Annotated in this window: 51 protein-coding genes (2 of these 51 cut by a window edge); 18 read left to right on the top strand and 33 right to left on the bottom strand. The window is 61.0% G+C overall.

Going from position 1 to position 57,671, the window contains the following annotated elements; translation table 11 throughout:
• The 4 genes in view from tssK to O3297_RS05055 are tightly spaced (at most 50 nt apart) and all read left to right on the top strand, a layout consistent with a single transcriptional unit that may run on beyond the window.
• Nucleotides 1-226, top strand: partial view of a type VI secretion system baseplate subunit TssK gene (gene tssK, locus O3297_RS05070; RefSeq protein WP_099393364.1) — the 3' end only. 1,121 nt of this gene lie to the left of the window's left edge; 226 of the gene's 1,347 nt are visible here — the last part of the coding sequence; the start codon falls outside the window, past its left edge; its stop codon occupies nt 224-226.
• Between the two features lie 9 nt (nt 227-235).
• Nucleotides 236-1,015 (top strand): type IVB secretion system protein IcmH/DotU, encoded by a 780-nt coding sequence (icmH, locus tag O3297_RS05065; RefSeq protein WP_034777796.1) that lies wholly within the window; start codon nt 236-238, stop codon nt 1,013-1,015.
• Entirely contained in the window at nt 1,015-4,827 is a 3,813-nt protein-coding gene (tssI, locus tag O3297_RS05060) for a type VI secretion system Vgr family protein (RefSeq protein ID WP_305047914.1), read from the top strand. Before icmH ends, tssI begins: the two co-directional genes overlap by 1 nt.
• 50 nt (nt 4,828-4,877) lie before the next feature.
• Nucleotides 4,878-5,315 carry a hypothetical protein gene (locus tag O3297_RS05055; RefSeq protein ID WP_070257344.1) on the top strand — a complete coding sequence of 146 codons (438 nt, stop codon included), beginning with the start codon at nt 4,878-4,880 and terminating at the stop codon, nt 5,313-5,315.
• Between the two features lie 428 nt (nt 5,316-5,743).
• Here the strand turns inward: O3297_RS05055 and O3297_RS05050 are convergent, their stop codons facing one another.
• Nucleotides 5,744-6,412 (bottom strand): TetR/AcrR family transcriptional regulator C-terminal domain-containing protein, encoded by a 669-nt coding sequence (locus tag O3297_RS05050; RefSeq protein ID WP_305047913.1) that lies wholly within the window; start codon nt 6,410-6,412, stop codon nt 5,744-5,746.
• 83 nt (nt 6,413-6,495) lie between these two features.
• Here O3297_RS05050 and O3297_RS05045 point away from each other — a divergent pair, with 83 nt between their 5' ends.
• The 5 genes from O3297_RS05045 to O3297_RS05025 all read left to right on the top strand — a co-directional run bounded on the left by O3297_RS05045 (nt 6,496) and on the right by O3297_RS05025 (nt 12,428).
• Entirely contained in the window at nt 6,496-7,965 is a 1,470-nt protein-coding gene (locus O3297_RS05045; protein WP_305047912.1) for an FAD-dependent oxidoreductase, read from the top strand.
• 521 nt (nt 7,966-8,486) lie between these two features.
• A protein-coding gene (locus O3297_RS05040) for an IS3 family transposase (RefSeq protein ID WP_305049605.1) occupies nt 8,487-9,649 on the top strand; the annotation gives its coding sequence in 2 pieces (ribosomal slippage) (nt 8,487-8,742 and nt 8,742-9,649; 1,164 coding nt in all).
• A 166-nt stretch (nt 9,650-9,815) separates the two neighbouring features.
• On the top strand, nt 9,816-11,006 hold the full coding sequence (locus O3297_RS05035; RefSeq protein ID WP_305047911.1) for a serine/threonine-protein kinase: 1,191 nt from the start codon (nt 9,816-9,818) through the stop codon (nt 11,004-11,006).
• Entirely contained in the window at nt 10,960-11,988 is a 1,029-nt protein-coding gene (locus O3297_RS05030) for a tetratricopeptide repeat protein (RefSeq protein ID WP_305049603.1), read from the top strand. Before O3297_RS05035 ends, O3297_RS05030 begins: the two co-directional genes overlap by 47 nt.
• A gap of 44 nt (nt 11,989-12,032) precedes the next feature.
• Nucleotides 12,033-12,428: a hypothetical protein gene (locus tag O3297_RS05025; protein ID WP_151094748.1), complete on the top strand. Its 396-nt coding sequence runs from the start codon at nt 12,033-12,035 to the stop codon at nt 12,426-12,428.
• On the opposite strand, the gene O3297_RS05020 is transcribed toward O3297_RS05025, so the two are convergent.
• The 8 genes from O3297_RS05020 to O3297_RS04985 all read right to left on the bottom strand — a co-directional run bounded on the left by O3297_RS05020 (nt 12,411) and on the right by O3297_RS04985 (nt 23,294).
• A complete protein-coding gene (locus O3297_RS05020; protein ID WP_151094746.1) occupies nt 12,411-13,922 on the bottom strand; it encodes a sigma 54-interacting transcriptional regulator in 1,512 nt (503 codons plus the stop codon). The two genes, O3297_RS05025 and O3297_RS05020, sit on opposite strands and share 18 nt — an antisense overlap.
• A 130-nt stretch (nt 13,923-14,052) precedes the next feature.
• Complete coding sequence (locus O3297_RS05015) at nt 14,053-16,761, bottom strand: lanthionine synthetase LanC family protein (RefSeq protein WP_305047910.1); 2,709 nt, start codon at nt 16,759-16,761, stop codon at nt 14,053-14,055.
• 83 nt (nt 16,762-16,844) lie between these two features.
• Nucleotides 16,845-17,282 (bottom strand): hypothetical protein, encoded by a 438-nt coding sequence (locus O3297_RS05010; RefSeq protein WP_305047909.1) that lies wholly within the window; start codon nt 17,280-17,282, stop codon nt 16,845-16,847.
• Nucleotides 17,283-18,175: 893 nt separating this feature from the next.
• A complete protein-coding gene (locus tag O3297_RS05005; RefSeq protein WP_305047908.1) occupies nt 18,176-18,871 on the bottom strand; it encodes an integrase arm-type DNA-binding domain-containing protein in 696 nt (231 codons plus the stop codon).
• 425 nt (nt 18,872-19,296) lie between these two features.
• On the bottom strand, nt 19,297-20,907 hold the full coding sequence (gene guaA, locus O3297_RS05000; RefSeq protein ID WP_034777714.1) for a glutamine-hydrolyzing GMP synthase: 1,611 nt from the start codon (nt 20,905-20,907) through the stop codon (nt 19,297-19,299).
• 70 nt (nt 20,908-20,977) lie between these two features.
• Nucleotides 20,978-22,438, bottom strand: coding sequence for an IMP dehydrogenase (gene guaB / locus O3297_RS04995; protein WP_034777711.1), 1,461 nt, complete (start codon nt 22,436-22,438; stop codon nt 20,978-20,980).
• A 135-nt stretch (nt 22,439-22,573) separates the two neighbouring features.
• Nucleotides 22,574-22,870, bottom strand: a complete 297-nt coding sequence (locus O3297_RS04990; protein ID WP_034784128.1) for an RnfH family protein — start codon at nt 22,868-22,870, stop codon at nt 22,574-22,576.
• On the bottom strand, nt 22,863-23,294 hold the full coding sequence (locus O3297_RS04985) for a type II toxin-antitoxin system RatA family toxin (protein ID WP_035818194.1): 432 nt from the start codon (nt 23,292-23,294) through the stop codon (nt 22,863-22,865). The genes O3297_RS04990 and O3297_RS04985 overlap by 8 nt, the downstream gene beginning before the upstream one ends.
• 93 nt (nt 23,295-23,387) lie before the next feature.
• Here O3297_RS04985 and smpB point away from each other — a divergent pair, with 93 nt between their 5' ends.
• Complete coding sequence (smpB, locus tag O3297_RS04980; protein ID WP_034784131.1) at nt 23,388-23,837, top strand: SsrA-binding protein SmpB; 450 nt, start codon at nt 23,388-23,390, stop codon at nt 23,835-23,837.
• A gap of 312 nt (nt 23,838-24,149) precedes the next feature.
• On the opposite strand, the gene O3297_RS04975 is transcribed toward smpB, so the two are convergent.
• Nucleotides 24,150-24,458 carry an H-NS family nucleoid-associated regulatory protein gene (locus O3297_RS04975; RefSeq protein ID WP_010397665.1) on the bottom strand — a complete coding sequence of 103 codons (309 nt, stop codon included), beginning with the start codon at nt 24,456-24,458 and terminating at the stop codon, nt 24,150-24,152.
• A 91-nt stretch (nt 24,459-24,549) separates the two neighbouring features.
• On the opposite strand from O3297_RS04975, the gene O3297_RS04970 reads away from it, so the two are divergent.
• A complete protein-coding gene (locus O3297_RS04970) occupies nt 24,550-24,951 on the top strand; it encodes a hypothetical protein (protein ID WP_305047907.1) in 402 nt (133 codons plus the stop codon).
• A 147-nt stretch (nt 24,952-25,098) separates the two neighbouring features.
• On the opposite strand, the gene O3297_RS04965 is transcribed toward O3297_RS04970, so the two are convergent.
• From O3297_RS04965 to ppsA, 4 genes are all read right to left on the bottom strand, one after another.
• On the bottom strand, nt 25,099-26,043 hold the full coding sequence (locus O3297_RS04965; RefSeq protein ID WP_070257384.1) for an SPFH domain-containing protein: 945 nt from the start codon (nt 26,041-26,043) through the stop codon (nt 25,099-25,101).
• 15 nt (nt 26,044-26,058) lie between these two features.
• On the bottom strand, nt 26,059-26,475 hold the full coding sequence (locus tag O3297_RS04960; protein ID WP_034784134.1) for an NfeD family protein: 417 nt from the start codon (nt 26,473-26,475) through the stop codon (nt 26,059-26,061).
• Between the two features lie 177 nt (nt 26,476-26,652).
• Entirely contained in the window at nt 26,653-27,150 is a 498-nt protein-coding gene (locus tag O3297_RS04955) for a Dps family protein (protein ID WP_034752224.1), read from the bottom strand.
• Nucleotides 27,151-27,296: 146 nt separating this feature from the next.
• Nucleotides 27,297-29,729, bottom strand: coding sequence for a phosphoenolpyruvate synthase (gene ppsA, locus O3297_RS04950; protein ID WP_305047906.1), 2,433 nt, complete (start codon nt 29,727-29,729; stop codon nt 27,297-27,299).
• Nucleotides 29,730-29,881: 152 nt separating this feature from the next.
• Here ppsA and O3297_RS04945 point away from each other — a divergent pair, with 152 nt between their 5' ends.
• Complete coding sequence (locus O3297_RS04945; protein WP_034784135.1) at nt 29,882-30,730, top strand: pyruvate, water dikinase regulatory protein; 849 nt, start codon at nt 29,882-29,884, stop codon at nt 30,728-30,730.
• Nucleotides 30,731-30,764: 34 nt separating this feature from the next.
• On the opposite strand, the gene O3297_RS04940 is transcribed toward O3297_RS04945, so the two are convergent.
• From O3297_RS04940 to rpsB, 17 genes are all read right to left on the bottom strand, one after another.
• The gene (locus tag O3297_RS04940) at nt 30,765-31,967 is read right to left on the bottom strand and encodes an aminotransferase class V-fold PLP-dependent enzyme (protein ID WP_305047905.1); all 1,203 of its coding nucleotides are present in this window, start codon (nt 31,965-31,967) and stop codon (nt 30,765-30,767) included.
• A gap of 11 nt (nt 31,968-31,978) precedes the next feature.
• Nucleotides 31,979-32,764: an RNA methyltransferase gene (locus tag O3297_RS04935; RefSeq protein WP_034784137.1), complete on the bottom strand. Its 786-nt coding sequence runs from the start codon at nt 32,762-32,764 to the stop codon at nt 31,979-31,981.
• Nucleotides 32,761-33,399, bottom strand: coding sequence for a ribonuclease HII (gene rnhB / locus O3297_RS04930; RefSeq protein WP_070279252.1), 639 nt, complete (start codon nt 33,397-33,399; stop codon nt 32,761-32,763). The genes O3297_RS04935 and rnhB overlap by 4 nt, the downstream gene beginning before the upstream one ends.
• Before the next feature lie 44 nt (nt 33,400-33,443).
• Nucleotides 33,444-34,628, bottom strand: coding sequence for a lipid-A-disaccharide synthase (lpxB, locus tag O3297_RS04925; protein WP_305047904.1), 1,185 nt, complete (start codon nt 34,626-34,628; stop codon nt 33,444-33,446).
• Nucleotides 34,612-35,403 carry an acyl-ACP--UDP-N-acetylglucosamine O-acyltransferase gene (gene lpxA, locus O3297_RS04920; RefSeq protein WP_092610952.1) on the bottom strand — a complete coding sequence of 264 codons (792 nt, stop codon included), beginning with the start codon at nt 35,401-35,403 and terminating at the stop codon, nt 34,612-34,614. Before lpxA ends, lpxB begins: the two co-directional genes overlap by 17 nt.
• A gap of 1 nt (nt 35,404) precedes the next feature.
• Nucleotides 35,405-35,899, bottom strand: a complete 495-nt coding sequence (gene fabZ / locus O3297_RS04915) for a 3-hydroxyacyl-ACP dehydratase FabZ (RefSeq protein ID WP_070257388.1) — start codon at nt 35,897-35,899, stop codon at nt 35,405-35,407.
• Nucleotides 35,896-36,951 (bottom strand): UDP-3-O-(3-hydroxymyristoyl)glucosamine N-acyltransferase, encoded by a 1,056-nt coding sequence (lpxD, locus tag O3297_RS04910; RefSeq protein ID WP_305047903.1) that lies wholly within the window; start codon nt 36,949-36,951, stop codon nt 35,896-35,898. Before lpxD ends, fabZ begins: the two co-directional genes overlap by 4 nt.
• A gap of 149 nt (nt 36,952-37,100) precedes the next feature.
• Nucleotides 37,101-37,619 (bottom strand): OmpH family outer membrane protein, encoded by a 519-nt coding sequence (locus O3297_RS04905; RefSeq protein ID WP_051958405.1) that lies wholly within the window; start codon nt 37,617-37,619, stop codon nt 37,101-37,103.
• A 51-nt stretch (nt 37,620-37,670) separates the two neighbouring features.
• A complete protein-coding gene (bamA, locus tag O3297_RS04900; protein WP_034784144.1) occupies nt 37,671-40,007 on the bottom strand; it encodes an outer membrane protein assembly factor BamA in 2,337 nt (778 codons plus the stop codon).
• An 83-nt stretch (nt 40,008-40,090) separates the two neighbouring features.
• Complete coding sequence (gene rseP, locus O3297_RS04895) at nt 40,091-41,452, bottom strand: RIP metalloprotease RseP (RefSeq protein WP_034784146.1); 1,362 nt, start codon at nt 41,450-41,452, stop codon at nt 40,091-40,093.
• A complete protein-coding gene (gene ispC, locus O3297_RS04890) occupies nt 41,449-42,633 on the bottom strand; it encodes a 1-deoxy-D-xylulose-5-phosphate reductoisomerase (RefSeq protein ID WP_305047902.1) in 1,185 nt (394 codons plus the stop codon). The genes rseP and ispC overlap by 4 nt, the downstream gene beginning before the upstream one ends.
• 8 nt (nt 42,634-42,641) lie before the next feature.
• A complete protein-coding gene (locus O3297_RS04885; protein WP_305047901.1) occupies nt 42,642-43,475 on the bottom strand; it encodes a phosphatidate cytidylyltransferase in 834 nt (277 codons plus the stop codon).
• Nucleotides 43,475-44,242 carry a polyprenyl diphosphate synthase gene (gene uppS / locus O3297_RS04880; protein WP_034784151.1) on the bottom strand — a complete coding sequence of 256 codons (768 nt, stop codon included), beginning with the start codon at nt 44,240-44,242 and terminating at the stop codon, nt 43,475-43,477. The genes O3297_RS04885 and uppS overlap by 1 nt, the downstream gene beginning before the upstream one ends.
• 99 nt (nt 44,243-44,341) lie before the next feature.
• On the bottom strand, nt 44,342-44,902 hold the full coding sequence (frr, locus tag O3297_RS04875) for a ribosome recycling factor (protein WP_034784152.1): 561 nt from the start codon (nt 44,900-44,902) through the stop codon (nt 44,342-44,344).
• A 184-nt stretch (nt 44,903-45,086) separates the two neighbouring features.
• The gene (gene pyrH / locus O3297_RS04870; protein WP_034752258.1) at nt 45,087-45,803 is read right to left on the bottom strand and encodes a UMP kinase; all 717 of its coding nucleotides are present in this window, start codon (nt 45,801-45,803) and stop codon (nt 45,087-45,089) included.
• A 148-nt stretch (nt 45,804-45,951) separates the two neighbouring features.
• The gene (gene tsf / locus O3297_RS04865) at nt 45,952-46,863 is read right to left on the bottom strand and encodes a translation elongation factor Ts (protein WP_034784153.1); all 912 of its coding nucleotides are present in this window, start codon (nt 46,861-46,863) and stop codon (nt 45,952-45,954) included.
• Nucleotides 46,864-47,023: 160 nt separating this feature from the next.
• On the bottom strand, nt 47,024-47,776 hold the full coding sequence (rpsB, locus tag O3297_RS04860) for a 30S ribosomal protein S2 (protein WP_305047900.1): 753 nt from the start codon (nt 47,774-47,776) through the stop codon (nt 47,024-47,026).
• 400 nt (nt 47,777-48,176) lie between these two features.
• Between rpsB and map the strand changes: the two genes are divergently transcribed.
• From map to O3297_RS04830, 6 genes are all read left to right on the top strand, one after another.
• Nucleotides 48,177-48,989 (top strand): type I methionyl aminopeptidase, encoded by an 813-nt coding sequence (gene map, locus O3297_RS04855; RefSeq protein WP_070257392.1) that lies wholly within the window; start codon nt 48,177-48,179, stop codon nt 48,987-48,989.
• Nucleotides 48,990-49,036: 47 nt separating this feature from the next.
• A complete protein-coding gene (locus O3297_RS04850; protein WP_305047899.1) occupies nt 49,037-51,604 on the top strand; it encodes a [protein-PII] uridylyltransferase in 2,568 nt (855 codons plus the stop codon).
• 43 nt (nt 51,605-51,647) lie between these two features.
• On the top strand, nt 51,648-52,397 hold the full coding sequence (locus tag O3297_RS04845) for a pseudouridine synthase (RefSeq protein ID WP_305047898.1): 750 nt from the start codon (nt 51,648-51,650) through the stop codon (nt 52,395-52,397).
• A 152-nt stretch (nt 52,398-52,549) separates the two neighbouring features.
• Complete coding sequence (locus O3297_RS04840) at nt 52,550-53,314, top strand: flagellar brake protein (RefSeq protein ID WP_080753528.1); 765 nt, start codon at nt 52,550-52,552, stop codon at nt 53,312-53,314.
• 195 nt (nt 53,315-53,509) lie between these two features.
• A complete protein-coding gene (locus O3297_RS04835; protein WP_305047897.1) occupies nt 53,510-55,180 on the top strand; it encodes a hypothetical protein in 1,671 nt (556 codons plus the stop codon).
• Nucleotides 55,173-56,189 (top strand): S1C family serine protease, encoded by a 1,017-nt coding sequence (locus O3297_RS04830; RefSeq protein ID WP_305047896.1) that lies wholly within the window; start codon nt 55,173-55,175, stop codon nt 56,187-56,189. The genes O3297_RS04835 and O3297_RS04830 overlap by 8 nt, the downstream gene beginning before the upstream one ends.
• A gap of 127 nt (nt 56,190-56,316) precedes the next feature.
• Here O3297_RS04830 and def read toward each other — a convergent pair whose 3' ends face one another.
• Together def and galU are read right to left on the bottom strand one after the other, a co-directional pair.
• Complete coding sequence (def, locus tag O3297_RS04825; RefSeq protein WP_034752265.1) at nt 56,317-56,853, bottom strand: peptide deformylase; 537 nt, start codon at nt 56,851-56,853, stop codon at nt 56,317-56,319.
• On the bottom strand, nt 56,850-57,671 hold the 3' portion of the coding sequence (galU, locus tag O3297_RS04820; protein WP_034784160.1) for a UTP--glucose-1-phosphate uridylyltransferase GalU. 72 nt of this gene lie beyond the right edge of the window; only the last 822 of its 894 coding nucleotides appear in the window; its start codon lies beyond the right edge, outside the window; its stop codon occupies nt 56,850-56,852. Before galU ends, def begins: the two co-directional genes overlap by 4 nt.

The raw sequence follows: 57,671 nt of genomic DNA, 5'->3' as shown, positions 1-57,671 counted from the left end.
GCCCGACGATGTGGAAAAATTCGTGCTGTCGGCCCTGCCCGGCGTGCGCCTGCAGCACACGCCGCAAGTGCCGGCCGCCGTGCCCGTGCGGCCCGATACGTACTACTTCACCATCGAAGCGAAGGGCCAGATGTACGACCGCATGCTGCAGGCCCAGTCGATTTCGATCTACGTTCCGTCCGGCATGCGGGATCTGAAACTTGAACTTGTCGCCATTACTTCCTGAAGATAAACGATGAATGCAAACGCCCCCTCCCTGATGTCCGGCGGCTCCGCCGCTTACGCATCGAGCGTACCTGCCGGCCCGGGCACGGAACACACGCTGACGGACCTGATGTACGACGGTTTCTACGCGCTGTTCATGCTGAAAAACGGCAGCGGCCCGCAAGACAATGCCGACTTCATCAGAAAGATGACGCAGTTTCTCGACGAATTCGGGCACGCGGCGAAAAAACATGCGGCCTCGGCCGACGATATCGATGCCGCCAAATATGCATTTTGTGCGGCGGTCGACGAAATCATCCTGCGCTCGCCGTATGCCATCCGCGACGACTGGGCGCGCCGCCCGCTGCAACTGGTGCTGTTCGGCGACCAGCTGGCCGGCGAGAATTTCTTCATCCGTCTCGAAGCCCTGCGCGCGCGCGGCAGCGCCCACCTGCAGGCGCTGGAAGTGTTTCACATGTGCCTGCTGCTCGGCTTCCAGGGGCGGTACATCCTGGAAGGCTCGGAAAAACTGGCCTACCTGACGGCCCGCCTGGGTGACGAGATCGCCCAGATGAAGGGCAAGAAAGCCGGCTTTGCGCCACATGCGGAACGCCCCGACCAGATTGCGCACAAGTTGCGCAACGACGTGCCGCTGTGGGTGCTGTGCTCGATATTCGCGCTGATCTGTGCACTCGGTTACCTGGGCCTGCGCACCATGCTGGCCAAAAACACCGAACAGCAGATGAACGCCTATAGCGATATCGTCAAACTGGCGCCGCGCACGGCCAACCTGACCATCACGTTGCCTTAATGAGCGGCCCGGCAACGACAGAGGCCGCCCTGGGGGTGTTCGGCACCGGCCTGTCCCAGCAGGCGCGGCTGATCACGCTTGCCACGGCGCAGGAATCGAACCTGCCCGAATCGCTGATGGCCGAGCGGATGACGGGCCGCGAGGCGGTCAATGAGCTGTTCCGCTTCGAGGTCGATGCCTTGAGCACGGCGGCGGGCCTGGACCTGGCCAGCTTTCTCGGGGAAGAAATCACGCTCAAGCTGCTGCAGCCCGACGGCAGCTGGCGCGCCTGGCACGGACTGTGCACCGACTGCGGCTTTGCCGGCGCCGATGGCGGCGTGGCGCGCTACCGGCTGCGCCTCGAGCCTGCCCTGGCCTTGCTGGGCTTGCGCCGCGACAGCTATATCTTCCAGGACAAGAACGCGCGCGACCTCATCACGGAGCTGCTCGGCGACTACCCGCAGGTCCGTTTCGAATTCGATGTCAGCCAGGAACTGGCGCCACGTCCCGTCTGGACCCAATACCGCGAAAGCGACCTGGCCTTCCTGACCCGCGTGCTGGCCTTCGAAGGCCTGAGCTGGCGCTTCGAGCACGAACAGGAGGATGGCGCGGCGCAACAAGGCGAACAACAGAGCGCGCAGCAGGCAAAACACAAGCTCGTGATTTTCGACAGCAAGGCAGTCGCGCCGCCGACGCCGGGCGTGGCTGGCCTGCGCTTTCACGGCGTGCGCGCCAGCGATACCGATGACGCCATCGACAGCTTCAGCGCGCGGCGCCAGGTGCGGCCCAACGCGGTCGGCATCAGCAGCTGGGACCCGCAGCAACTGGCGGCACCGGCCGCCGAACACAGTTCGAGCCTGCAGGCGGGCGAGCTGCCACCCCTGCCCCTGTACGACGGCTCCGGCGAACGGCGCTATGCCGACAGCACGGCGGCCGATCCGCACGGCCTGCGCATGCTGCAGGCGCTGGAACTGGAGAACAAGCAATTCACGGGCGCTGGCGCGGTGCGGCGCATGGCGGCCGGCCACGCCTTTAACCTGCTGCAGCACGAGCACTATGCCGATGGCGCCAACCAGTTCACCGTGCTCTGGGTCGAGCACGAAGCACGCAACAACCTGGGGCCGGCCGGCGGCGCGCTGACGGCGCTACTGTCGAAACTGTCGGCAGTGGCCAGCCTGAGCGACGTCGCCAGCCTGCTCGATGGCCAGCTCGAGGCCGGCACCTACCGCAATACCTTCGCTTGCGCGCGGACCAGCGTGGCCATCGTGCCGCTCGCCACCGCCGCGCGCGTGGCCAGCAGCGCGCTGGGGCCGCAAACGGCGCTGGTGGTCGGCCTGCCCGACAGCGTGGCGACCACCGGGCGCGACCACCAGGTACGCATCCAGTTCGCCTGGCAACGGGGCGGCGCCGCCAATCCGGGCGGCATGGCGCACAACACGGATCAACAGGGCAACGCACCCGGCAATGAAGCGTCAGGCACCTGGGTGCGCGTTGCCGAAGCCTTGGCCGGCCCGAACTGGGGTTCGCAATTTACGCCGCGCATCGGCACCGAAGTGCTGGTCGACTTTATCGAAGGCGACATGGACCGTCCGTTGGTAGTGGCCCAGCTCTATACCGGCAGCGACGCGCCGCCGTATGCGGCCGGCGTCGGCTCGGACGTCAATCACGCCGGCGTCATTTCCGGCATCCACAGCCACAATTTCGATGGCGGCGGCTATAACCAGTGGGTGATCGACGACACGCCGGGCCAGTTGCGTACCCGCCTGGCGACGAGCAGCGCGGCCACGCAGCTGAACCTCGGCTACCTGGTACAGCAGGGCCCCAACACGGCCCAGCGCGGCAGTTACCGCGGCAGCGGTTTCGAACTGCGCACCGATGCCTGGACGGTGCTGCGCGGCGGCGAAGGCGTGCTCATCTCGACCACCGCCCGCGCACAGACTGGCGCGGGCGTTGCTTCTACCCAGCTCGACACTGCGGAAGCGCTGGCCCAGCTGAAAGGCGCGGCCGAACTGAACAAGTCGCTGGCCGAGGCCGCACAGCAACAAACCGCCCTGTTCAGCCAGGACGCGAAACAGGCCCAGCTGGACTTGATCAAGCAGATCGATCCGCAGCAGGATGGCAAATACCAAGCGAGCGTGGGCGGTCAGGAGGCGCTGAAAGCCAGCGCAGGCGAGCGCAAGCTGGCCGCCGACCAGCCGGTGGAAAAGTTCGGCCAGCCGCTGGTACTGATGGAAGCGCCTGCCAGCATCAACTGGGCCACGCCAGGCTCGACCGTGGTGTTTGCCGCCCAGCAGTTGCACTGGACGACGCAAGCGGACTTGCACATGACGGCGGGCCACACCTATTCATCCGTGTCGGCCAGCGCGCAAGGGCTGTTTACCCACGCCGGCGGCATCCAGGCGATTGCCGCCAACGGCCCCGTCTCGCTGCAGGCGCATACGGGGCAACTGGAAATCCTGGCCGACAAGGCCATTACCGTGATCTCGGTCAACGACTGCATCGACATCAAGGCCAATCAGAAGATCACGCTGCAGGCCGGGCAATCGTCGATCACGCTTGAAGGCGGCAATATCACGTTTACCTGTCCCGGCAACTTCACGGTGAAGGGTGGCCAGCACGTGTTCAACGGCGGCGCCAGCGCGGCTGGCGTGCTGCCGGCGCTGCCGGACACGCGCATCAAGCTGTTCGATGAAGGCTTTGTGCTCCGCGACCGCGACACGGGCGAAGCGATGCCGCGCCAGCCCTACCGCATCAAGCGCGAAGATGGCAGCTATGAGAGCGGCATGACCGACGAAAAGGGCTTGACGCATGTGATTGCGGCCGCCGCCACCGAGGCGCTGGTGATCGAGCTGCTGAAAACCGCGGGCGGCCAGGGTTCGGCACCGGCACCGGCACCGGCATCCGCCCCCTCCTCCGCACCGGCGCCGGTGCCAGGTTCGCCAGGGCAGCCGGCAGCCAGGGCCAGCACCCCGCCGGAACCGAAATACAAGCCGGCAGGCGACTCCAGCACCACGCCAGTGGACAACAAGCGCCGCAAGGAAGTGCTGGTCAAGCTGCCGGCCTGCTGGATCGAGGACTACGAAAAGGAAATCGCCGGTCCCTCGTATGGCCGCTATGCGCAGCCTTACCAGCACGACGGCACGCCGCACAAATACAAGGACAGGATCTGGTTCAAACTGTACGTGCCGTCAAAATCGGACGGTCCGGTGGTGGTGGAAGTGCGCTTCAAGGCCATCACGGTACTGGACGCTGCAGGACAGGCGCTGGAAGTGAGCGACAAGGGCACGGAATCGGCGGCGCTGCGCGTCAAGCAGCGTGCCAACGTGGTGGCGCTGGCGAAGAAAAACGCGACGGCCGGCATCGAAGGCAACTGGAACAACAAGTTCCGGCTTGAAATCAATGATCCGCAATGCGGACAAAAAGTGTTGCCCGTGGTTTTCCGCGTCCTCTGGGTCGACGAAAATCAGCATTACACGCTGCAGATCCACAAGCGCTATGACCGCGAAAACGTGACCGGCGACGTGATGAACGTGTCGCTGGCAACGGCACTGACCACGTACGCGCATGAATTCGGGCATTGCGTCGGCATGCCCGACGAATACTCGTACACGGAATTCGAAGAAACGGTACGCTATTTTAAGCCCGACGGCACGCTCGACGAGCCCATCGTCTGCCACGTCAACGGCACCTCGCCGGAAGACCTGACGCAATCGATCATGTCGTACGCAGAAGGCGCGCGGATCCTGAAACGCCACGGCTGGAATATCGCGATTGAGGCGCAGGAATTACTGAGCAAAAAAATCGGCAGGAAAATACGATGCGATATTGTCTGACCCTGCTTATCTATGCCATGCTGATGGCACTACCATTGAAAGCAAACACCATGACGAGCACCCACGCGCCCCTCTCCATCTCCCTGCAATGCCTGGGCAACGCTGGCTGCGTCTATGAGCGCAAGCCGATCGACCTGCTGGTTACCATCCGCAACGACGGCAGCCGCGATATCGGTTTTCCGCTCGACTACCTGCGCAAGTCGGGCCCGATCGTCAAATTCATCGATACCGATACCGGCGCCGTCACCTACGCCCGCCGTGGCCTGGCCAATCCGGCGCTGAAAACGCAATTCACCACGATTGCGCCAGGCGCCTCGATTTCCATGGAAATCGATGTGCATCCAACCGACATTGAAACGTTTCGCATCAAAAAAGTCGATATCAGCGTGGAAGTGATATTGAAGGGCGACATACGCATCGATGGCGAAGCGGAGCTGCAGGACTACCAGGGCGGCGCGAAGATCCGCATCTTTGAAAAAGAGGAGTAAGACGATGCTGGTGCGGATGGTGTTGATCAGCGTGGCCCATTACCGGGGCGATACTGACCGCATTGCCTGGCAGGTCCAGTCCGGGCGCACATGGTGGCATCACCCGATGACTGGTACTGGAGCAGTCATCGGTACTTTTTTGGACGACGCGGCACCTCCATACTGGTTGGCACGTGACTGGCTCTTGATCCAATTTGGCGTTACCCGTGACGAGGCAGTTCCTGCTTATTGCCGGTTTGTCGCGGCCGAGATGGAAGAATCCAAGGCCAAGAGCAGACCTTCACCGTGTGAGCACCGTTAGCGGCTGCTTTGAGAGGTCGAGTGTCCCCAGCTTGATGTCCGCTTTGCGTTTTTACACAGCTTGGGCCGAAAGCAGCCTGTCATTTTGGTTGGAAAACCCTTTAAAGATGCGCCATCGGCTTAGCGTGCTATTTTTCCGTTTTTCCCCTTCTTTCCTCTTTGATCCTGACGTCAAGCCCGGTAATGAGAAGATCGAGGCCCAGCTCGAATCGTGCATCAAAATCCATATCAAACAGATCGTCCATAGCTGCCAGAGCATGAGGATAGCGATGGGCCGCCAGCGCTGCAAATTGCTCCCGTTGCCGTTCGATGTTCGCGGATTCTGCCTTCAGATGCACCAGCGGCTGCTCTTCCGTTACGAAACCAGTCACGTAATAGAGGATGCTGAAAGCACCCCAGGACGCTAGGCGAGTCGAGGCCCCCGCCTCGCATAAAGGGGCGATTAATGCCTCGGCAACACGGAAGACATTGTCGGTGGTGACATACGTGCCCGCGTAGACGCGTGCACCGTCACGTCGCTTGAGTAGCGCACGCCGGATGTCGTGCGCGGTTGCGCTGACCGCAACGAACCAGCTGGGCGACCAAGCTGGCCCAGCCAATTCCTTGCGGGCGACCCCTTCCATCAAAGCATCCGCCATGCCATCCATCAAAGCCTGTTTGTTGGTGAAGTGCCAATAAAGCGATGCTGCTTTAATATCTAGTTTTTGGGCAAGACGGCGCATTGTAAGACCATCGATACCTACCTCGTCGAGCAGATCCAAAGCGGCTGCGATCACGGTTTCACGTTGAATTTTCATACTTATAAGTTTCGTGTTTGACAGGCTAACGTCGTTAGTTTAACATGAAATTTTTACCTAACAACGTTAGATTGGAGCGCGGAATGAAACTTGATAATGCTGATGTAATCGTGGTGGGTGCAGGCCCTGTTGGCTTGACCCTGGCGTGTGAGTTGCGGCTCGCTGGCCTGCATGTCACCGTGTTGGAGCGGCGTGCGGAGCCGATAGCACAATCGCGTGCCCTTACCATGCACGGCAGGACGGTGGAAATGCTGGCACAGCGGGGCGTGGCTGATCGCTTCTTGGAACGTGGGAAAAAGATTCCCATGGGGCACTTTGCCGGTCTTGACACTCGCCTCGATTTCTCTGTTCTTGACACCACGTTTCCGTATACCCTGTTCATCCCACAGAGTGTGACGGAGCAATTACTGGAGGCATGGGCAAATGAGCTTGGCGTCGCGGTGCGCCGAAACGCCACGGTGGAAGGCGTCGTTGAAACGTCGACCGGCGTTTTTGTGAAAGGCCGACAAAGCGGCAGCCCTTTCGGCCTTTCTTGCAGCTATGTGATCGGTGCGGACGGTGCGCGCAGCTTGGTACGCCAGAACGCGGGCATCGCGTTCGATGGCCTGCCGGCCACAAAGACCGCCATGCTGGGCGACGTTTGTCTCAGTACGCCGCCCGCCACACCAATTCTTAGTATGACTAACGCTGCAGGGGGCTTGATGGTGGTCCCATTGAGTACGGGCATGCACCGGGTGATAGTGGTCGATGCGGAGCGGATGGGTGTGCCTGCGGCCACGCCAGTGACGCTCGACGAGTTATCGAGTTCGGCCCGCAGGGTGGCAGGTCAGGACTTCGGCCTGCATACACCGCAATGGCTGTCGCGCTTTTCGAACGAAACCCGTCTCGCCGCCACTTACCGCAAAGATCGCTTCCTGCTGGTCGGTGATGCCGCACATATTCATCTTCCCGCCGGCGGACAGGGCATGAATGTGGGCATGCAGGACGCGATGAACCTGGGCTGGAAGCTCGCTGGCGTTGTGCGAGGGTACGCTCCCGACTCCCTGCTCGACAGCTACCATCACGAGCGACACGCCGTGGGAGCGGCGCTGTACAACAACACCTTGGCGCAAAGCGCGTTGATGATGAATTCGTTCGATGCACCGGGACTGAAGCTGCGAGAGATGTTCAGTGATCTGATGAAAATCCCTGCGCTCAATGCAGCGCTCGCACATGATCTGTCCGGCTACGGTATTCGATACGATGCCCCTCTCGCCGAGGTTTCGCAAGGGTGGCTCGTCTTGCCGGACTGGACCGGGCGACGGCTATCCGACTGGCAGTTGCAACTCAGTAACGGTAGCCTGGCCTCGCTATTCAGTTTTTTGCGAACCGGCCGTTGGGTGCTATTACAAATGACCAATTGCGAAGACGGCAACTACATGCCCCAACTTGATGCTAGATGGATCGGCACGGTCAAGGCGGTTCCCGTGAACCGCCACGCAACACCAGTCGGCGTGCATGCCTTGCTCATTCGACCAGACGGGTATGTGGATCATGCCGTCGCACATAAGTAAAGCGCATGATGCCTACCGTCACGCCGAATCCGCGATGAATGGCTACTTTGGCCAAAAGCGGACCTACCCGCCCAAACTACAATTCTGATGAACATAGACTAACTTACTCGACGCCGCGTTGAAACCTCTCTTCTGGACTGTGATGGTTCGTGTAGAGATATCAACTTCGCCGAATGCATTTCGACATCTGGAGCCATTGACGTCTTAAGGGTTCTAGCATCATCTTGGACTTTGGTTCAGGCGATGACGGGTGAAGGCGATGATATTGCAAAAGCCGAGTTGCAAGGCAATCTTCGACAGGCATCTGGCTCGCTATCCACTGTTTGAAATGGCGGCAGCAACCCTGAGCATATCCAAGCGTACTTCCACTGGGATGAACCAGACAGGATATTCTGTGAGATCACGTTTTTCCCCCAGGACTTTGACGGCGAAACCTTCAAACTCATAGATTTCCTGTTGTAGTGGTTTAATGTACCCGGACACTGATTTAGGCGAGAATGCTCGCCATGGAGAGGTGTTTGATGAGCAAGCAGAGACGTACGTTTTCCCCGGAGTTCAAACAACAGGCGGCAATGCTGGTACTGGATCAAGGATATAGCCACATAGAGGCAAGCCGGTCGGTCGGCATCGGCGAATCGCTGCTGCGCCGCTGGGTGCAGCAGCTGCAGTTGGAGCGGCAAGGCATCACGCCGCAGAGCAAGGCAATGACGCCAGATCAGCAGCGAATACAGGAACTCGAAGCACGTATTGAGCGTCTCGAGCGGGAGAAGTCCATTTTAAAAAAGGCTACCGCGCTCTTGATGTCGGAAGGGATAGAACGTACGAGGTAATCGACCAGATTTGTGGTGACGAATCAATCGAGTTGATCTGCGCGGTGTTCGGCGTAGCGCGGTCATGCCTGTATGCGCATCGGGAGCGCGCCCGGCATATTGATGTTGAGCGCATGGCATTGCGTGGCCGCGTGCACGAGCTGTTCGTCGAGAGTCGCAGTTCGGCCGGAAGCCGCAGCATCATGGGCATGATGCGTGAGGAAGGCACGGCAATTGGCCGCTTCAAAGTCAGTCGTTTGATGGAAGAGCTAGGGCTGGTCTGCAAGCAGCCTGGCAGCCATGCCTATAAGCAGGCTACGGTGGAACGGGTCGATATTCCGAACCACCTCAGCCGTGAATTCACAGTGGAGGCGCCAAATCAGGTCTGGTGCGGGGACATCACCTATGTCTGGGCGCAAGGCCGATGGTATTACCTGGCTGTGGTGTTGGATTTATTTGCTCGCCGAGCGGTGGGCTGGGCATTCTCGCTACGACCCGATGCCGACCTTGTTGTGCAAGCGCTGGAAATGGCTTACGAGCAGCGAGGTCGACCGCAGAGGCTGCTGTTTCATTCGGATCAAGGTAGCCAGTACGCCAGTCGAAAATTCCGTCAGCGCTTGTGGCGCTATCGGATACGACAGAGTATGAGCCGTCGGGGAAATTGTTGGGATAACTCTCCGATGGAACGGCTGTTCCGCAGCTTCAAAACTGAATGGCTGCCGTCAACTGGTTACATGACGGCACAGGAAGCACAACGGGACATCAGCCACTACCTGATGCACCGGTATAACTGGATACGGCCACATCAGTTCAACCAGGGACTGGCACCGGCCGTCGCCGAAAAAAAACTTAACGTAGTGTCCGGGATGGGTTGACCACTACATACCTCGCCGTGCGCCAAGGAGCCTCCTCAGCCAACTTTTAGCCATTGAAACATTGGTATAATGTTATATGCGAGTTTAGGCCAACCGAGCGGTTCGACAACCGGGGCAAGCCTGACCTTCCTGAAAACGCGATTTCGTCCTCACCTCAAGGCGTGCGATGACCACCTCGATTTTTACACCCGCAGGTGAGCAGCTGAGTGCCCTGCCCGCCGCGTATCTGGTGGGGCATTACGAGTTCCGGGCCCGGCTCGGCGAAGGCGGCTATGGTGAAGTCTTCGAGGCCTGGGACCGCAAGCTGCAGCGCAGCGTGGCCGTCAAGCGCATCCGGGATGCTGCTGGGGCTGGACTGGACAATGCCACGATGCGCGAAGCTCGCCTGGCGGCCTCGCTGCGCCACACCGCTTTCGTCAAGGTGCACGCCGTCGAAGAAGATGGCGCAGCCCAGATGATCGTGATGGAACTGGTGCTGGGGCAAACTGTCAGGCAGATCATCGAGAACGCGGCCGTGCCGGCGGCCACCGCGCTTGACTGGGTGCGGCAGGTGGCCGAAGCGATGCAGCATGCGCACGATTCCGGCCTCGTCCACGGCGACCTGAAACCATCCAACCTGATGGTCGAGCCCACGGGCCAAGTGCGCATACTGGACTTCGGCCTGGCGCTGCGCATCGACAGCCTGGCCACCCGATCGGCTCCGCTCGCCGAACCCGTCGGCACCATCATGTACATGGCGCCCGAACGCTTCCACGGCGCCGCGCCGACCACCCCCAGCGACGTCTACGCACTCGGGGTCATCCTGTATGAGCTGGTGTGCGGCACACGCCCCCACGCAAGCCTCAACGGCCTGGCGCTCGCCGCAGCCCACCTGCACTCCGACTCGGCCACTTGGACCTATCCTGACAGCGCCGGCGCCGCACTGGTCGCCCTCATCCGGGCCATGACCGCCCGCCAGCCCGGGCAGCGCCTGGGCAGCATGACGCGAGTCCTGCAGCGCCTTGACGCGCTGGCGGGCGCGGAAGGCCAGCCGCCGCGCGCAGTGCAGCAGCCGCGACGGCGTGGGGGACCCTGGCGCAAAAGTGCCCTGGCCACGCTGGCGGTGGCGGCGCTAGCGCTTGCCGGCTGGCTTGGCGCCCTACGCTCCCGCTCTGGTGCAAGCGGCGGCGCCATTCTCCGAAACACAGCAGGTGCGCGACGGCCTGGACGCCCTGAAGAAGGTGGACCGCCACGGCAACCTGGACAAGGCCGCCGCGCATTTTTCCAGCGTGCTGGCGCACAGGCCCGGCAACGCGGCAGCCGTCGCCGGGATGGCGCTGGTGTACGCCATCCGTTATGGCGGCGATGGACAGGATGAAGTCTGGCTGGGCAAGGCCGCCGCCTGTGCGCAGCAGACCCTGCGGCTCGATCCGCACCTCGCGCTGGGCCACGTCGCCAACGGCTGGGTGCTCGACACCCAGGGCCGCTATGACCAGGCCTTCCAGGAGTACGAACAGGCACTGCGCAACGACCCTGGCAACTTTTTCGCCTGGTACGGCAAGGTGCAAGCCCTGCGGCATGCGCGCCGCTATCCCGAGGCTCTGCGCACGCTGGCGCTGGCGGCCGGACGGTTCCCCCAAGAGCGGGTGTTCGCCGACGAACTGGGCATCCTCCATTACGAGCAAGGCGACTACCCCGCCGCAGAGCAGGCTTTTCGCCACAGCATCCGGCTGCAGCCTGACGCCGTCACCGGATACGCCAACCTGAACGCGGTGCTGCTGAGCCAGAACCGCGCCGATGAGGCACTGCATGTACTGCAGCAAGGCTTGCAGGTCGGCCCGAGCTCCAAGCTCTACGGCAACCTGGGCAATGCGTTTTTCCTGCGCGGCGATTACGTCGAGGCCGTTACCGCGTTTGAAAATGCCGTATCGCCAACCCGCGGCGCGCCGGGCAACTACCTGAACTGGGCCAACTTGGCCGACGCGCTGCTGTGGATCCCCGGGCGCGAAGCGGAGGCGCGCCGCGCCTATGCCCGGGCCAGCAGTCTGCTCGCGCCCCGCCTGGCGCGTTCGCCCAACGATGCGACTCTGGCGTCGCGCATGGGCCTGTACGCCGCACGCAACGGCGACAAAGCGGCCTCGATGGCACTCGTGGCGCGCGCCATCGCGCTGGCCCCCACTAACGCCTACATCCGCTTCCGGGCGGCCCTAGCCTACGAATTGCTAGGTAACCGTCAGATGGCGCTGGCCGCAATTATCGAAGCCAGGCGCCAGGGCCATCCGGTCACGATGATCGAGGCGGAGCCGGACCTGGTCGCGCTGCGGCGCGACCCCGGCTATCCGCAGACTGACGCCCGCTAATTTCCACGGGAATTTTCCACACAGTAACAACCAAAGGAAACGACATGATCGCTGTGAATCCAAACAACTTCATCGTCACGTTCGACGCTGCCGGGCAAAACGTAGCCTGGAAGTATGACGGCGCCGGCGATGCGCCCGTGTGCGCCGCCGGCGAAAGCCAGCGGATCACTTTCTCGTTTGTCTGTTCCGACCGGCCCCAGACCTTCAGTGTGGTGGCGACGCTGACCGCGCAGCCGATGGCCGGATCGGCAGGCGCGCCGTTTGTCCAGGGCGCAGTGGTCCCGCTGACCAATCCCACCACCCTCACGGTGAGCACCCAGGCGGGCGACTGGGACTTCGGAATCGCCTTCACGGCAACCTGGCCAGCGCCGGACGGCTACACCGTGAGCGCCAACGTGCCCGATCCGGAACTGCAGGTGGGCTCAATCCCGCCCGGCTGAGCACGGAACTTCCCGCTCGCCGAGCAGCCGCCGCAGCGGCTCGGCCGGCGTCTTGAGCAGTGCCGCGCAGCGGCCGACATCGCCCTCGCTGGCGACCAGGGCACGGTCGATTTCGTCGGCCGGGATGTACTGGGCGCGCTTGATGTCGGGATGCTTGTCCAGCAGTTTGTACAGGGTGGGACGGGAAATCCCCAGCGCCCTGGCGGCATGCGCGATGGTCCAGGCGTGGCGCTCCATGGCGTCGAGGATATCGTGCTCGCTCAGCTCGCCAGGCTTACGCCGCGCGGGACCAGGCGCCGCCGGCGCTCCGGTGCTGGCGGCGCCGCCAGGAGCCGCGGCGGACTCGCGCACCAGCTGCGCGAATTGCGGGATGGCGCCGGCGTCGAGGATCAGCATGGCGCGCTGCAGGGCCCGCGCCAGCTGCCGAATATTGCCGGGCCAGTGATAGCATGCCAGTTCGCTCACCAGCGCGCAGCTAAGGCGCATCGCCGCCGCCTGGTCGGCGAGCAGGTCTAGAATTAGCACCCCGATATCCTCGCGTCGGCTGCGCAGCGCGGGCAGTGCGACGGAAAACCCTTCCAGGCGCCGCAGCAGCGCCTGGTTGAAGCCGGCCGTATCGAGCTGCTGGTCAGTGGCGGCGATCAGGCGCGCGGTGGAACGTTGGTCCTGCGCCGCGCCAAGCGGCCGGTAGTCGCCACCCTCAAGCACGCGCAGTAGCATCGGCTGCACGCTGGCGGGCGCATTGCCTATTTCGTCGAGAAACAGAGTGGCGCCGTCGGCCTCGGCAAACCACCCTTTGCGATCGGCCTGCGCCCCGGTGTAGGCGCCGCGCGCCGCGCCGAACAGGTCGGCCGGGGCCAGGGCCTCGTTCAAGGCCGCCATGTTCACTGTCACCAGTTTGGCGCGGCCCCGCTTGCTCAACGCATGGATGGCGCGCGCCGCGATCTCCTTACCAGTCCCGGTTTCGCCGAGCAACAAGACCGGCATGTCCGTGGGGGCGACCATGCGGATCTGGTCGCGCATGGCCAGCGCGCCGCTGCCGACACCCGACACCCCGGGCGCGGGATTATGCCGGGGCAGCGAATCCATCCAGTGAAAACACAGCAGCACTGCACGGCCCAGGGCCAGCACCTGGCCTGCGCCGACCTGTGCGGCGTCAAGGACGACATCGCCCTGCACGACCTTGCCGTTGAGTTCCACGACCATGCGGGTGACGGGCAGTTGGAGCGAGACATTGTCGAGGGCGTCGCGCCTTACTCTCAGCGGTTCGCGCGACAAACCGCCATGGCCCAGTGGCAGCGGGTCGCCGCCGGGGCGGCAAAACAGCGGCCCATAGCGGCTCAGTTCCAGCGCCGTGCCTTGCGCCCCGGTTACGAATTGCTCACCTATCCTTGCCGGGTCCGGATGCCAGAGGATCGTCAGGGCTAGCAGGGAAGGGCTATCGGCTCCCGGGCCGGACAGGGGCGAGGTAAGAGTGCGGAATTCGTCGTTCATGGTCTGGCGTGTCACCCCGGTAGACTGCCGTGTATCGGGCCATCGATGGCGCGTACTAGGAGCGGCAAATTCTACACTCTTTCACCGCCTTCGAACCGGGCAGTGGGCCCCACCGCCGCGCAGCGCCACACTACGCGGCCGTCCGGGAAAAGCGCGGCACGCCGATGAAGCGCGCGCTGATGCGCTCCCCGGAAAAGCGCGACAGGCAGGCGGCCACGCCTGCGTAGCCGGTCAAGTACGTACAGGCGAAATCATCGGGGTGCTCCGAACAGGCCACCGCAGCGCCGTCTCGTTCGACCACGAATGCCTCGAGCAGGACGCGCAGGGTGCGCGCTTCGTCGAGCCAGCGCGGTTCGCCCGTGGCCAGGTGCAGGTCCAGCAGGCATTCGATACTGCCGGCCAGACCATGGCACTGGCCTGGATTGAGCACACGCGAGCCGGTGGCCACGGCATGGCCGGCGCGATTCAACCATTCCTGCGTTTCGGGGAATCGTCCCGTCGCCAGCGCATGCGCAAGGAAGACGGCGACGCCTGCCGCACCATGGCACCAGCAGGTGCCGGCCATCCTGCCCGCAGGCGTATCGGGCCAGTTCGCCCCGCCGTTGGCAAGCGGCTGCGCATGGCTGATGAGGAAGCGGACAACCTCGCCCGCAGCCTGCGCATACGCCTCGTCGCCCGTGGCTGTCCACAGATCGAGCAGCGTGTCGCCGATACCCGCGGCGCCGTGCGCATATCCCAGGTAGCACTGGCCCGCCATGGGCTCGAAACCGTCCGGAATCGTCCAGGACCACCCCTGCGCGGATCGCGCCGCCGTGCGCAACAATGCCTGGCCCGCCACAACGGCAGCTTGCAGCGCCGCAGGATCGCGTGTTTCGCTCCAGAGAAGAAGATGAAAAAGAGCCCGGCCGGCGCTGCCGACGTAGATGTCGGGCGAGGTGTGCGGCTGCGCGGCAACCCATTCGCCGCGGGCCGCAGCCAGCGTGACCAGGGCCGCGTCACCGGTCACCTGCCCGGCGCGCAGCAGGGCCACCCCGACGCCCGCCTCGCCGGCATACAGACCGGGCAGAGTTCCAGCCGCGCACGCCAGGGAATGCGCCGCCTGCCCCAGCGCGGCGAGCGCCGCCGGCTCGTGCGTGGCCGATGCCGTCTCGGCCAGAGCCAGCACCGCGCCCGCACGGCCGTCGTTAAGGTCGCGCGCCAGTTCCGCAGCGGCCGTCCAGGAAGAGCGCGGCCGCAGGCCCCGCTCCAGTGCGTTGACGATCGACTGCTGCAGGCGCATCACCAAGCCGGGCGAGGCGGGCGCTTCGGCGCCATCCTGGGCGCGCACTGCGCAGAGGCCTTTGGTATCCGGCGCCGGCGGATAAACGCCTAGCAGACTGGCAAGCAGTTGGGCGGGCGACGCCTGCTCTTCATCGGCGAGAGAGGATTCGATCAAGGCGGCAAGCGCCCGCCCGCGTCCCGGAGCCAGAAGCGCGACCGGGCGCCCGAGCAGGTGGAATTCCTCCGGCGCACGCGATGGCTCCGCGCCAGTGGCTAGAAAGTACAGCAGCGCGCCCAGCGCGTAGGTGTCTGCCTGGACGGCATTCTTGCTGCGCGACCGGTAGCCGCGTGTTCCCGGAGGCCGGTCGGCGATATCCTCCCCCATCGAATAGGCGATGCCGAAGTCGATGATCTTCAGCTCGCCGCCCGGCGACAAGATCAGGTTGGTCGATTTGATGTCGGCGTGCGAAATTCCCCTGGCGTGCAGATCGGCGACAATCTGTGCGGCCGCGATGCCAATGTCGATCACCTCATGGTCGGCAAGAGGGGCGCCTTGCGCCAGGCGCTGGGCGACATAGGCATCGAGCCGTTCGCCGGGAATGTCTTCCATAATCAGCATGAGGAGGTCGGTTCCCTCCTCGACTAACTGGTAGGGTTGCGGCACGCGGGGATCGTCCGCCAGCACGTTGAGCAGTTCATATTCGCGCTGGAGGTAGTGCCATGCGTCCCTGCCGCGATGATCGGCGTGGCAATGCCTGCGGGCCGTCTTGAGCACGCAGCGCCGCCCCAGCGCCATGTCGACAGCGAGCAGCACCGATCCGCGCGCCATTTCGGCCAGCTCGCCCACTATGAGGAAACGGCCGCCGGCGACGGTGCCGGGGGCGGGCACTTCGGTGCGCTCGACGCCGCCGCCGAACGGATCGCGCACCCAGTCTGGCTTCTGGTAGCGGGTCAGCCGCACGTCGGCCACCAGCTTGCCGTCCGGGTCAGCCAGTACGGGGCGCCGTTCGCCGGTTGGCAGTTGCTGCTCGCGGCCGAGGAAGTCCCCGTAACGGAAATGTACCAGGCTTCCTGGCGAAAGCTGGCGATCGGTGGGAATGGCCGGGCCGCTCAGGCCGGCGGTGCGCGCGTGGAGCTGCGCCGCCAGGCGCACAGCCTGCGCATCGTCGGTAGGATATATCGTGATGAACTTGCCGACTTGCGTCAATCCCAGTTCACCCCTGTTGAGACGGCGAAGCACGTCCATGTCGGCGGCGAACTTGAAGTGCCCAGGCTCGCCCAGCAACACATCCATTGTCGCCGCCAACACTTCTGCGGCACAGGCGGCGTTGGACGATACATGAAGCTTCCAGCCCTGAGACGGAGTGGAAACCGATTTGTTCCTGACATAGGTCCAGCTGCCCGAAGGCCCGGCCCAGGCGTCGACCGTCCAGTCCGGCGTCTGCTCCTTCTCGGCCAGGCAATCGGCCGCAATCCTGTAGAGCCTGTTTTGCTGGCGATCATAGGCCGCGCCAGGCAAGGTAGGCTGGTCTTTTCCGGTGGACAGAAAAACGGTTTGTCGAACTGCGTTCTGGTTCATGGCGGTGCCTGGGTGAGGGGTGTAGAACAGGTGAGAGACGTGCCGCAGCTGCGCGTGCAGGTGCGGCACGGACACGGCACTTCTTAGGTCGAGAGGATGCAGCTGAAGTCGCACCCGTCCAGGGCGGTGCCGGGCAACGGCACGCTGACGTCGAAACCGGCCGCAGCAAGCGCGGCGCGCGGATCGCTCAGCAGCTGAGCTTTCCATTCTGGCTCCAGCGCCGCCTTGTTCAACACATCTTCGGCCATGCGGCGACGGGCCACCAGGGCTGCATCACCTGTATTGCCTTGACATGGGCACGGCGCGGCTTTGGCCGAAGCCGTAACATTGGGCGACGCGCACACAGCGTTGCCGGCAGCGATGAGCGCCGTAATGGCGGTTTTCAGCGTCGCGTACGAGCTGGGCACGTTGGGCAGGAGGATGTTGAGCGCCGCCGAAGCCATGCCCCAGTAATGGCAGAAATTGATGGCTTCAATGGCGTTGGCCGCCGCGACTGTATGTTGTTGGTTCGATTGATTCATGAAAAGCTCCTGTGAGGGTAATACGCAGCGCGGGAAATCCGGTGCGTACCTGCACTTCAGCAACGAACGTGCCAGGCGCCGCTGCCAGGCGCCCTCCCTCCAGCCCTTGGGCAGACGCCTGCGCCGCGCTGTAAAATTGACACGGCTTTACATGTAAAGGGCGGCTCGCGCCTCGCCGAGTAGCCGGGGAGAATTCCGGATAGCGCATAGAATGGTTCTGTCGCGTTGATGAGCACAGCACGGATTTTTTCGTGCTGCGCATGCCCCCTGCTTACACTGGATATCTCTGACGCAATACGCGGGCAGGATGGGCAGGTCGCGGCGGCCTCACTGGTCGAGCATTTGAAGGTCGGGCGTATCCAGCTTCTGGATAACCAAACGCCCGTCGGTGGGCCACCGATGTTTTCCGATTTGGCTGTTGCGCTGAGTGCTATCGACACCATGAAAATAGCGGCATGGGCCGCCAACGACAGCATTAGCATGGCGCGGATCGCGTTGCCAGATCGTTGGGCCTTGATCTCTTGGTGCTGCGAAGCACCTGCTGTGCGATCTCGTAGCTGCCTGATCCAACGACGAGATCGGGGCTGCCCTGTCTATCGCCCCTGCCCTGCAAAGACTCCTGCCGCGCTCAAGTAAAAGCTGCTTGAGCTTCGGTGAAGTTCTCCATGCACGCTTCCGTGGCCAAACCTCTTGCAACGTTAATCCCGGGGTTCGCGGTGCGCGGCGCAATCGATTCGAGTTCTCTTTCGCATCATTTCCACTCTGCAACGATGCATTTAAGTTAAAGTGTTGCGTTGATCGATTGAATCTGCAGCCAGCAGCAGACGTTCAGTTCTTAGCCTCGGAGACCGAAACCTTGCAAGGAGCGTAAGTGGATTTCACGGAATTAGCTTTTAGGAGAGTTGATGATCGTTGGATAAAAGCCGATGACTATGTGGATTGGGCAAATGAATTACTCGAATGTGGTTGTGACGCCCCGAGCATTTGGGAGCTTGCGGCTTACCGTTGGGATGCCTATGTCGACCCGAATCAAGTTGAACGGTTATCTGTTGTCCGCGTTGTTCCGCATACCTGAAGACCAGCTTAACGATATCGCGCGCGTGCACGGCCGTCGCAGGGGCGCCACGTGCGAGGATGGCGTCGCATACGGAACGCAACTCGTTGTGCGTAATTTCATGCAGCAAGAGATTGCCAAATGGGCGTTTTAGATCGCGTTCGTACACCGCGCGCCGCATGTCCCGCGTCGACTCCGCCATCTTGCACTTTATTAGCCAACGTTCGGCCCAGACGCTGAATGGTTCTCCAGCGGCCAACTGATTGCGCGATTGGGCTTTGAGGCGCGACGGGGACTTGCCTTCTGACAACTCCTTTTTAGCCTCACTTAGCCGGGCTCTCGCCTCCTGCAGACTCAAACCCGATGTGCCATACTGGCCGAGTACCAGCGTTTCCTGTCGGCCATGTACGCGGTAATTATAGCGAAACGACACGGTGCCACTTTTAAGCACAAGAGCGTAAAGTCCATCGCGGTCAGGCACCTTATATGCCTTATCGGCAGCTTTAAGATTTTTCAGCTTGGTGTCAGTGAGCATGATCCCCCCTTTCGGTACCATCACGTTAGCAACGTCACTTCATAATATCCCACCAAATCAAATACTTACACAAAAAGAACCTATTCACTTAAGGTGAAATCGAGGGCAAATCGGGGGGAGTAAAAGGGATTTGATACCATCAGCGTGACATCTCTTCACCAAAGAAAAATATCTTTTATAATCAGTCACTTAGACAAAAAAATACCATCAAAATACCATCTATCGCGACCTGTGCCGATGATGGTATGAGTACTCCTCCGGCAAATGCACGCTTGCGATACCATGAAAAATACCAACAAAAAAAAGCCGCTTGACGCTGCCATATGATGCCTGCGTTTGCCAGACAAAATAAAAAAAGCCCCTGAAAAATCAGGGGCTTAGCTGTTTCATTGACCCGGCGTTACCTTACGGTGCCGGACGGGAGATTATTCCCATTCGATGGTCGCCGGCGGCTTGCCCGAAATATCGTAGACGACGCGGTTGATGCCGCGCACTTCATTGATGATGCGGTTGGAGACCTTGCCCAGCAAGCTGTGCGGCAGGTGCGCCCAGTGGGCCGTCATGAAGTCCTGCGTTTGCACGGCGCGCAAGGCCACCACGTATTCGTAGGTACGGCCATCGCCCATCACACCCACCGATTTGACGGGCAGGAAGACGGCGAAAGCCTGGCTCGTCGCTTCATACCAGTTCGCTGGCAACGCGTCCGGGTCGACGGCCTGGCCGGCGACGAATTCGTACGGCGTGTTGCGCAGTTCTTCGATGAAGATGGCGTCGGCGCGGCGCAGCAGATCGGCGTAGTCTTTCTTGACTTCGCCGAGGATGCGCACGCCCAGGCCCGGGCCCGGGAACGGGTGGCGGTAGACCATGTCATGCGGCAAGCCCAGGGCGACGCCCAGTTTTCGCACTTCGTCCTTGAACAGTTCGCGCAAAGGCTCAAGCAACTTGAGCTTCATGGTGTCCGGCAAGCCGCCCACGTTGTGGTGGCTCTTGATGGTCTGGCCTTTTTTACCTTTACCGGCCGATTCGATGACATCCGGGTAGATCGTGCCTTGCGCCAGCCATTTGGCGTTGACCAGCTTGCCCGACTCGACCTGGAAGACTTCGACGAATTCGCGGCCGATGATCTTGCGCTTTTGCTCGGGATCGGTAACGCCGGCCAGGTGGCCCATGAACTGGTCTTCCGCATCGACGCGGATGACTTTCACGCCCAGGTTCTTGGCGAACATGTCCATCACCATCTTGCCTTCGTCCAGGCGCAGCAGGCCGTGGTCGACAAAGACGCAGGTCAGCTGGTCGCCGATAGCGCGGTGGATCAGGGCAGCAGCCACGGACGAATCAACGCCGCCGGACAGGCCCAGGATGACGTCATCGCTACCGACTTGCGCGCGGATTTTTTCCACCGCTTCGCTGATGTAGTCGGGCATGTTCCAGTCCGACTTGCAGCCGCAGATTTCATGCACGAAACGGCCGATCATGGCCTTGCCCTGCACCGTGTGCGTCACTTCCGGGTGGAATTGCACGCCGTAGAACTGGCGCTCTTCGTCGGCCATGGCCGCGATCGGGCAGCTCGGGGTGTTGCCCATCAACTTGAAGCCTGGCGGCATTTCCAGCACCTTGTCGCCATGGCTCATCCACACTTTCAGCATGCCGTGGCCTTCGTCGGTGACGAAGTCGGCAATACCGTTGAGCAACTTGGTGTGGCTGCGGGCGCGCACTTCGGCGTAGCCGAATTCGCGCACCAGGCCGTTTTCCACCTTGCCGCCCAGCTGGGCCGCCATGGTTTGCATGCCGTAGCAGATGCCCAGCACGGGCACGCCCAGCTCGAACACGGCTTGCGGCGCGCGCGGCGAGTCGCCGTCCAGCGTGGAATTGTGGCTGCCCGACAGGATCACGCCGGCGGCGCCATAGTTGCGCACGAATTCATCGCTGACGTCATACGGGAAGACTTCGGAAAACACGCCGGAATCGCGCACGCGGCGGGCGATCAACTGGGTGACTTGGGAACCGAAATCGAGAATGAGGATTTTAGAGTGCATGGTCGGAGCTTTATTCAGGGTCAATTGCAAAACCGGCGCACTGGGCGCCGGTCTGGACTTTCGTTACCGCTTACTCGGAGCGATAATTTGGCGCTTCTTTCGTGATCTGCACATCATGGACATGCGACTCGCGCATGCCGGCCGAGGTGATTTCCACGAATTCCGCTTTTTCGCGCAGTTCGTCGATGGTGGCGCAACCGCAGTAACCCATCGATTGACGCACCCCGCCCACCAGCTGGAAGATGATCGCCAGCACGCTGCCCTTGTAGGCGACGCGGCCTTCGATACCTTCAGGCACGAACTTGTCGGCCTTCATGGTGGCGTCCTGGAAATAACGGTCAGCCGAACCATCGGACATCGCGCCCAGCGAACCCATGCCGCGGTACGATTTGTAGCTGCGGCCCTGGTACAGGATCACTTCACCCGGTGCTTCTTCCGTACCGGCAAACATGGAACCCATCATGACGGTCGAGGCGCCAGCGGCCAGCGCTTTCGAGATATCGCCCGAGAAGCGGATACCGCCGTCGGCGATACATGGCACGCCCGTACCGGCCAAAGCTTCGGCAACATTCGAAATGGCCGTGATTTGCGGCACGCCCACGCCGGCAACGATACGCGTGGTGCAGATCGAGCCAGGACCGATGCCGACCTTGACCGCATCGGCGCCGTATTCCACCAGCGCCTTGGCGGCAGCGGCGGTAGCGATATTGCCGCCAATCACTTCCACTTGCGGGTACTTGGTCTTGATCCAGCGTACGCGGTCGAGGATGCCTTGCGAGTGACCGTGGGCCGTGTCGACCACCAGCACGTCGACACCGGCAGCGACCAGCAGGTCGATGCGTTCTTCATCCTTGGCGCCTACGCCGACAGCGGCGCCGACCAGCAGCTTGCCCTGGCTGTCTTTCGACGCGAACGGGTGGGAGGTCGATTTCTGGATATCCTTGACGGTGATCAGGCCGCGCAGCTCAAACGCGTCGTTGACGACCAGCACGCGCTCGAGGCGGTGCTTGTTCATCAGGCGCTTGGCTTCGGCCGTATCGGCATCTTCGTTGACGACCACCAGCTTTTCGCGCGGGGTCATCTTGGCGGAAGCTTCCGCGTCGAGTTCCTTTTCAAAGCGCAAATCGCGGTTGGTGATGATGCCGACGACTTCCTTGCCCTTGACAACAGGGAAACCGCTGATGCCGTACTGTTCCGTCAGAGCGATCACGTCGCGGATTTTCATTTCCGGCGGAATCGTGATCGGGTCACGCAGCACACCTGCTTCGAAACGCTTTACGCGGGCCACTTCACGTGCCTGGTCCTTGGGGTTCAAATTCTTGTGGATGATGCCGATGCCGCCTTCCTGGGCCATCGCGATCGCCAGACGGGCTTCCGTCACCGTATCCATGGCTGCGGACAGCAAGGGAATATTCAGGGTGATATTGCGGGTCAGGCGAGTTTTGAGGGACGTATCGGCGGGCAGAACGTTGGAGTAGGCTGGGACGAGCAGCACGTCATCGAATGTGAGTGCTTTTTGAAGTAGACGCATAGCATTTCCTATTGGCGCAAAAGCAGATTATACAGAAAAAAGCACCCTCCGTCCTTGCAGCATAAAAAAGATATTTGGAAATAGCAAAAAGTGGCGCTCACCAGGCAACGGCTTCGCGGCGATAGGCCTGCCCGCTCAGCCCTTCGCTGGCTTGCCGCCAGCCCTGCGCCGGCGCGCTTCTTTCGGGTCTGCCTGCAAGGGACGGTAGACTTCCACCCGATCATGCTCGCGCAGGACGGTATCCAACGGCTTCTTCTTGCCATAGATACCGACCATGTTCACGGCCAGGTCGATGGCGGGGATTTCCCGCAGCAGTCCGCTCAGCGCCACCGCCTGCTCGATGGTGGTGCCAGCAGGCACGTTCAAGGAGCGCAGGAACGTGCTGTCGGGCAGCGCGTGGCATACTTGCACCGTGATGCCTGCTTCAGCCATACACCGTCTCCGCGCGCTTGCAGAAGGAATCGACCATGCTGTTGGCGATCATGCCGAAGACGGGGCCGATGATCTGTTCCAGTACGCGACTGGAAAACTCGTAGTGCAGGTCCAGTTCGATCTTGCACGCATCTTCGCGCAGGGCCTTGAAGGTCCACACGCCGTCGAGGGTCTTGAAAGGACCGTCCACCAGCTTCATCTTGATGGAAGTCGGCGGCACGTTCTCGTTGGACGTGGTGAAGCTTTGGCGCACGCCGTGGTAATGTATGCCCACGCTGGCGACAACCGTGTTCTCGCCCCGCTCGCGAATCTCGACCGCACCGCACCATGGCAGGAATTTGGGATAATCCTCCACCGCCGCCACCAGCGCGAACATTTGTTCGGCGCTATAGCCGAGAAAAACTGATTTATGTACTACTGCCATTGAAGAACCATTTGCTATGATGTTGGATACATTTGATTTTATCGCGCTTGCGCGAGACAGTAGTTTAACCGACCCGCGCACATTTACCATCTCATGACCATAGCAGACAACAGAAAAGCCTTCCACGACTACTTTATCGAGGATCGCTACGAAGCCGGCATCGTGCTGGAAGGCTGGGAAGTCAAAGCCATCCGCGACGCCCGCGTACAAATCAAGGAAGCCTACGTCGTCGTCCGCGGCGATGAACTCTTCCTGTTCGGTGCGCATATCAGCGCCCTGCCGACCGCCTCCACCCATATCCATCCGGAAGCCGTGCGCACGCGCAAGCTGCTGCTGCACCGTGCGGAAATGGATAAACTGATCGGCAAGGTGGAACGCTCCGGCTATACCCTGGTGCCGCTCAACCTGCACTACAAGGGCGGCCGCGTGAAATGCGAAATCGGCCTGGCCAAGGGCAAGAAGCAGCACGACAAGCGGGCAGCGGAACGCGACCGCGACGGCGCGCGCGAAGTCCAGGCGGCGATGAAGTCGCACCGCCGCTGATCCGGCGCTACGCGCAGCGTGCTGCGCCGATACCATCAAGCCCGGCTATATGCCGGGTTTTATTTTGCCGGTGCCTGCGGCAAGCGGAAACGCACAGCGCAATGGGATAAAAACAGGGAATGGAAAGAGATACGGCGGGAAAAAACTGGTATTGGTGAAAACACCATGGAGATAAGCGAATGAATCAGCTTTGCCTGCCTGGCCAAAGACGATAAATCAGGAAAGTTCCGGATGCTTGCATGCTGCCTTGTACTACACCTGTATCACTGCACAGGACAAGCATCCGAATGAACGGTTTTTAAACCTTCAGAATCAAACCTTCAGCAGATCACGCGACTTGCCCGAATCGGTCCACTCTTTGACCCATTTCGGCTGACGGCCACGGCCAGTCCATTGCTGCGTCGCGTCATCCGGATTGCGATAGCGTACTGCGACCGTGCCGGTTTTAGCGCGGATACCCGTACCAACCAGATCTTTTACGGAAACGCCAACGCTCTGGGCGATTGCCAGGATTTGCTCGCGCGCTTTGGACAGATCGTCCTGTTCGCGTTTCTTCATTTGCTTCTTGATGTCGTCCTGCAAGGTGCGCAGTTCGGACAGGGATAAGCTGGACAGATCCATGATATTTCCTTGTGTGAGTTGAAAAATATAACTGAACAGTTAAATTCTATCCAATTGTAACGCGACTGAGGTGATTTTTCTTCAGATTTGATTGTTTTTTACAATTCTTTTACCAAAAAACCTGCTTGCCTGGCTTTCAAACAGTGTAATCGTTCCAGCATGGGGAACCGGCATCGCGCATGAACTGCCTGTACAAGCGTCTCCGCTTTGTACGGCTGCCGTTCAATACAGCGCCATCGGCAGTATTTATTTTGCAGTACTTTCTGTTTCATTGCAATTTATAGTAATTATAAATTGCAATTCAAAATATACATGGGAGCAATACTATCGCCCCTTATGCATCAACTCCCAAATACCCCAAAGCACCTCCCAAGTATCCGTCGCGGATATCGGCGCAATCATAGCCATGCATGAGCCGCAGATTCTACTTAATCAAAAAGATAAGCGTCGCACGACAGCATATAAGCCCGAAAGTGCGCACAGCATAGCATAAAGAAAAGATTTCAACGTTATGGATTCAAGCGCAGATACTCCAGCCCGTCTGTCAGCATATATTTCAATGGCGCAATTGAAAACTGCCCGCGATATGGCGGGCAGTTTTAAAGACAAACCTGCTACGAGTTTGCTATTCACCAGGCAATCAGGGAATCGCCACGCTGCCTTTTGGCTTCTGCGTTTTCACCACCTGCATCGCCGTGGCGATCAAACCGCTCATATCGCCCAGATTCGCCGGCACGATAATCGAGTTATTGGTTTTCGCCAATTGTGCGAACGCGCCCACATACTGCTCGGCTACTTTCAGGTTTACGGCATCTTCCCCGCCCGGTTCGCGAATGGCGGCACCCACCTGGCGCAGCGCCTCGGCACTGGCTTGCGCCAGCGCGACGATGGCCGTGGCCTGGCCTTCGGCACGGTTGATCGAGGCCTGCTTCTCGCCTTCGGAGCGGGCAATGGCCGCTTCGCGCTCACCGCTGGCGATATTGATCTGTTCCTGCTTGCGCCCTTCCGAGGCGGCAATCAGGGCGCGCTTTTCGCGTTCGGCCGTAATCTGTGCCTGCATCGCATGCAGGATTTCCTTGGGCGGCGTCAAATCCTTGATTTCATAGCGCAATACCTTGACGCCCCAATTCGCCGCCGATTCATCGATGGCATTCACGATGGCCGTATTGATATGGTCGCGTTCTTCAAATGTCTTGTCGAGTTCCATTTTACCGATCACCGAACGCAAGGTCGTTTGCGCCAGCTGCGTAATGGCGGCAATATAATTCGACGAGCCATATGAAGCACGCATGGCATCAGTAATCTGGAAATACAGAATACCATCGACCTGCAATTGCGTATTGTCGCGCGTAATGCACACCTGCGGCGGCACGTCGAGCGGAATTTCCTTGAGCACGTGCTTGTAGGCGATACGGTCGACAAAAGGCACGACAATATTCAGGCCAGGACCCAATACCGCGTGAAACTTGCCCAGACGCTCCACCACCCAGGCATGCTGCTGCGGCACCACATTGACCGTCTTGAAGACAAATACCAATGCCAGCAATAACAAGATCAGCGACACGCTACCAGTGCTTACTTCCATAATCTACTCTCCAGGTTATCCAACAATCAAACGGCTGCCACGCACGGCATGTATGGTGTAATGGCCGGCTTGCGTATCGCCGCCGGGAATCAGCTCCACATCCCACAAGGCGCCGCGGTACATGACGCGCGCCGCGCCATCGACCCAATGCGCGACCGCTACGCTTTGGCCGATATCGAGATTCACATTCGGGTCCTGCGCCGCATCGCGCCGCGCCGCCTTGCCAAAACGGCTGCGCCGCAATAACAGGGTGGCAGCGACGCCGACAATGGCGGCCGTCAGGGCTTGCCAGCCGCCATTGCCGCCCGCCAGCGCCACCAGTCCTCCGGCACTGATGCCGATGGCGATCATCAGCAAATAAAATGTGCCCGTAAACAGCTCCAGGATCAATACCGCGCCAGCCGCCACAAACCAGCCTACCCATTCAGCCATGATGCCTCCATCTTTGCGAATCCGAAAATAAAAAACCCCGTAGCCTATATAAGCGACGGGGTTTAATGCGTATTACTGCCTGATATTATTCTTGCCAAACACCTATATACAAGCAGTCTAACGCAATTCCTGATGACGTCAATAGGCGGGGGCGAATTAGCGCCGCAGGCCCGGCCTTTATTCCTCGAGCAGGCTGCGCAACATCCACGCCGTCTTTTCATGCAAATCCAGGCGCTGCGTGATCAGGTCGGCCGTCGGCTGGTCATTGGCTTTTTCCAGCAGCGGGAACAGGCGGCGCGCCGTGCGCGCGGTTGCTTCCTGTGCCGATACCAGGTGGCTGACCATGTCCAGCGCCGGCGGCACGCCGTCGATTTCCTTGATCGAGGCCAGCTTGACGAATTCCTTGTAGGTGCCCGGCGCCGGGTAGCCGAGAGCGCGGATGCGCTCGGCGATCAGGTCCAGCGCGGCCCACTGCTCCGTGTATTGCGTCATGAACATCAGGTGCAGGGTGTTGAACATCGGCCCCTTGACGTTCCAGTGAAAATTATGGGTCATCAGGTACAAGGTGTAGCTGTCGGCCAGCAGGCCGGACAGGCCTTCCGCAATCTTCGCGCGGTCCGCTTCGGAAATGCCGATATCGATCTTTGCCACTTTGCTCGGTTTCTTGCTTGCCATGTGAACTCCTGTTTCAATGTATTGGTGGAATCATTTTAGCTGATCTGGAGCAAGCCCATCGAATACTGCCGTGCGCCGCGTGGCAGGCATAAAAAAACCCGCTGCCGGGTGAACGGCAGCGGGTTTTCAAAGGACGGGAAAGATGCTTACGCTTTCAGCGCAGCCAGTTTCTGCCAGGTGTCGATCACCGAATCAGGATTCAGCGACATCGATTCGATGCCCTGCTCCATCAGCCAGACGGCGAAGTCCGGATGGTCGGAAGGACCCTGACCGCAAATGCCGATGTACTTGCCGCGTGCCAGGCAAGCCTTGATGGCCAGGGCCAGCAGGGCTTTCACGGCAGGATCGCGCTCGTCGAAGTCGGCGGCCAGCAATTCCATGCCGGAATCGCGGTCCAGGCCCAGGGTCAGCTGGGTCAGGTCGTTCGAACCGATCGAGAAACCATCGAAATGGTCGAGGAACTGGTCGGCCAGGATGGCGTTCGACGGCACTTCGCACATCATGATGACGCGCAAGTCGTTCTCGCCGCGCTTCAAGCCATTCTTCGCCAGCAAGTCGATGACTTTCTCGGCCTGGCCCAGGGTGCGCACGAAGGGCACCATGATTTCCACGTTGGTCAGGCCCATGTCATTGCGCACGCGCTTCATCGCTTCGCATTCCATGTTGAACGCTTCGGAGAAGTCGGCCGACAGGTAGCGCGCCGCACCGCGGAAGCCCAGCATCGGGTTTTCTTCGTCCGGCTCGTAGCGCGAACCGCCGATCAGCTTCTTGTACTCGTTCGACTTGAAGTCGGACAGGCGCACGATGACTTTTTTCGGCCAGAACGCGGCGGCGATGGTGGCGATGCCTTCGGCCAGCTTGTCGATGTAGAACGCCTTTGGCGAAGCGTGGCCGCGCGCCACCGATTCCACGGCCTTTTTCAGGTCGGCATCGATGTTCGGGTATTCCAGGATCGCGCGCGGGTGCACACCAATATTGTTATTGATGATGAATTCCAGGCGCGCCAGGCCAACGCCGGCATTCGGCACGGACTGGAAGTCGAACGCCAGTTGCGGATTGCCCACGTTGAGCATGATCTTGGTGTCAAGCTTCGGCAATTCGCCGCGCGACACTTCCGACACTTCTGTTTCCAGCAAGCCATCGTAGATCTTGCCTTCGTCGCCTTCGGAGCACACCACGGTGACAAACGTGCCATCTTTCAGCACGTCGGTCGCGTCGCCGCAGCCGACGACGGCAGGCACGCCCAGTTCACGCGCAATAATTGCTGCGTGGCAAGTACGACCGCCGCGGTTGGTGACGATGGCCGAAGCGCGCTTCATGACCGGCTCCCAGTTCGGGTCTGTCATGTCGGCAACAAGCACGTCGCCTGGCTGCACGCGTTCCATGTCGGCCGGGTCGTGAATCACGCGCACGGGGCCGGCGCCGATCTTTTGGCCGATGGCGCGGCCCGACGTCAGTACGGTGCCCGTGCTTTTCAGCTTGAAGCGCTCTTGCACATCGGTCGCCTTTTGCTGCGACTTGACGGTCTCTGGACGCGCTTGCAGGATGTACAGCTTGCCGTCGCGGCCATCCTTGCCCCACTCGATGTCCATCGGACGGCCGTAGTGGTTTTCGATGATGACGGCGTATTTGGCCAATTCCACCACTTCGCTGTCGTTCAGCGAATAGCGGTTGCGCATTTCGACGGGCACGTCGACAGTTTTCACGGAACGGCCAGCTTTCGCTTCGTTCGTGAATTCCATCTTCAGCAGCTTCGAGCCGATATTGCGGCGGATCACGGGCGACTTGCCTTTTTCCAGCATCGGCTTGTGCACATAGAATTCGTCGGGATTGACGGCGCCCTGCACCACGGTCTCGCCCAGGCCATAGCTGGAGGTGACGAAAACCACGTCCTTGAAGCCCGATTCCGTATCGATGGTAAACATCACGCCAGCCGCGCCCAGGTCGGAACGCACCATGCGCTGCACGCCGGCCGACAAGGCCACTTCAGCGTGCGTGAAACCTTTGTGCACGCGGTACGAGATGGCGCGGTCGTTGTACAGCGACGCGAACACCTGCTTCATGGCCTCAAGCACGTTGTCGATGCCGACCACGTTCAGGAAGGTCTCTTGCTGACCAGCAAAAGACGCATCCGGCAAGTCTTCCGCCGTGGCGGAGGAACGCACGGCAAACGACATTTCGGTATCGGAATCGGCCACCAGTTTGGCATACAACTGGTCGATTTCGGCGGCCAGGCGTGGCTGGAATGGCGTTTCCACGATCCATTGACGGATCTCGGCGCCGGCTTGCGCCAGCGAGCGCACGTCATCGATGTTCAGCCCTTCAAGGCGCTGGGCGATGCGTTCGGCCAGCGGCAAGCCGCCGTTGGCGCTATACGACAGGAAATCGCGGAATGCCTGCGCCGTGGTGGCAAAGCCACCGGGCACGCGCACGCCGGCTTCCGCCAGCTGGCTGATCATTTCGCCCAGGGAGGCGTTCTTTCCGCCGACGGATTCGACATCCGTCATGCGCAAATGCTCGAACGAGGCAACATACACCGCGTCCTTGTCTTCCTGCTGTTGCGATACTGCGTTGGTCATAATGACACCCTTACTGATGATAGAAATCTTTACGCGCGGCGCACAGACAGTCTTCTTGTTATTCTTGGCGTCGTGCAGCACAATCATACCGTTGCAGCCATTTTACCTTGTGCGGCGCAAATTGACGACGCACAATCTTGATCCGAAAACCCATGACACAAGATCCACGCCCCCCTCTGCCCTCCGCGGCCCGCACCGTCTTCTTCGTTTCCGACGGCACCGGCATCACCGCCGAGACGTTCGGCCACTCGGTGCTGACGCAGTTCGATCTGCGCTTCCGCCAGATCCGCCTGCCCTTCATCGACACCATGGACAAGGCCTACGAGGCGGCGCGCAAGATCAACGAAGCGTTCGCCACCGATGGCCAGCGCCCGATCATTTTCTCCACCCTGGTGAAGAACGACCTGTCGGCCGTGATCCGCAAGTCCAGCGGCATGCACATGGACCTGATCCAGACCTTTGTCGCCCCGCTGGAGCAGGAACTGGGCGTCATGTCGACCCATACCATCGGGCGCTCGCACAATATCGTCGACAGCGAGGAATACAAGAACCGCATCGAGGCGATCAACTATTCGCTGGCGCACGACGATGGCCAGTCGCACAAGAACCTGTCCTCGGCCGATGTCATTCTGGTGGGTGTGTCGCGCTCTGGCAAGACCCCGACCAGCCTGTACCTGGCCATGCAATACGGCATTAAGGCGGCCAACTATCCGCTGATTCCCGACGATTTCGAGCGCGACAAGCTGCCATCGGCCCTGCTGGAATTTAAGAATAAAATTTTCGGATTGAGCATTACGCCCGAACGTTTGTCGGAAATACGCAACGAAAGGCGCGCTGGAAGCAAGTATGCGGCCATCGAAAATTGCCGTTACGAGGTCAACGAGGCGGAAAAAATGATGAAACGCGAGGGCATCCGCTGGCTGTCGTCGACCACCAAGTCGATCGAAGAGATCTCCACGACGATCCTGCAGGAGATCAAGCCGAACCGCCGCGAGTACTAGAACGCTTGACCAAACCTGCTGCGCGTCGGTTTTGTCAGGTGTCCGTTTCTCTGGATAGTGCCGTCAGCGCCGCCACCAACCGGTCCAGTTCACCGATGGTGGTGGTGACGGCCACCGTGGCGCGCACGACATCGGTATCGCCGATATTGCGTTCGACGGTAAACACGCCGAAGCGGTGCAATAAAGCCTGTTGCAGTTCCCGCGCACGCATGCCATCGACGGCAAACGCCACCAGTGCCGTGCCCCGTTTCGCATCGAGCGGCGACAGCATGCGCACGCCGGGCAGTTGCGCGGCGCGGCTGACCCAGTAATTGCGCAGCCAGGCCAGGCGTTCGTTCTTGGCCGGCGTGCCGCCCAGGCGCGCATGAAAGTCCAATGCGGCAGGCGCAGCCAGGATGGCGCCGATCGGCGGCATGCCCATATGCAGGCGGCCGCGGATATCGTCGGGCGGATAATCATCGTCGCCAAAATGCGGCTCGATCTTGTGCAACTGCGATGCACGGATATACACGACACCCAGTCCCGCCGGCGCCCCCATCCATTTGTGCAGATTGAAACCGGCGAAATCGACGCCCATCGCTTGCACGTCCACGTCGACCTGCCCCAGCGCATGGGCGCTATCGAGCAGCACGTCGATGCCGTGCTCGCGCGCCAGCGCCATGATGGCCTGCACTGGCAGTTGCTGGCCGTTGGCCGGCGCCACCTGCGACAGCAGCAGCAACTTGGGCTTGACGGCCTGGCGCATGGCTTGCGCGTAACTGGCGACGATTTCGTCATCGCTGATGGGCAAGCGCAATGTGACTTGCGTGCTGGTGACGCCACGGCGCTGCGCCAGCCAGCGCATGGCCGTGCGCATGGCCGGATAGTCGAGATTGCTCCACAGTACCGTATCGCCGGGCGCCAGGCCGTAGTATTGCGTAATCAGCACCTGCATGGACTCGGTGCCGCTGCGGGTCAGCAGTATCTCGTGCGGCTCCGCGTGGATCAGCGCAGCGACGCGCTGGCGCAGGATATCCACATGCGTGCGCGTGAACTCGCCGCGCACGAAAGGACTCAGTTGCTCGTTGGTGTAGCGCACGGCCTGCTCGAAGGCGGCTTGCACGGGCGCGGCCATGGCGCCGAAATAGCCATGCTCGAGATTGACGATGGCGTCCGGCGGCGCGGGATACAACGCGGCCACCTGGCGCCACCAGGCCTCGTCGCGTGCGGCACCGTCGGCGAGCAGGGGGAAAGACATGGCTACCCTGTTCAGGCCTGGCCCTGGCGCAGCTGCTCGAAGAAGCAGACGGCGGCGCAGGCGGCCACGTTCAGCGATTCGATCTGGCCCAGGTGGGGAATGACCACCTGGTGCGTGGCCATCGACAATAAATCGTCGGCGACGCCCTGCCCTTCATGGCCGAACAGCCACGCGACGGGCTGGCGCAGGTCGACGTCGTACAGGCGCTGCGTGGCATAGCCGCTGGTGGCGAGGGTCGCCACCTTGGCGCCGGAAACGAGCGCCGCCAGGTCGACGTTTTCAAAGATGTCGAGCACGAAATGCGCGCCCATCGCCGCGCGCAGCACCTTCGGCGACCAGCAGAAAGCCGTGCCGGCGCTGCAGTACACCTGCGTGATGCCGGCGGCGGCCGCGCTGCGCAGGATGGAGCCCACATTGCCCGGGTCTTGCAGGTTATCGAGCAGCACGGCCGACACGCCCAGGGGCTGCGTGACGGCCCGTTCCGGCGTCTCGATGAGGAACATCACGCCCACGCCGTGTTCGACCTGGCTCACCGCGTTATACAGCGCGTCGGGCAAGCCCAGTACGTGCGCGCGCTGGCTTTCCAGCTGGCCGACGATGTCCGCCACTTCCCCGTTCTGCAAGGCGCTTTCGCTGACGATACATTGCTCCGGCATGCCGCGCAGCTGCAGGTAGGACTGGCACAGGTGCACGCCGTCGAGCAAGGTGCGGCCCGACTTGCGGCGCGCCTGCGAACTGCCCGCCAGCTTCAGCAAATCCTTGTATTGCGCATTGTCGCGCGAGGTAATCGTCTTCATGCCGCCACCTCCTGTGCGCCAAACAGGGCGATCACGTTGCGCACGGGCGCGAACGAGCGGCGGTGCACGGGCGAGGCGCCGTGCAGGTGCAGGCGCTCGAGGTGCAGCTTGGTGCCGTAGCCCTTGTGCTGGTCGAAGCAGTATTCGGGATAGGCCGCATGCAGGTGTACCAGGGCGGCGTCGCGTGCCGTCTTGGCCAGGATCGAGGCGGCGGAAATCGAATCGACCTTGTCGTCGCCACCAATGATGGCCATGCCGCGTATCGGCATCACGGGGCAGCGGTTGCCGTCGATCAGGGCCAGGGTCGGCACGGTAGCCAACGCCTCGACGGCGCGGCGCATGGCCAGCATCGACGCCTGCAAAATGTTCAGGCGGTCGATCTCTTCTTCCGACGCTTCGGCGATGGCCCAGGCCAGAGCCTTGGCCTTGATCTGCGGCGCCAGCAGGTCGCGCTTGGTTTCGCTGAGTTTTTTCGAGTCGCGCAGGCCGTCGATAGGCTGGTTCGGGTCGAGGATCACGGCGGCGGCAAACACGGGGCCGGCCAGCGGACCGCGTCCTGCCTCGTCGACGCCGCAGATGATTTCATCGAGCGAGAATGGCAAGTCGTCAAACAGGCCGGGATAGATATTTTTCACGTTGAATCTTTGGTTGGTACTGCGGTTGAAGCGGTGATCGGGGCTTACTTGCGGTTGGCGGCGATAACTTGCATGACGGCGTTGGCGCTCTCTCGCGCGCTGTCGCGCAGCAGGCTGTGGTGCATGTCCGTGAAGCGCTGCACCAGGCGCAGGCGGCCCGGCACGTCGCTCAGCTGCTGCCACATGGCCTCGGCCAGCGATTCGGGGCTGGCCGCGTTTTGCAGCAGTTCGGGCACCAGGTAGTCGCGCGCCAGGATGTTTGGCAAACCGATCCACGGCTGGTAACCCATGTGGCGCATGATTTCCCACGACGCGCGCATCATCTTGTAGGCGATGACCATGGGCTTCTTGTACAGCGCCACTTCCAGCGAGGCCGTGCCGGACGCCACCAGCACCGCATCGGCGGCGCAGATGGCCGTGTGCGAGCCGCCGTCGGTGAGCAGTATCTCGACGTCCTGCAAGCCCGCTTCGCGGATCAGTTGCAAAAAGTACTGGCGCTGCTTTTCACCGGCCATGGGCGCGACGAAACGCAGGGAGCGGTCGCGCGCCAGCAGCAGCTTGCAGGCGCCGACAAAGGCCACCGTATTGTATTTGAGTTCGCCCATGCGGCTGCCCGGCATCAGGGTCACGACATTCGCGTCTTCCGGCAAGCCCAGGGTGCGACGCGCGGCCGCTTCGTCGGGCTGCAACGGAATCATTTCAGCCAGCGGATGGCCGACATAGGTGACGGGCACGCCCGCCTTGCGGTATATCTCCTCCTCGAAGGGGAAGATCACCAGCATGTGCGAGACGGCCTTGATGATTTTCTTGATGCGGCCACCGCGCCAGGCCCATATCTGCGGCCCGATGTAGTGCACGGTAGGGATGCCGCCTTCCTTGAGCTGCTGTTCCAGCCCCAGGTTGAAGCCCGGGTAGTCGGCGCCGATGAAGACGGCGGGACGCTCCGCCAGCAACTGGTCGCGCAGCGCGTTCTGGATGCCCTTGATTTCGCGGTAGCGGGGAATGATCTCGAACAGGCCCCGCACGGTCAGCTTGTCGAGCGGCCAGTCGGAAACAAAGCCCTGCCTGGCCATGTGCTCGCCGCCGATGCCGTGAAAGCGGGCGCCGGGCAGCTGCGGCACGAGGCCGGACAGCAGCCGGCTGGCCAGCAGGTCGCCCGACACCTCGCCGGCGACGATGGCGACATTGGCGACCGGCCGGCCGCCGGACTGGTCAGCGGACGATGCCACGCGACGCCACGCCAAGGAATTCGCGCATGGCACGAATGTGTTCCGCCACCTCAGGCGACGATGCCGCTTCTTCTTCGAACAGGGCTGCCTTGGATTCTTCCAGGGTCAGTCCCGAGCGGTAGATGAGTTTATACGCGGTGCGGATGCCGTTGATCTGCTCGCGCGTAAAACCGCGGCGTTTCAAGCCCTCGATATTGACGCCATGCGCCTGCGCCGGATTACCATTCAACAGGACGAACGGTGGCACGTCCTGCGTCAGGCTGGTGCTCATGCCGACAAAAGCGTGCGCGCCGATCTTGCAGAACTGGTGCACATTGGCGAAGCCGCTCATGATGACCCAGTCGCCGATCTCCACGTGGCCCGCCAGCTGCGCGTTGTTCGAAAAAATCGTGTTGTTGCCCACCAGGCAGTCGTGCGCCAGGTGCACATACGCCGAAATCCAGTTGTCATTGCCCAGGCGCGTCACGCCGCCGCCCTGCACGGTGCCCGTGTTGAAGGTGCAGAATTCGCGGATGGTGTTGCGGTCGCCGATTTCCAGGCGCGTCGCCTCGCCCGCCCATTTTTTGTCCTGCGGCTGCGCGCCGATGGAGGAAAACTGGAACAGGTGGTTATCGCTGCCGATCGTCGTGTGCCCGTCGATCACCACGTGCGGGCCAACCTTGGTGCCGGCGCCGATGCGCACGTGCGGACCGATGATGGTGTACGGACCCACCTCGACCGAACTGTCGAGCTCGGCCTTCGGGTCGATGACTGCCGTGGAGTGGATGGCCGCCATGTTACTGCCCCGCTGGCTGGCTCGCAGACTGGCTCGCATCCTGCGCGCTGCGGATGGTGCACATCAGTTCCGCTTCCACCGCCAGCTTGCCGTCGACCGTACCGACGGCCTTGTATTTCCAGATGCCGCGCGAGACGCGCAGGATTTCCACATCCATCTTCAGCTGGTCGCCCGGCTCGACAGGACGCTTGAAGCGCGCATTGTCGATGCCGACAAAGTACACCACCGAATTTTCGTCCGGCTTCACGCCCATCGTCAGGAACGACAGCAAGGCCGCCGTCTGCGCCAGCGCTTCGATCATCAGCACGCCAGGCATGACTGGCTTGTGCGGGAAATGGCCCTGGAAGAACTCTTCGTTGACCGTCACGTTCTTGATGGCGGTGATGGTTTTGTTCGCTTCCCAGTCCAGCACGCGGTCAACCAGCAGCAGCGGGTAACGGTGCGGCAGCAGCGATTTGATGGCGAGGATGTCGAGGGTCTTTTTTTCAGTAGTCATTTTTCGTCTTGCGTGGTCAGTGTTTTAATTGTTTTTTCAAGCGCGCGTATCTTCTCGCGCATGCTTGACAGGTTGCGCACGATGGCGGCGCTCTTTTCCCAGTCGGCGTTCTTGGCCAGCGGATAGAAGCCCGTGTACTGGCCCGCTTCCAGGATCGAACGCGAGACCATGCTGCCCGAGCCCACGTGGACGCGGTCGGCAATGGTCAGGTGGCCCAGCACCATGGCGGCACCGCCAAAGGTGCAGTACTTGCCGATGATGGCGCTGCCGGCCACGCCGACGCAGCCGGCCATGGCCGTGTGCGCGCCGATATGGCAGTTGTGGCCGATCTGGATCTGGTTATCGAGCTTGACGCCATCTTCGATGATGGTGTCGGCCAGTGCGCCACGGTCGATGGTGGTGTTGGCGCCGATATCGACATCGTCACCGATCACCACCCTGCCCGTCTGCGGAATCTTGATATACACGCCGCCTTCGTTGGCGAAGCCGAATCCGTCGGTGCCGATCACGGCGCCCGAATGGATGATGCCGCGCTGGCCGATCACGCAGCGCGCGTGGAAGGTCACGTTGGCGAACAGCTGGGTACCGGCGCCGATGACGGCGTCGCGGCCCACCACGCAGCCGGCGCCGATGACGCAGCCGGCACCGATCACGGCGCCCGCTTCGATCACCGCATGCACGCCGACGGAGGCGCTGGCGTCAACCTGCGCGCTGGCGTCGACAAAGGCGCCCGGATGGATGCCGACCGGGGCCTTGATCTCGTGCAGCGCGACGAAATACTGCGCCGCACGCGCGAAATACACATAGGGATTCGGGGTGACGATGCGCGCGCCGGCGTAGTCGTCGCCGATCAGCGCGTCGTCGGCCGGCGTGAGGATCAGCGCCGCGGCGCCGCTCTGGGCGGCCTGTGCGCGGAATTTGCTATTGCTGAGAAAGCTGATGTGCGAAGCGCCGGCGTCGGCCAGCGGTGCGATGCCTGAAACTTCCAGGTTCGGATCGCCCGCCAACTGCCCGCCGAAGCGTTCGACCAATTCTCCTAGTCGAGTGCCCATCTTTTACCTTTATAAGAACGCCTGACTATGCCTGCTGCGCGGCGCGATTTGCGGTCTCCGATGCTCACTGTGCTCCAGCACAGCTCCGCTTCTCAATCACAACTCACATCCGCTCGCCACGGCACTGTCAGGCGTAAAAACTATTACAGTTACTTGTCCAGCGCCTTCAATACCTTGTCGGTAATGTCGATGCGCGGGCTGGCCCACAGGGCTTCCTGCAGCACGATGTCATATCCTTCGATATGCGCCATCTGCTGGATGATGGTGTTGGCCTTTTCCGCGATGGCGCTGCGCTCTTCGTTCGTACGCTGGCTCAGGTCTTCGCGAAATTCGCGCTGGCGGCGTTGCAGCTCCTTGTCCAGCTCGAAAAACTCGCGCTGGCGCTTGGCGCGCTCCGCCTCGCTCAGGGTCGGCATGTCCTTTTCCAGGGCTTCGTTGGCGACCTTGAAGCGGCTGGCCAGTTCCTGCACGGCTTTTTCACGCGAGCGGAACTCTTCGGCCAGCTTGGCGCTGGCCAGCTTGGCCAGCCTCGATTCGTTATAAATACGTTCGCTGCTGATCCAGGCGATCTTCGACTCCTGAGCCTGCGCCTGCACCGGCAACAGCGAACTCCAGCACAATGCGATCACGGCAAGGGTCTTGGGCAGGGTAGCGGATGCGGTGTTCATGATACTCCATGGTCAAAAAGTAAAAGCTGTCGCCCCGGTTCAGATGGCCGGTCAGAAACCGGTGCCCATCTGGAACTGGAAGCGCTCCAGGCGGTCCGTCGGCTTGGCGTTCAGCGGCTTGGCATAGCTCAGCTTGAGCGGGCCCACCGGGGAAATCCAGCTGATGCCCAAGCCAGCAGAATAGCGCAATTGCGACAAACGCATTTTTTCGCCTTCCTGGTAGACCTGGCCGCCGTCAAGGAAACCGAACCAGCGCAAGCTGCGGTCATTGCCCGAACCGGGGAATGGCATCTGCAGTTCCGCGTTACCGATCAGGCGCGAAGCGCCGCCCAGGGCATCGTTGGTGCTCGGTTCGACCGCGCCCAGCGAAGAACTCAGGTAGCCGCGCACCGAACCGATACCGCCGCCGTAGAAGTTCTTGAAGACCGGATACACGTGCTTGCCGATGCCGTGGCCGTAATCGAGTTCGCCCTTCAGCGCCAGGGTGACCTTGCTGAACAGCGGACGGAAATACTGGTGCTCATAGATGGCACGGAAGTATTTCTGGTCGCCGATCAGGTCAGCCTCCAGGTTGACGCGCTGGTAGCGTCCGATCGACGGCGTCAGGGCGCTGTCGCGGCTGTCGCGCTGCCATGCCGCCGTCAGCGGGATGGAATTGGTGGTAGCCGAACCGATACCGTCGGACGGGCCGCCATTGTCAACCACGTATTGCTTGAAGCGGATCGGGCTGGTTATGTCGGTTTCGATGCGCGAGCGCTCGGCGCCGATACCGAAGAAGACGGTGTCGACTTCCGAGAACGGCACGCCGAAACTGACGCGGCCACCGGTTTGCTTGATCTTGTAGCTGCCGATGTTCAGCGCCGGAGGTTCCGTCGTACGCAGGTAGACTTCAAAGCTGCGCGAAATGCCATCGTCCGTGTAGTACGGATTGGTTTGCGAAAACGCGATCGTGCGGCTGTAGTGGCTGGTATTGAGTTCGATGCCGACTGTGTTGCCGCTACCGGCAAAGTTGGCCTGCGAAATCGACGCCGACAGGGTAAATTTTTCCGATTGCGAGAAAGCGCCGCCGATCAGGAAGTTACCGGTTGGTTTTTCCACCACCGTCACGTTGACGTCGACCTGGTCGGTCGTGCCCTGCGCTTCCGGCGTGTCGATGGTCACGTCCTTGAAGTAGCCAAGGCGGTCCACACGGTCGCGCGACAGCTTGATCTTGTTGCTGTCATACCAGGACGATTCGAACTGGCGGAATTCGCGGCGGATGACTTCATCGCGCGTGGTGGTGTTGCCGGCGATATTCATGTGGCGCACGTACACGCGCTTGCCCGGATCGATGAAGAAGGTAAAGCCCACTTCATGCTTTTCACGGTTGATTTCCGGATTCGCGTTGACGTTGGCAAATGCATAGCCGAACGTGGCCAGGCGATCCTGGATGCGCTTGTTCGTCGCCGTCAGGCGCGCGCCCGAATAGATTTCGCCTTCGCGCATCAGGTTCAGCGCTTTCAGCTCTTCTTCGCGGCCAAACATCTCGCCTTCGAACTTGGTGCCGGCGATCTTGTACTTCTCGCCTTCGGTGATATTGATCGTCAGGTAGATGTCTTTTTTATCGGGCGTGATCGACACTTGCGTCGAGTCGACCTGCATCTCGATATAGCCGCGGTCCAGGTAGTAGGACTTGAGCGACTCGATGTCGCCCGTCAGCTTGGTCTTCGAATATTGGTCGGCCTTGGTGTACCAGCTGAACCAGCCGCCCGTGTTCAGGGCCAGCTGCTCGCGCAGTTCCTTGTCGGTGAAGGCCTTGTTGCCGACGATGTTGATCTGCTTGATGCGGGCCACGTCGCCCTCGTCGACGGCGAACACCACGTTGACGCGGTTACGCTCGATCGGCGTGACGGTGGTGGTGATCTTCACGCCGTACAGGCCATGCGACAGGTACTGGCGCTTGAGTTCCTGTTCCGCGCGGTCAACGGACGCCTTGTCGAAAATCTTGGCTTCACCGACGCCGATTTCCTTCAGGGCCTTGACCAGCACATCCTTTTCAAATTCCTTGGTACCCGTAAATTCCACGGTGGCGATGGCCGGACGTTCCTCGACCAGCACCACCAGCACGTCGCCATCGGCTTCCAGGCGCACATCCTTGAACATGCCCGTCGCGTACAGGGCCTTGATGGCGGCCACGCTCTTCTCGTCGGAGAACGTTTCGCCGACCCGCACCGGCAGGTAGGCAAACACGGTGCCCGCTTCGGTACGCTGGATCCCTTCGACCCGGATGTCCTTGACAGTAAATGGCTGGACGGCCAGCGCGTGGCCGGAACAGAAGGCCATGACGGCGGCGCCGATCAGGCTGCGGCGAAAGGAAGGCAAGGCAAAACGAGCAGAATGTAATTTCATTGGGGTTATTCAATGGGTAAATCAATGGACAACATACACAAAAGATTGCTTGTGCGACTCACGCAATGGCATCAACCACCGCCCTAATTCAGCAATCGCAACACGTCATTAAAGACGGCAAGCACCATCAAGGTCAGCAACAAACCGATCCCCAGGCGCTGGGCAATCTCGCCTACGCGCTCCGGCAAGGGGCGTCCGGTCAAAACTTCCAGCGAATAATACAGCAAATGCCCGCCATCCAGAACAGGAATGGGTAGCAAATTCATCACGCCCAGACTGATACTGATGAAGGCAATGAAGCTCAGGTAGCTTACCAGGCCGATGCGCGCCGTCTGGCCCGCGTAATCGGCGATGGTAATGGGTCCCGTCACATTCTTCAGCGAGACCTGGCCGGTGATCATCTTGCCCAGCATTTTCAGGCTCATGACACTGGTATCCCAGACCTTGGCGGATGCCTTGCCCACGGCGGCGAACGGTCCGGATGCCACGGTGATCATATCCGGCACCTGCCCCAGCTTTGCCTGTATCTTACCAACTGTTACAGCTCCCTCTGCCCCGGCGCCCGGCACGGCGTCCGGCGTAATGGGCAGGGTCAGGTCCTGGCCCTGGCGCAAGAGTTGCAATTGCAAGGTCCGGCCCGGCGCCTGGCTCAGGGTGGCGATGACGGCCGCCACGTCGTGCACGGGCTGCTCGTCGATGGCTAGTATCTGGTCGTCTTTCTGCAAGCCAGCGCGCGCGGCGGCGCCACCGGGCATGATTTCCATCAGGGTGGGCGCGGAACGGGCCAGGGTCAGGCCCAGCTTGCCCAGCACGTCGCCTTCCAGATCCGTTTCCGTCAGGCTGGCCGTCGGCAAGGTCGCTTCCTGCTCGCCGCGGTCAGGCCGGCGCACTTCGATGCGTGCCGGCTGCTTGTCGAGCGTGGCCTGGATCAGCTCCCAGCGCAGCTCGGACCAGCTGGCCACAGCCTTGCCATTCACCGCTTCGACCGTATCGCCGCTGCGCAAGCCGGCCGCATAGGCGGCCGTCTGCTCGGCCACGGGGCCGAGCTTGCTCGACGGCTCTTCGATGCCATGCATGAACAAGCCCGCGTACAGCACGATGGCGACGAGGAAATTGGCCAGCGGGCCGGCGGCCACGATGGCGATGCGGCGCCACACGCTCTGGCGCGTGAATTCGCGGCGCAATTCGCTTTCCGGCAAGTCGCTGAGGTCTTGCGCGCGGCTGTCGAGCATGCTCACATAGCCGCCCAGCGGCAGCGCGGAAATCGCCCATTCCGTCTGGTCCTTGCCAAACTTGCGCGAATACACCACTTTCCCCATGCCGATCGAGAAACGCAGCACTTTCACGCCGCACCAGCGTGCCACCAGGTAGTGGCCCAGCTCGTGCAGGGTAATCAGTGAACCGAGCGCGACAATAAAGGCCAGCAACGTGGTGATGAGCGTCATGCAGCCAGCCTCTGGGCGATGTATGCTCGCGCAGCCGCTCTGGCCAGGCGGTCCTGCTCCATCACGGCCTCGATGCTGGAAGCGGCGCCATGCGGCACCGTCTCGATCACGTGCGCGATGACCCGGTCGATCTGGCGGAAGCCGATCTGTTCGTCGAGGAAGGCTTGCACGGCCACTTCATTGGCCGCATTGAGCAAAGCCGGCGCAGTGCCGCCCGCGCGCAGGGCGTCGAAGGCCAGCGCCAGGCAAGGGAAACGGCGGAAGTCGGGACGTTCGAACTGCAGGGTAGCCACCTGCGCCAGGTCCAGTTGCGCCACGCCGGAAGCGATACGCTGCGGATATGCCAGCGCATGCGCGATCGGCGTGCGCATGTCCGGGTTGCCCAGCTGGGCCAGCACGGAACCATCGACATACGAGACCATCGAATGGATTACGCTTTGCGGATGGATCAGCACCTCGATCTGCTCGGCAGGGGCGCCGAACAGCCAGTGCGCCTCGATCACTTCCAGGCCCTTGTTCATCATGGTGGCCGAATCGACGGAAATCTTGCGCCCCATGGCCCAGGTCGGATGCTTGCACGCCTGGTCCGGCGTGACCGAGTCGAGCGTTTCGACGTCGCGCGTGAGGAAGGGGCCGCCGGAAGCGGTGAGCACGATTTTTGCCACGCCTGCGGCGTCTGGCGCGCGGCCATGGGCATGCGGCATGCATTGGAAGATGGCGTTATGTTCGCTGTCGATCGGCAGCAGCACGGCGCCGTTATCGTGCACGGCATCGATGAACAGCTGGCCGGACATGACGAGCGCTTCTTTATTGGCCAGCAATACTTTCTTTCCGGCACGCGCCGCCGCCAGGGTGGGCGCCAGGCCGGCCGCGCCGACGATGGCCGCCATCACGCCCGTCACTTGCGGCGCGCTGGCGATGGCGCACAGGGCTTCCTCGCCGTACTCGACTTGCGTATCGACGCCCTGCCCGCGCAGCAAGCGCGTCAGTTCAAGGGCGGCGTCCGCCGTGCCGACGACGGCGCGCTGGGGACGAAATTGCAGGCACTGGGCGGCCAGCTCGGCCACACGCGTATGCGCGCTCAGCGCATACACGCTGTATTGCTCCGGATGACGCGCGAGCACGTCCAGGGTGGACACGCCGACCGAACCGGTCGCGCCAAGAATGGTGATGTATTGCATGAGTTTCCTTAAAGCCAGCTGGCCACGAGGGCGGCAAATGGCAGGACCGGGATCAACGCGTCGATACGGTCGAGTACGCCGCCATGGCCAGGCAGCAGGTTGCTGCTGTCCTTGATGCCGGCGCGGCGCTTCAATTGGGATTCGAACAGGTCGCCGACGATGCTGGCAGCGACGATCAGCAGCAGCACCAGCAGGGCCACCAGCCAACCGCGGCGCAATTGCAGCTGCACGGCAAAGGTGTCTTGCAAGACCGGCAGCGATGGCGCGGCCACGATGGTGATGGCGGCAATGACCAGCACGGCGATGCCGCCGCCAATGGCGCCTTCCCAGGATTTACCTGGGGAAATGCTTGGCGCCAGCTTGCGCTTGCCGAAAGCCTTGCCCGAGAAATAGGCGCCGATATCGGCGATCCACACGAGGGCCATGACGGACAGCAGGAACAAGGGGCTATGCAGGAACAGGGCGATGATGGCGACGAAGCAGCCGACGATGGTCACCGGATACACGAGGCTGAGCAAGGTATTGCCCAGGCCTTCGGTAGGCGGCAAGCCCGTCGCCAGCGAGGGCACGAAGCGGATCAGCCAGATGGCCACGCACAGGGCGAACCAGAAATTGAGCTGCGCCATGCCGTTACCGACAAAGAACGTATACGCGAAGGCGGCAGTCCAGACGGCGGCAATCACGAGCGCATGGCGATTTTTGAAAATGCGGAAGCTTTCCCAGACGGCGGCGCCGAAGAACGCCGTGGCGATCACGGCGAAGGCGGGGAAATAATTCAGATACAGAACCGGCAGCAAGACCGCCAACAAGACCAGGGCGGTGATTATCCGTGTTTTCAGCATCAGTTTGTCTTTTCAGTTAATTGCGCGCTGGTACGGCCAAAGCGCCGTTCGCGCTGCTGGTAAGACGCGATTGCCGCGTCGAGGCACTCGTCATTGAAGTCGGGCCAGAAAGTCTCGGTGAAAAACAACTCAGTGTACGCCAGTTGCCACAGGAGGAAATTGGAAATGCGCTGCTCGCCGCCCGTGCGGATGAACAGGTCGGGCTCGGGCGCGTAGGCCATGGCCAGGTGCGGCGCCAGTTGCTCTTCCGTATAAGCGTGCGCGGCGGGCTGGCCATTGGCTGCCGCCTCGGCCGTCATTTTGTTGACTGCCTGCATGATGTCCCAGCGGCCGCCGTAATTGGCGCAGATGGATACCGTCAGGCGCGTGTTGTTCGCCGTCTTGCGCTCCGCATTGGCGATCAGGGTTTGCAGCTCGCCATTGAAGCGCGACAGGTCGCCCACCACCTTCAAGCGGATGTCGCTGGCATGCATCTTGACCACTTCACGTTCCAGCATCGTGACGAACAGGCGCATCAGCATCGACACCTCTTCTTCCGGGCGGCGCCAGTTTTCCGAACTGAAGGCAAACAGGGTCAGATATTCGACACCGCGGTCGAGGCAGGTCTCGACGATGCCGCGCACGGCGTCGGCGCCCTTGACGTGGCCAGCCACGCGGGGCAGGAAGCGCTTGGTTGCCCAGCGACCATTGCCATCCATAATGATTGCCACATGGCGCGGCACCGTGCCCACCTCAGGTACTGCCGTTGTCGAACTCGAATAGATCATGAAAACACGAATACCAAAAATAAAAGATAGCTATTATGCGCCAAATAGCACTGCCCGGAAAAGCCATGCTTTCCCGGGCAGTGTCAAAAGGACTGAAAACTAGACCGTCAGTACTTCTTTTTCTTTGTCGACGACCATCTTGTCGATGTCGGCAATAAACTTGTCCGTCAGTTTCTGCACTTCTTCCGACGAGCGGCGCTCATCGTCCTCGGAGCAGGCTTTTTCCTTGACCAGTTTCTTCAGCGACTCGTTCGCATCGCGGCGAATATTACGCACGGCAATCTTCGCGTCTTCCGCCTCGCTCTTGACCAGCTTGACCATTTCCTTGCGGCGCTCTTCCGTCAGCGGCGGCGTCGGCACGCGGATCAGGTCGCCCTGTGCCGATGGGTTCAAGCCCAGGTCGGCGTCGCGGATGGCTTTTTCGATGGTATTGGCCATCTTCTTTTCGTACGGCTGCACACCGATGGTGCGCGCGTCGATCAGGGTCACGTTGGCGACCTGGGTCAGCGCCGTCGGCGAACCGTAGTAATCGACCATCACGTGGTCCAGGATACCCGTATGGGCGCGGCCGGTACGCACTTTGGCCAGATCGGCCCGCAGTGTTTCCAGCGACTTCGTCATGCGTTCCTGGGTGTTCTTTTTAACGTCAGCTAAGGACATTACCTACTCCTTGTCTTGATAATAATGAATATTCTATTGCGCTTGCGGCTTGAATGGTACCGCAGCCGGGAGTGCCGAAAACCGTTCAGGGCAAGGCGCAGAACCGAAGACGCTACGAATAGTACATAACGTGGATCAGGCGCTGCAACGCAGCCATGAGCGGTTTCTCGGCGCTCCGCTTCTCTTATACGTGCACCAGGGTGCCTTCGTCTTCACCCATGATGACGCGCATCAGCGCGCCCGGCTTGGTGATCGAAAACACCTTGATCGGCAGTTTCTGGTCGCGGCACAGGGCGAATGCCGTGGCATCCATCACTTGCAGGTGCTTGGCGATGGCGTCGTCGAACGTAATCGTGTGGAACAGGGTGGCGTTCGGATCCTTCTTCGGATCGGCCGTGTAGACGCCGTCGACCTTGGTGGCCTTCAGGACGATCTCGGCGCTGATCTCGGAACCGCGCAGGGCAGCTGCCGTGTCGGTGGTGAAGAATGGATTGCCGGTGCCGGCGGCGAAGACCACCACTTTACCTTCTTCCAGGTATTGCAGGGCTTTCGGGCGGACGTACGGCTCGACCACTTGTTCGATGCCGATGGCCGACATGACGCGCGCGGTAATGCCGACGTGGCGCATGGCATCGGCCAGGGCCAGTGCATTCATCACCGTGGCAAGCATGCCCATGTAGTCGGCGGTGGCACGGTCCATGCCTTGCGCACCAGGCGCGACGCCGCGGAAGATATTGCCGCCGCCAATCACGATTGCCAGTTCCACACCCAACTTCGCCACCTCGGCCACATCGGCCACCATGCGCTCGATCGTGGCGCGGTTGATGCCGTAGGGATCATCACCCATCAGGGCTTCGCCGGACAACTTGAGGAGGACGCGCTTGTAGGCTGGTTTTGACATGAGCTGGGGCTCCATAAATGAGGTTATTCGAGTATGACATGGCGCAGCGCCTTGCAGCGCCGGATAGGCGGGAGGAAGCTGCCCATGCCGCCGCCCGGCACGACAGGTGCGGGCGGGCCAAAAAAACGGGCCTCTCGGCCCGCTTTACTTACGCTCCCTGGGAGGCAGCCATCTGTGCTGCGACTTCTGCTGCGAAGTCGTCTTGCTTCTTCTCGATGCCCTCGCCCACTACGTACATGGCGAAACCTTTGACGCTGGTGTTAGCCGCCTTCAGCATTTGCTCAACCGACAGCTTGTCGTTTTTCACGAAAGCTTGGTTCAGCAGGGAAACTTCTTTCAGGAACTTCTGCACGGAACCTTCCAGGCGCTTGGCCAGGATTTCCGGCGATTGCGCTGGCTTGCCTTCGGCGGCCGCTTTGGCTGCGTCTTCTTCGGCTTTCAGTTGGGCAACCGAACGCTCTTTTTCGATCAGTTCCGCTGGAACTTCGTTCGAGGACAGCGACACTGGCTTCATGGCAGCGATGTGCATGGCCACGTCTTTGCCGACTTGCTCATCGGCGCCGTCGAATTCGACGATCACACCAATGCGCGAACCGTGCAGGTACGAAGCCAGCTTGTTGCTGGTTTCGAAACGCTGGAAGCGGCGGATGGTCATGTTTTCGCCGATTTTGCCGATCAGGGCAGCGCGCACGTCTTCCAGGGTCTTGCCATCGAGTGGCAGGGCCAGCAGAGCAGCTACGTCAGCCGGGTTGTGTTCTGCTACCAGACGGGCAGCGTTGTTGGCCAGTGCCAGGAAATCGTCGTTTTTCGCAACGAAGTCGGTTTCCGAGTTCACTTCGACCAGGGCGCCTACGCCATTGGCGATGTAGGTTGCCACGACGCCTTCAGCGGTGATGCGTGCCGATGCTTTCGATGCCTTGCCGCCCAGTTTGACGCGCAGGATCTCTTCCGCACGAGCCATGTCGCCATCGGCTTCGGTCAGTGCTTTTTTGCATTCCATCATTGGTGCGTCGGTTTTGCCGCGCAATTCGCCTACCATCGCTGCTGTAATCGCTGCCATGTGTTTCTCCTGATTCGGTGAGTCGATAGTCGCGGCCGGGCATGCATGCCTCGCCAGCGGTCACTATCGTTTTTTTGTTAAAAAAAAGGGGGAGCTGCTGCCACCCCTTTTCCCTTACTGCTGTGCTTACAAACGGCTATCTTGCGATAGCCTGGCCATATTAAGCCTGTTCGCTTACTTCGACGAATTCGTCGCCAGCGGCTGCTTTAACCATTTCAACAACTTCGTTACCGGCAGCTGCACGGCCTTCGATGATTGCATCAGCAACACCGCGAGCGTACAACATGATGGCTTTCGAGGAGTCATCGTTACCTGGGATCACGAAGTTCACGCCTTCTGGGGAATGGTTGGTATCGACAACGCCGATGACCGGGATACCCAGTTTAGCTGCTTCGGTGATCGCACCTTTGTGGTAGCCGACGTCGACGACGAAGATTGCGTCAGGAATGCCGCCCATGTCCTTGATGCCGCCGATCGATTTTTGCAGCTTGATCATTTCGCGGGAGAACATCAGCGCTTCTTTTTTCGACAGCTTCTCGATCGAACCATCTTCGATCATCACTTCCATGTCTTTCAGACGCTTGATCGAGGTCTTGATCGTTTTGAAGTTGGTCAGCATGCCGCCCAACCAACGTTGATCAACGAAAGGCACGCCAGCGCGTTGTGCTTCAGCAGCGATGATTTCGCGAGCTTGACGCTTGGTGCCAACCATCAGGATGGTGCCACGGTTTGCAGCCAGTTGACGCACGTGCTTCATTGCGTCCTGGTACATCGCCATGGTTTTTTCCAGGTTGATGATGTGGATCTTGTTGCGATGGCCGAAGATGAACGGTGCCATTTTTGGATTCCAAAAACGGGTTTGGTGACCAAAGTGGACACCGGCTTCCAGCATTTCGCGCATTGTTACGGACATTATTAACTCCAGGGTTGGGTCTGGAATCCGATCAGTCACCATACAGGCACCCTTGTCGACCGGATTCGCGTGTTTATATAAATTAAAGACACTGTTTTACTGCATTGCTTAAAAGAGAATTCAAGCAACCCGGGATTCTACACCGAAATGCCCGCCGCATCAAGTCCGCGCTGCAAATCTCGCGCCCTGCGGAAACACCCAATGCACCATGCTGGTGCAAGGTGTGGCGCCGCCGCCTGCTGGCCGCCACTTCATCCACAAATCCCTGCCTGGCCATAGGAAGGAGGCGGCGGATTCAGGGCGCCTCGTTTATAATTTCGACATATTTGCAGACTTTTTCCCATACAGCAGAAATCGTCTGTGCTTTTCACCTGAATTCTTGCAGATTGCGAAATACACCATGTCCACCATCCGTATCAATAGCGCCGCCGACATCGAAGGCATGCGCGTTGCCGGCAAGCTCGGCGCCGAAGTACTCGACTACATCACCCCCTTCGTCAAGGTCGGCGTCACGACCGGCGAACTGGACCGCCTGTGCCACGAATACATGGTCAACGTGCAGGGCACCATCCCTGCCCCGCTGAACTATTGCCCGCCCGGCTACACGCCGTATCCGAAAGCCATCTGCACCTCGGTCAACGACGTCATCTGCCACGGCATTCCCGGCGACAAGGTCCTCAAGAGCGGCGATTCCGTCAACCTCGACATCACCGTCATCAAGGATGGCTACCACGGCGACAACAGCCGCATGTTCCTCGTCGGCACGCCGACCATCCTGGCCAAGCGCCTGTCGGAAATCACCTATGAATGCATGTGGCTGGGCATAGACCAGATCAAGCCTGGCGCCCACCTGGGCGACATCGGCCACGCCATCCAGCAGCACGCGGAAAAAGCCGGCTACAGCGTGGTGCGCGAATTCTGCGGCCACGGCATCGGCAAGGTTTTCCATGAAGAGCCGCAAGTGTTGCATTACGGCAAACCAGGCACCCTGGAGCGCCTGGAAGCGGGCATGATTTTTACCGTCGAACCGATGATCAACTCGGGCCGCCGCGAAATCCGCGAAATGAACGATGGATGGACCATCAAAACCAAGGACCGCAGCCTGTCGGCGCAATGGGAACACACGGTGCTGGTGACGGAAACGGGCTATGAAGTGCTGACCGTCTCGCCCGGCATGCCGCCGCCGCCCGCCTTGATCGGCAATAAAGCCTGATTCATCAGGCTTGACCGCCCCCCGACCCACCGCCACCCAGGGCACAGATGAAAAAGCAAGTTCGGGAACAGCTGAAGCAGCAACTGAAAGCCGACCGCCAGGTCGTCATTGCGGCCTTCCAGGCCGACGGCAAGCCTGAAAAACTGCTGCGCAGCCTGCGCCACAGCATCGACGGCGTGCTGGCGCGTGCCTGGCAGGAAGCAGGCTTGCCGCCCGGCACGGCCCTGGTCGGCGTGGGCGGTTATGGCCGCGGAGAACTGTTTCCCTATTCCGATGTCGACCTGCTGATCCTGCTGCAACAGGCGCCCGATGCGGCCACGCAGGAAAAGCTCGAGGAACTGGTGCAACTGCTGTGGGATCTGGGCCTGGAAATCGGCCACAGCATCCGCACAGTGGATGAATGCATGGTCGAATCGAAGGCCGACATCACCGTGCAAACGAGCTTGCTCGAAGCGCGCCTCGTGTGCGGCAACGCGGACCTGTTCGCGCAATTGCAGCAGCGCTATGACGCGGCCATGGATCCGCAGGCATTCTTCCAGGCGAAAACGGCGGAAATGCGCCAGCGCCATGCCAAATACGAAGACACGGCCTTCAGCCTGGAACCGAATTGCAAGGAAAGCCCGGGCGGCCTGCGCGACTTGCAGGTGATCCTGTGGGTGGCCAAGGCGGCCGGCTTGGCGAACTCGTGGCGCACGCTGGCCACGGGCGGCCTGATCACCCTGACGGAAGCGCGCCAGCTGATGGAAAAGGAGCGCGCCTTCAAGGATATCCGCGTGCGCCTGCACCTGCATGCGGGACGGCGCGAAGACCGCCTCGTGTTCGACGTGCAGACGGCCATCGCCGAATCGCTGGGCCTGCAAGCGACGGGCAGCGGGCCGCACATGCGCCGCGCCAGCGAATTCTTGATGCAGCGCTACTATTGGGCCGCCAAGACGGTGACCCAGCTCAACACGATTCTGCTGCAAAACATCGAGGCACGATTGTTTCCGCAAGACGACGTGGCTGTGCCCATCAACGAACGCTTCAATGAAGTCAACAGCCTGATCGACATCAGCGCCGACGATACGTTCGAGCAATACCCATCGGCCATGCTGGAAGTCTTCGTGCTGATGACGGAACGCCCCGCCCTGAAGGGCATGACCTCGCGCGCCACGCGGGCCCTGTGGCACGCGCGCTTCAAGATCGACGCCCCCTTCCGCCAGGATCCCGTCAACCGCGCCCTCTTCCTGCGCATCATGCAAGCTCCGGTGGGCATCATCCATGCGCTGCGGCGCATGAACGAGATGAGCATCCTGGGACGCTACCTGCCGAATTTCCGCCGTATCGTGGGCCAGATGCAGCACGACCTGTTCCACGTGTACACGGTCGACCAGCACATTTTGATGGTGGTGCGCAACATGCGCCGCTTCACCATGAGCGAACACGCGCACGAATACCCGTTCTGCAGCCAGCTGATGGCCGATTTCTCGCAGTCATGGCTGCTGTACGTGGCGGCCCTGTTCCACGACATCGCCAAGGGCCGCGGCGGAGACCACTCGAAGCTGGGCGTGGCCGACGCCACCCAGTTCTGCCAGGACCACGGCCTGTCGGCGGAAGACACGGAACTGGTGGCTTTCTTGGTGGAAAATCACCTGACCATGTCGCAAGTGGCGCAAAAACAGGATCTCTCCGATCCCGACGTCATCGCCGCCTTTGCGAAAGTGGTCAAGGACGAGCGCCACCTGACGGGCCTGTACCTGCTGACGGTGGCCGACATCCGCGGCACCAGCCCGAAAGTGTGGAATGCCTGGAAGGGCAAGCTGCTGGAAGACCTGTACAAGATCACCTTGCGCGTGCTGGGCGGCGAGCCGCACACGGCCGACCGCGAGCTGAAGAACCGCCAGCAGGAAGCGCTGGCCACCCTGCGCCTGTACGGCTTGCCGCCGGATGCCCACCTGAAACTGTGGCAGCAGCTGGACGTGGCGTATTTCCTGCGCCACGACGCGTCCGACATCGCCTGGCAGACCCGCTCGCTGTATGACAAGCTCGACAGCAAGTTGCCGGTGGTAAAATGCCGGCTGGCGCCCATAGGCGAAGGCTTGCAGGTGGCCGTGTACATTCCCGACCAGCCCGACCTGTTCGCGCGTATCTGCAGCTATTTCGACCGCAAGAACTTCAGCATTCTCGACGCGAAGATCCACACGACAAAGAATGGCTATGCGCTCGATACGTTCCTTGTCACCGAGCAAAACTTCGCCAAGAGCTACCGCGACATCATCAGCCTGATCGAGCATGAGCTGGGCGAATTGCTGCAGTCGCAAACGCCGCTGCCGCCACCGGGCAAGGGGCGGCTGTCGCGGCTGTCGCGCACCTTCCCCTTCCAGCCGACCGTGGATTTGCGGCCCGATGAAAAGGGCCAATACTATTTGCTGTCGGTGGCGGCCAACGACCGCACGGGCTTGCTGTATGCGATCGCCAACGTGCTGACCAAGTACCGCATTAACTTGCACACGGCCAAGATCATGACCCTGGGCGAGCGGGTCGAAGACGTCTTCCTCGTCGACGGTCCCGCGCTCAACAATGCCCGCAACCAGATATTGCTGGAAACCGATTTACTCGATGCGCTAAAGGTTTGATGACCTCCCGCGCAGCGCCTACCTTTACTGAAACTGAAACAACATGACCGAAGAATTATTACGCTTGTCCAAACGCATGTCCGAACTGGGCCTGTGCTCCCGCCGCGAAGCCGATGAATGGATCGCGCGCGGCTGGGTCCGTGTGGACGGCAAGGTGGTGTCCGAACTGGGCAGCAAGGTCTACCCGAGCCAGAGAGTCACCGTGGAACGCCAGGCGGCGGCCGAGCAGTCGAAGCGGGTGACCGTACTGATCAACAAACCGGTCGGCTATGTCAGCGGCCAGGCGGAAGACGGCTACACGCCTGCCGTGGCCCTGATCAAGGCGGAAAACCGCTGGGCGGAAGACCGCAGCCCGGAACAGTTCCACCCCACCCAGCTGCGCAGCCTGGTGGCGGCCGGCCGCCTGGACATCGATTCCGTCGGCTTGCTGGTGCTGACGCAGGACGGCCGCGTGGCCAAGCAGCTGATCGGCCACGATACCGATATCGACAAGGAATACCTGGTGCGCGTGAGCTACACCAAGGACGGCACCCTGCCCGACAGCGAACTTAAAAAGCTCAACCACGGTCTGTGGCTCGACGGCAAGCCGCTGTTGCCGGCCAAGGTGCGCTGGCAAAACGAAGACCAGCTGAGCTTTACCCTGCGCGAAGGCAAGAAACGCCAGATCCGCCGCATGTGCGAAGCCGTGGGCCTGAAAGTGCTGGGATTGAAACGCGTACGCATCGGCAAGGTCAAGCTGGGCGACTTGCCGACGGGGCAATGGCGCTATCTGAGCGCGGACGAACAATTTTAAGCGGCGACATCTGGATGGCATGCCGCACGGCGTGCCATTCCGCATAAGCAACAGGAATATAGTGATATAAAAACAATTATTGTGATTTACTTAGTAAATATTGCTTTAAACCTATACACTATTCCCCATTAGAACAAAAGAGATACGCTGTCGTGAACGATCCCATTCCCAATCCCCTGCGCAAAGGCGCGCCCAGCCTGGCTGACGTGGCCGAGCCGATGGCGCCCGGCACCAAGCCGCACCATATGAGCGATCCGTGGGATATCGGCGAAACCCTGTGCAGCCTGGCTGACAATGGCGACGCCATCTCCATCTACCCGACGGGCGGCGAAGACGTCATCATGGCGCGCATCCTGTCCGTCGACGACGACTTGCCGCAATTCGTGCTGGAACTCAATGAAGGCGCTACCCTGCCCGAAGGCGGTGCCACGTTTGTATCGTGGGTGCAAAGCGCCAAGCTGCAATTTACCATCAATGGCGAATGGCAGGCGTATCCCGAGCGGCCGAACGTGTATCTGACCAACTTCCCCAGCCATTGCCTGGTCCTGGAACGGCGCGAATCGACGCGCCTGGAAACGCCGCTGGGCGTGTACTACCTGGCCGCCTTCGTGCTCGAGGGCCGTCCGTATGAGTTGCAGCTGTATGATTTCTCGGCCGGCGGCATCGGCATGCGCGCCCATCCGCGCGACACGGTGGGCCTGTACGTGGGGCGCAAGCTGTCGCGCGTGCGCCTGGAACTGGGGCCAAACAAGGTCATGATCGCCGACCTGGAAATCCGCCTGTCGCGCACCTTCCGCTCCTTCCTGCTGGGAGAGCAAGTGCAGATCGGCTGCCGCTTCCTGAACCTGACGGATGCCATGCAGGATGAATTAAAGATGCTGCTGGATAACTTGGGCAGCAGCCGCAAGGTGCGCTGAACAAGGCGCTATCACCCTCGGCCCAGGCTGCCGCACGCGAGAACAAGATGGTCGCACAGCAATATCAGCTGCGCGGCCATTTTTTCATGTGCGGCGTGATCCAGCTCAATAGCGCACAGTACAAAAGCCGCATCTTCGCTGCTAGTCTGGTAGCTCACCAATCCCGAACCAGCGACCACCGTGCCGGGGGAGACCATGCGCACCCTTTTCCTGTCATTCCTATTGCCGGCATGTTTGATGGCCGGCGCCTTATGTGCCCATGCGCAAGCGCCACTCGGCATCGCACTGGAGGTCGGCAGTGGCCCGGGCCAGCTCGGCCTGGAAATCCACCCCAACGAGGAATGTCAGGGACCGGCCGCCATTGCCAGTGCAGGAACGGAAAGGATAGCCGTGCTGGACAAGGTCAACGGCAAGATTATCGTGCTGGCTGACGGTGGCAAGCACGACGTCGCATTGCCGCCAGATCTGCTCGAGCCTGTTGATTTCCTTGCCACCTCACAGGGATTCCTCGTTGTCGGGGCGCTCGGTGAGGTTGTGGTCGTGAGCCGCATGGGCCAGGTGCTGGCCCGCACACGCACCGACTACAACGCCGAAGCAGGAGTGCCGCGGCTGGTTGCGCTCGCGGACGGTTTTGCACTTGATGATCTGAATGGAAAACGCACGCCGATCGATCTGTCGAAGGAACAAGCAGGCACGCCGTTGGCGACCACGCTGGCCGCCGCCGCATCCTATGCAGTGGCAGCGCCGCGCGCCTCTCCGAACGAGATCCTCATCGAATCGTCCCGGACAACAGGCCCGCTTGCGAAAATCAGGCTCACTTCAAACATGCGCATCGTCGATGCCAGGGTTCTTTGGGTCAATGAAGAACAAGGTGCGCTGGTGGCCCTGCACGAAAGCCGGCGCTTGCCGGACGAGGCGGCCTATGTGCGCCTTGTCAAGGTCAATACCTCGGGCGCCGCGGACGCCGAAGCCTACGTGCAGCCAGCGGCTTTCGCTTGCGACACTCGCCGTCCCTATGTGCGCCGCGACGATGGAACAGTTCTGAGCCTGCTCTTCCACGATAACACCGTGCGGCTGCAGACCATCCTGTTTTCCGATATAGGGAAGGCGGAGCCGCTGGCGCTGGCGTCACACCTTGCAAGCACCACGCTCATTGCGGAATATGACGACAGCCTGCGCGGCCTTGAGCGCCTCAATGGCGTCTCCGACGCCACCAATATCGCCCTGATGCCGATCAGCGCATCGCATATCCTGCAACGTGCGCGCGCACCGCTGGAACTCGTGTGGCGACTGAAACCCAGCGCATTTGCACAAACCGCTGTCGCCAACCTGTGCAAGCCTCCCGAGAACATCTGGCGCCGTCCACGCCGCCTCGACGATTTACTCGATAAAAACGTGACCGGCATTCCTTACCGCTGGGGTGGCTACATGAGTTCACTGGATAGTTTCACAAGGCATCTCGATGCAGGCCGGCTTGCAGGCGACGACTGCACCTGTCGTCAAGCAAATTGCGTTTACCCCAACAGTACAGGCATGGACTGTTCCGGTTTTGTCTCGTACGCCTGGAATACGGGCCGCTACTTCACCACGGGCAGCCTGCCAGACAACAAGGTCAGCAAACCCGTCACCTGGCACGACTTGTCTCCGGCAGACATCGTCAACAAGCCGCGCAGCCACGTGCGTCTGGTCGAATCAGTCCACGCCGGGCCAGCTGGTCCCGTGGTGGTGGTGATCGAGTCGACGGCCAACCTGTCGTGCGGCGGAGTGTGCCGCAGGTCTTACACACAAGCCGAGCTGCAGCAAGCCGGGTACAAGCCACTGCGTCGAGTTGCGCTGAGTCCGGCAAGTGGAGATCGAGATGAATAAACCAATCCTGGTGTGCGTACCGCTGCTCGGACTCTTCACGCCATTGTCAGAAGCACAGGATATGCAATGCCTGTTCACAGCCAACCAGCCGGCCACGGTACAAATCAAGTATGAATATACTACGCCCGACGGCGATGGCGTCGATTACGGCAGCGGCTTCATCGTCTCCCCCTCCGGCCACGTCATTACCAACGCCCATGTCGTCAGCCCGCATACAAAGGATGTGACGGTCAACTCGGCTATGGTGACTGCGCGCGCCGGCTCCCGGCTCAATCCGCCAGTCGAAGCAAGCGTCGTTTCGCGCGATTCGGAGTCCGATCTGGCCTTGTTGAAGCTGCCTTTGGCGCCAGGCGCCGCCCCGTGGCCAACGGTAACGATCGCCCCGCCTGATAATATTGCCGTAGGCACCACTTTGACAGCCCTCGGCTTTGCTGGCGCAAGCGACCTGGCGCTGGTGCCAGGCGGCCAAAAAACAGCGGAAAACACCATGCTCGACGGACAACTCAAACCGTGGTGGCAAACCAACCTGGCGCTCAATCCAGGCAATAGCGGAAGTCCGGTCTTTGGTCGGTATGGCACAGTGGTAGGGGTGGCTGTAGCAATCAATAACGGCGGACAATTGGTCACTTACATCATCCCGATCACGCGCGCCCAGCATCTGTTGACGGCCGCAGGGGCGGAAATGAAAAAATCAGCCGCATGTGCTGCCTTTCCCGTGTGCCAGCACCCTAGCCACGGCATAGAACGCTATGCCATTGACGAACTCAAGAGCGAGTGGACGCCATGGCGTGGAGGAGGCTACAGCCGCAGCGCTGCCTGCAAAAATTATGAGCAACAGCTAAAAAACGCCTACCCGTCCGCCATCCTGAGCTTCATCCGCGACGACGAAAATAGCCAGGATACCGGCTTCAGGCATTTTGAATATCGCTATTTCTGCGAATTTCGCAGACAGGAAAATCCGGTGTACGTGGCAAAACAGAGTGCGGCGTGCATGGAACCTGAAAAATAATCAGCAATGCAATTGTTTGCACAGGATATCCCGCAATCCAGCTTCCAGCACCGGGCTTGGCTCTTCGGCATCGAATCGCTCCGTACAGGGGTCGCCCTTGCCAGATCCGCCCCCAAGCTCAGGCCGCCTAGTCGTCGTCGTTGGGATCGAGGTCCGGAAACATGACTTCCGTGTAACCGAATTGCGTAAAATCGACGATACGCATCGGATACAAAATACCGTGCAAGTGGTCCACTTCATGCTGCACCACGCGGGCATGGAAGCCGTCGCAGTCGCGGCTGATGGGCTGGCCGAACTGGTCCACGCCTTCGTAATGCAGTTCACTCCAGCGCGGCACGCTGCCGCGCAGGCCGGGCACGGACAGGCAGCCTTCAAAGCCCTCTTCCTTGCGTTCCGACAAAGGCGTCAGCACAGGGTTGATCAGCACGGTTTCAGGCACTTGCGGCGCGTCGGGATAGCGCAGGTTTTGCTTGAAGCCGTAGATCACCAGCTGCAGGTTGACGCCGATCTGCGGCGCCGCCAGGCCCGCGCCATTGGCCGCATGCATGGTGTCGAACATGTCGGCGATCAGGGCATGCAATTCGGGCGTATCGAATTCACGCACAGGCTCGGCCATGCGCAACAAACGCGGATCACCCATCTTGAGGATTTCACGTACGGTCATTTTACTTCCAGTGCCGATTGCAGTTCTTGCAAGTAAGTGCGGAAGGCCGCGCCCGTTTCCGGATGTTTCATGCCCATCGCCGTCGTTGCCTTCAGGTAGCCAAGCTTGGAGCCGCAATCATAGCGCTGCCCCTGGTAGCGATAAGCCAGCACGCGCTCTTCGCGCATCAGGGCGGCGATGCCGTCCGTCAACTGGATTTCGCCGCCGGCGCCCGTGCCGATATTTTCCAGGTGGTTAAAGATACGGCTGGTCAGCACATAACGGCCCACCACGGCAAGGGTCGATGGCGCCTCTTCGGGCGCAGGCTTTTCCACGATGGCCGAGACCAATTCGAGGTCCGGCTGATAATTCTTTGCCGAGACAATACCGTACTGCTTGGTTTCCGCGCGCGGCACATCCTGCACCGCCAGCAGCGAGCAATTTTCATACTGGAAGACATCGGTCATCTGCGCCAGCACGGGGCGCACGCCCTCTTCCACATCCATGAAATCGTCGGCCAGCAAGACGGCAAACGGCTCGTCGCCGATCACGGGACGGGCGCACAGCACGGCATGCCCGAGGCCCAGCGGCGCCGACTGGCGTATGTAAATGCAATTGATGTGCTTGGGAATGACGTTTTGCACCATGTCGAGCAACTGGCGCTTGCCGGCCGCTTCCAGTTCCGACTCCAGCTCGTAGGCCGTATCGAAATGGTCTTCGATGGCGCGCTTGTTGCGGCCCGTGATGAAGATCATTTCCGTGATGCCGGCCGCCACGGCTTCTTCCACCGCGTACTGGATCAATGGCTTGTCGACGATGGGGAGCATTTCCTTCGGTTG

It is taken from the genome of Janthinobacterium sp. SUN128, from assembly GCF_030587275.1.
GTDB lineage: Bacteria > Pseudomonadota > Gammaproteobacteria > Burkholderiales > Burkholderiaceae_D > Janthinobacterium > Janthinobacterium lividum.
This window is presented reverse-complemented; position numbering and strand designations above follow the sequence as displayed.

What these genes read in the sequence shown, in the direction of transcription:
- icmH (WP_034777796.1), top strand. Translation starts at nt 236, where the DNA reads ATGAATGCAAACGCCCCCTCCCTGATGTCCGGCGGCTCCGCCGCTTAC.
- tssI (WP_305047914.1), top strand. Translation starts at nt 1,015, where the DNA reads ATGAGCGGCCCGGCAACGACAGAGGCCGCCCTGGGGGTGTTCGGCACC.
- O3297_RS05055 (WP_070257344.1), top strand. Translation starts at nt 4,878, where the DNA reads ATGACGAGCACCCACGCGCCCCTCTCCATCTCCCTGCAATGCCTGGGC.
- O3297_RS05050 (WP_305047913.1), bottom strand. Translation starts at nt 6,412, where the DNA reads ATGAAAATTCAACGTGAAACCGTGATCGCAGCCGCTTTGGATCTGCTC.
- O3297_RS05045 (WP_305047912.1), top strand. Translation starts at nt 6,496, where the DNA reads ATGAAACTTGATAATGCTGATGTAATCGTGGTGGGTGCAGGCCCTGTT.
- O3297_RS05035 (WP_305047911.1), top strand. Translation starts at nt 9,816, where the DNA reads ATGACCACCTCGATTTTTACACCCGCAGGTGAGCAGCTGAGTGCCCTG.
- O3297_RS05030 (WP_305049603.1), top strand. Translation starts at nt 10,960, where the DNA reads ATGGCGCTGGTGTACGCCATCCGTTATGGCGGCGATGGACAGGATGAA.
- O3297_RS05025 (WP_151094748.1), top strand. Translation starts at nt 12,033, where the DNA reads ATGATCGCTGTGAATCCAAACAACTTCATCGTCACGTTCGACGCTGCC.
- O3297_RS05020 (WP_151094746.1), bottom strand. Translation starts at nt 13,922, where the DNA reads ATGAACGACGAATTCCGCACTCTTACCTCGCCCCTGTCCGGCCCGGGA.
- O3297_RS05015 (WP_305047910.1), bottom strand. Translation starts at nt 16,761, where the DNA reads ATGAACCAGAACGCAGTTCGACAAACCGTTTTTCTGTCCACCGGAAAA.
- O3297_RS05010 (WP_305047909.1), bottom strand. Translation starts at nt 17,282, where the DNA reads ATGAATCAATCGAACCAACAACATACAGTCGCGGCGGCCAACGCCATT.
- O3297_RS05005 (WP_305047908.1), bottom strand. Translation starts at nt 18,871, where the DNA reads ATGCTCACTGACACCAAGCTGAAAAATCTTAAAGCTGCCGATAAGGCA.
- guaA (WP_034777714.1), bottom strand. Translation starts at nt 20,907, where the DNA reads ATGCACTCTAAAATCCTCATTCTCGATTTCGGTTCCCAAGTCACCCAG.
- guaB (WP_034777711.1), bottom strand. Translation starts at nt 22,438, where the DNA reads ATGCGTCTACTTCAAAAAGCACTCACATTCGATGACGTGCTGCTCGTC.
- O3297_RS04990 (WP_034784128.1), bottom strand. Translation starts at nt 22,870, where the DNA reads ATGGCTGAAGCAGGCATCACGGTGCAAGTATGCCACGCGCTGCCCGAC.
- O3297_RS04985 (WP_035818194.1), bottom strand. Translation starts at nt 23,294, where the DNA reads ATGGCAGTAGTACATAAATCAGTTTTTCTCGGCTATAGCGCCGAACAA.
- smpB (WP_034784131.1), top strand. Translation starts at nt 23,388, where the DNA reads ATGACCATAGCAGACAACAGAAAAGCCTTCCACGACTACTTTATCGAG.
- O3297_RS04975 (WP_010397665.1), bottom strand. Translation starts at nt 24,458, where the DNA reads ATGGATCTGTCCAGCTTATCCCTGTCCGAACTGCGCACCTTGCAGGAC.
- O3297_RS04965 (WP_070257384.1), bottom strand. Translation starts at nt 26,043, where the DNA reads ATGGAAGTAAGCACTGGTAGCGTGTCGCTGATCTTGTTATTGCTGGCA.
- O3297_RS04960 (WP_034784134.1), bottom strand. Translation starts at nt 26,475, where the DNA reads ATGGCTGAATGGGTAGGCTGGTTTGTGGCGGCTGGCGCGGTATTGATC.
- O3297_RS04955 (WP_034752224.1), bottom strand. Translation starts at nt 27,150, where the DNA reads ATGGCAAGCAAGAAACCGAGCAAAGTGGCAAAGATCGATATCGGCATT.
- ppsA (WP_305047906.1), bottom strand. Translation starts at nt 29,729, where the DNA reads ATGACCAACGCAGTATCGCAACAGCAGGAAGACAAGGACGCGGTGTAT.
- O3297_RS04945 (WP_034784135.1), top strand. Translation starts at nt 29,882, where the DNA reads ATGACACAAGATCCACGCCCCCCTCTGCCCTCCGCGGCCCGCACCGTC.
- O3297_RS04940 (WP_305047905.1), bottom strand. Translation starts at nt 31,967, where the DNA reads ATGTCTTTCCCCCTGCTCGCCGACGGTGCCGCACGCGACGAGGCCTGG.
- O3297_RS04935 (WP_034784137.1), bottom strand. Translation starts at nt 32,764, where the DNA reads ATGAAGACGATTACCTCGCGCGACAATGCGCAATACAAGGATTTGCTG.
- lpxA (WP_092610952.1), bottom strand. Translation starts at nt 35,403, where the DNA reads ATGGCGGCCATCCACTCCACGGCAGTCATCGACCCGAAGGCCGAGCTC.
- fabZ (WP_070257388.1), bottom strand. Translation starts at nt 35,899, where the DNA reads ATGACTACTGAAAAAAAGACCCTCGACATCCTCGCCATCAAATCGCTG.
- lpxD (WP_305047903.1), bottom strand. Translation starts at nt 36,951, where the DNA reads ATGGGCACTCGACTAGGAGAATTGGTCGAACGCTTCGGCGGGCAGTTG.
- O3297_RS04905 (WP_051958405.1), bottom strand. Translation starts at nt 37,619, where the DNA reads ATGAACACCGCATCCGCTACCCTGCCCAAGACCCTTGCCGTGATCGCA.
- bamA (WP_034784144.1), bottom strand. Translation starts at nt 40,007, where the DNA reads ATGAAATTACATTCTGCTCGTTTTGCCTTGCCTTCCTTTCGCCGCAGC.
- rseP (WP_034784146.1), bottom strand. Translation starts at nt 41,452, where the DNA reads ATGACGCTCATCACCACGTTGCTGGCCTTTATTGTCGCGCTCGGTTCA.
- ispC (WP_305047902.1), bottom strand. Translation starts at nt 42,633, where the DNA reads ATGCAATACATCACCATTCTTGGCGCGACCGGTTCGGTCGGCGTGTCC.
- O3297_RS04885 (WP_305047901.1), bottom strand. Translation starts at nt 43,475, where the DNA reads ATGCTGAAAACACGGATAATCACCGCCCTGGTCTTGTTGGCGGTCTTG.
- uppS (WP_034784151.1), bottom strand. Translation starts at nt 44,242, where the DNA reads ATGATCTATTCGAGTTCGACAACGGCAGTACCTGAGGTGGGCACGGTG.
- frr (WP_034784152.1), bottom strand. Translation starts at nt 44,902, where the DNA reads ATGTCCTTAGCTGACGTTAAAAAGAACACCCAGGAACGCATGACGAAG.
- pyrH (WP_034752258.1), bottom strand. Translation starts at nt 45,803, where the DNA reads ATGTCAAAACCAGCCTACAAGCGCGTCCTCCTCAAGTTGTCCGGCGAA.
- tsf (WP_034784153.1), bottom strand. Translation starts at nt 46,863, where the DNA reads ATGGCAGCGATTACAGCAGCGATGGTAGGCGAATTGCGCGGCAAAACC.
- rpsB (WP_305047900.1), bottom strand. Translation starts at nt 47,776, where the DNA reads ATGTCCGTAACAATGCGCGAAATGCTGGAAGCCGGTGTCCACTTTGGT.
- map (WP_070257392.1), top strand. Translation starts at nt 48,177, where the DNA reads ATGTCCACCATCCGTATCAATAGCGCCGCCGACATCGAAGGCATGCGC.
- O3297_RS04850 (WP_305047899.1), top strand. Translation starts at nt 49,037, where the DNA reads ATGAAAAAGCAAGTTCGGGAACAGCTGAAGCAGCAACTGAAAGCCGAC.
- O3297_RS04845 (WP_305047898.1), top strand. Translation starts at nt 51,648, where the DNA reads ATGACCGAAGAATTATTACGCTTGTCCAAACGCATGTCCGAACTGGGC.
- O3297_RS04835 (WP_305047897.1), top strand. Translation starts at nt 53,510, where the DNA reads ATGCGCACCCTTTTCCTGTCATTCCTATTGCCGGCATGTTTGATGGCC.
- O3297_RS04830 (WP_305047896.1), top strand. Translation starts at nt 55,173, where the DNA reads ATGAATAAACCAATCCTGGTGTGCGTACCGCTGCTCGGACTCTTCACG.
- def (WP_034752265.1), bottom strand. Translation starts at nt 56,853, where the DNA reads ATGACCGTACGTGAAATCCTCAAGATGGGTGATCCGCGTTTGTTGCGC.